Source organism: Streptomyces sp. NPDC002698 (assembly GCF_042888945.1).
Lineage (GTDB): Bacteria > Actinomycetota > Actinomycetes > Streptomycetales > Streptomycetaceae > Streptomyces.
In genome coordinates, this window is record NZ_JBIAQM010000011.1 from 1 (window position 1) to 57,671 (window position 57,671).

Below are 57,671 nucleotides of genomic sequence, written 5' to 3' on the forward strand. Positions count from 1 at the left end.
CAGGGGGGACCCTGTGGGAGAGTAGGACGCCGCCGAACAAATTTTGAAGAAAACCCCCGGACCGGGGACACCGGTCCGGGGGTTTTCTGCGTTCAAGAACAGTTTTTCCGCTCCCCGTTCACGGTCGGCTGACGGTCGGCCTGCCGACTTCCCTGTTCTATCAAGGGTGTTTTACAGGCGGCCCGCCGACTTCAGGGCCAGATAGGCGTCCGCCAGGGCCGGCGCGAGGTCGTCCGGAGTCGCGTCGACGACGGTGACTCCGCGCCGCCGCAGCGTCTCCGCCGTGCGCTGACGTCCCGCCTCGGCCTGGGCCGCCGCCGCTGCCTCGTAGACCGCGTCGACGTCTCCCCGGGCCTTCGCCATGCGCGCGACGTACGGGTCCGCGACCGATGCCAGCAGAACCGTGTGGCGCTGGGTGAGGCTGGAAAGCACAGGGAGCAGGCCCTCTTCGACGGGGGCCGCGTCGAGGGTCGTCAGGAGCACGATCAAAGAGCGTCGCGGGGCCGTGCGCACGGCTGTCGCGGTCAGGCCGCGGGCGTCCGTCTCGACGAGCTCCGGTTCGAGCCCGGCCATCGCGTTGACCAGGGACGGAAGGACGTCGCCCGCCGCACGGCCCTGGACCAGGGCGCGTACCCGGCGGTCGTAGGCGAGGAGGTCCACGCGGTCGCCGGCGCGGGAGGCCAGGGCACCGAGGAGCAGGGCCGCGTCCATGGAGGCGTCGAGGCGGGGTGCGTCACCGACGCGGCCCGCCGAGGTGCGGCCGGTGTCGAGGACCAGAAGGATGTGGCGGTCGCGCTCGGGACGCCAGGTGCGTACGGCGACCGTCGTCCGGCGAGCCGTGGCACGCCAGTCGATGGACCGGGTGTCGTCACCGGGAACGTACTCGCGCAGACTGTCGAACTCCGTGCCCTCACCGCGCGTCAGCACACTGGTGCGGCCGTCGAGTTCACGGAGCCGGGCCAGTTTGGAAGGGAGGTGCTTCCGGCTGGTGAAAGGGGGCAGGACCCGTACGGCCCAGGGGACTTGGTGGCTGCCCTGACGGGAGAACAGACCGAGCGGGCCGAACGAGCGGATCGTGACACGGTCGGCCCGGCGGTCACCGCGGCGCGTGGGGCGCAGACGGGTCGTCAGACGGCGGCGTTCGCCGGCGGGGACCGTCAGACGGTGACGGGAGGCCTCGACCTCCGTGCCGGGTTCCCAACTGCTGGGCGGCCAGGCATCCCTGACGTGGGCGCGCAGGGGGCGGCCGGAGGGATTGGTGACCGTGAGGGTGACGTCGGCGGCTTCACCGAGGCGCACCGAGGTGTCCCCGGAGCGGGTCAGGCCCAGGCGTCGTACGGGAGCCGCGAGGGCGGCGTCGCAGGCGCAGGCCAGGGCCAGGGGGACGTTCACGGCGAGGATGCCTGTCCAGCCGGGCCCCCAGATGCCGACGGGGATCGCGCCCAGGGCCGCCAGGAGGGCGGCGCGTCCGGTGAGTGCCATCAGCGGGGGACGGGGACGTGGGCGAGGATCGCGTTGATGACGGAGTCGGCCGTCACGCCCTCCATCTCGGCTTCGGGGCGGAGTCGAACGCGGTGGCGCAGGGTCGGCAGGGCCAGGGCTTTGACGTCGTCGGGGATGACGTAGTCGCGGCCGGTCAGCCAGGCCCAGGCGCGGGCCGTGGCGAGCAGGGCCGTCGCGCCGCGCGGGGAGACGCCGAGGGTGAGCGACGGCGATTCGCGGGTCGCGCGGCACAGGTCGACGACGTAGCCGGTGATCTCGGGGGAGACCGCTGTCTTGGCGACCGCCGCGCGGGCGGCTTCGAGGTCGGCGGGGCCGGCCACCGGACGCAGGCCCGCGGCGCGCAGGTCGCGGGGGTTGAAGCCCTCGGAGTGCCGGGTGAGGACGTCGATCTCGTCCTGGCGGGAGGGCAGCGGGATCGTCAGTTTGAGCAGGAAGCGGTCCAGTTGGGCTTCCGGGAGGGGATAGGTGCCCTCGTACTCGACCGGGTTCTGGGTCGCGGCGACCAGGAAGGGCTCGGGGAGCGGGCGAGGAGTGCCGTCGACGGTGACCTGGCGTTCCTCCATCGCCTCCAGCAGCGACGCCTGGGTCTTGGGAGGCGTGCGGTTGATCTCGTCGGCGAGCAGGAGATTGGTGAAGACCGGGCCGGGCTGGAAGGAGAACTCGGCGGTGCGGGCGTCGTAGACGAGTGAGCCGGTGATGTCGCTCGGCATGAGGTCGGGGGTGAACTGGACGCGCTTGGTGTCGATTTCCAGCGCGGACGCGAGGGCGCGGACGAGCAACGTCTTGGCCACTCCGGGGACTCCTTCGAGGAGAACGTGTCCGCGGCAGAGGAGGGCGACGACGAGGCCGGTCACAGCGGGGTCCTGGCCGACCACGGCTTTGGCGATCTCGGCGCGCAGGGCTTCCAGGGAGGAACGGGCGGTGTCCGCGTCCCCGGAATACCCGGCGTACCCGGCGTTGTCAGTGGTCGGGTTCATCATGAAATGCGTACCTCTCTTTCGAGGGCGTCGAGTTGGTCGGCGAGAGAGACGAGGGCCGCGTCGTCGCGGGGCGGCGGCCCGAAGAGGAGCGGGAGCAGGGCCTGTGAGCCGCCGTCGACGTGGGCGGCCAGGGCGGGGAGCAGGGTCTCGGGCGCGTGGGCCTGGACCGGGGGTACGCCGATGAGGGGGGCGAGGCGGGTGCGGGTGGCGGAGCGCAGAGCGGCGGCCGCGCGGTCGCGGGCGGACGCCTTGCGGTAGAGGCGGGCGCGGCCTTCTGCGGTTTCGGAGGCGCGGATCGCGACGGGAAGCCGTTCGGGTACGAGGGGGCCCATGCGGCGTGCCCGCCACAGTGCTGCCGCGGCGGCCGCGATGAAGAGCTGGAGTGTGCCCCAGAGCCAGCCGGAGGGGAGCAGGTCGAAGAAGCTCTGGTCGCCCGCGTCGGTGGCCGAGTCGTCGGAGAGCGAGGGGAGGTACCAGACCAGATGGGTGCGGGAGCCGAGGAGTTGGAGCGCGAGCGAGGCGTTGCCCTGCTCGTCGAGACGGTCGTTGAAGAAGATGTCGGGGGCGCCGAGGACGACGGTGTCGCCGCTTCCGGAGCTTGCCGGAACGCGCAGCAGCGTGGGCAGTCCGTCGCTCGGGTAGCAGGTGTCGGCGTTCGGGTCGGTGGTGCTGTAGCGGATGCCGCCCGTGTCGGCGCTTCCCGCTCGGCGGGCGGCGGGCAGACCGCAGCGGGGGGAGAGCGTGGAGTCGAAGCCGACCGCGGGATCGGCGGTGACTTCGGGGACGAGGGTGCCGAGGGAGGGCGGTCCGGGTGCGATCAGGACCGTACGGCCGCCGGAGCGCTCCGTCGCCGTGCGCAGAAGGCTCTGTTGACGCTTGGTCAGCAGATCGGGGGAGGCGATCAGCAGGGTGGTGTCGGGGCCGGCCGCGGAGGCGGCCTCGCCGAGAGTGGTGACCGGACGTGTGGAGACCCCCCGGTCGGCGAGGAGCCGGGCGACGGCCCGGCTGCCGGAGGGGTCCGCGGAGCGCGGGTCGAGGCGGCCGTGCCGGGCGTCCGAGCGGACCGCGGCTATCGCCACGGCGGCCGCGAGCAGGAGGACGAGCGCGAGGACGACTCCGCGCGTGCGGGTCCACAGCTGTCGGGTGGTGGGCGAGGACGAGGTGGGGGCGAGGGCGGCCTCGGTCATGAGGTGGCCCCCTGGTGGCTGTCGCGGGCCGTGTTCCGGTGCGTGCCGGGAGCGTTGTCCGTGAGTACGGGCCTGGTGCGCTCCAGGTCGCGGTCGAGCTCGGTGAGGCGCTGGTACGCGCGTGGGTCGCCGGATCGGCCGCCGTACGTGATGTCGTCGAAGTCGCGTGCCGAGGCGCGCAGCCGGTCGGTGTGGGAGGGCAGGGAGCGGCCTGCCTCCGCGGCGGCCTCGTCGGCCGTGCGGCCGGGGCGCGGATCGAGCAGGGCGCGTTCCTCCAGGGATCGCACGACGGCGCGCATGCGTTCCTGGACCGCCTGGTTCCAGTGGCCCTGGGCGGCGTGTGCCTCGGCGGCGGCGCGGTGTTCGGCGGCGCTCCTGGGGCGGTTGTCGAAGAGGGTGGCGGACGAGGTCCGGGTGCGGTGCGGAGTGCCCAGGCGCCACCACAGGGCGGCCACGACCGCCGCGGCCGCGAGGACGATGACGACGAGTCCGAGCGTTCCGCCGGGTGTCGCGGCCGAAGCGGTGCCGAACAGTCTGTCGACCCAGTCCCAGAAGGCGTTCAGGGCGCGCTGGACGAGGCCGGGGTCGTTCTCGTGGTACATCCGCTTGGACAGTTCACGTCTGGCCGCCTCCCGTGCGGCCTCGCGCGGCGTGGTCACCGGTGGTGTGTCGCTCCGGGACAGCGCGAGGACCGTAGTCGTACCGGTGTGCGGTCCCGCGAGTACCGCCGTGAGAACTCCCCCCGCCCCGTTCACCGCATCAACTCCCTGGTGTGGTGCCGGTGGTTCCGGAGGCCACGCTGCCGTGGTCCTGGAGGCCGGCGGCTCGGGCCAGGTCGAGGTCGAGGGCCTCGCGGCGGATGCGCCGGTCGATGTACAGGAGCACCGTGACGCCGGCGGTGATCGGGAAGGTGATCATGGATCCGATCACCGAGCCGATGCCGCTGACGATGAGGAAGGTCCAGCCGAGGTCGCCGGCGGAGCTGTCGAGGAAGCCGGTGAAGCCGTCGCCGCTCAGTGCGGCGGCGAGGACGGCGAAGGGGATCACGATGATCGACGCCAAGATGTTGGCGATGATCGTGGCGAGGAGCTGGATGCCGAACACCCGCCACCAGGAGCCGCGGACGAGTTTCGCGGAGCGGCGCATCGACTTCAGGATGCCCTGCTTCTCCAGCATCAGGGCGGGAGAGGCGAGCGAGAAGCGGACCATCAGCCACAGGGCGACGAAACCCGCGGCGAAGGCGCCGAGGACGGCGAGCGCGGCACCGGCGTCGCGCGAGCCGCCCGCGACGACGAGCAGACCCGGCAGTGCGCCGGCGCCCACGATCGCGACGGCGATGAGCGGGAGCAGCAGGGTCAGCCCGAACAGCTTGGCCAGCTGGGGGCGCGCGTCCCGCCACGCCTCGCTCGTGGTCACCGTCTTGCCGATCACGGCGCGGCTGGTCACCGAGGTGAGCAGGGCCGTCGCGACGATGGTGCCGAGCAGGGTGACGAGCAGGACGAGACCAGAGCTGAGCAGGGTGTCGCTCATGGCCCGGCTCAGCTCGCCGAGGGTGGCGCTCGGGTCGTTGAGCGTTTCCGTGGCGGCGCTGTCGTCCAGGACGAAGCCCTGGAGCAGGATGATGGCGATCTGCGTGACGACGGCGACGGTCAGCGAGATGCCGAGGACCGTGCGCCAGTAGCCGCGCATGGTCGAGACGGCGCCGTCCAGGATCTCGCCGACGCCGAGCGGGCGCAGCGGGATCACGCCGGGCTTGGCGGCGGGCGGCGGTGCGCCCCAGGTGCCGCCCCAGCCCGGCCCGCCGGGGCCGCCCTGTCCGGGGCCTCCCCAGCCGCCGTGTCCACCGCCCTGGCCGCCGGGAGGCCGTCCGCCCCAGCCGGGACCCGGCGCGGCGGGCGGCGGGGCCCCCGCGGGCCCCTGTGCGCCGGGCGCGGACCACTGGGCCGGCGGGGGCTGCTCCTTGGACCACTTCGAGGGCTGCTCGGGCGGATTCGCTCCGTCCTGGTCCGCGGGCCGCGGGGTGCCGGACGAGTCCGGCGCCTTGTCGCCGGAGGGGGCGGATCCGGGCGACGCCCAGCCCGGAGTGTCGTTCATCGTCGCTCCTTCACGGTGCCCGTCCCGCGGTCGCGGCGGCAGGTCGACAGCCATCGTGTCACGGCGTGCCCGGCAACGGTCGGGCCCCGTATGGGCTGCACACCTTCAATTGTCCGCCGGGTACGGGGCAGACTGGGCGAATGGCCGATCAGTACGCGCAACCCCGCGAGGACAGCGGGCCGACGGAGATACCCGCGATCCGCTGGCACGAACCGCCCGAAGGCCCCGTGGTGGTCCTTCTCGACCAGACGAGGCTTCCCGCGGAGGAGGTCGAGCTGGTGTGCACGGACGCGCCCGCGCTGGTGGAGGCGATCCGTACGCTCGCCGTGCGGGGGGCTCCGTTGCTCGGGATCGCCGGGGCGTACGGCGTCGCGCTCGCCGCCGTACGCGGGTTCGACGTGGAGGAGGCCGCCCACGCGCTGGCCGGTGCCAGGCCGACCGCCGTGAATCTCGCGGTCGGTGTGCGCCGGGCGCAGGCGGCCCACCGGGCGGCGCTGTCCGCGGGCGGGGACGAGGCGGCGGCCGCGTCGGCGGCGCTCGGTGCGGCGCGGGCGCTGCACCGCGAGGACGCCGAGGCGAGCTCGCGCATGGCCGCGCACGGGCTGGCGCTGCTCGACGAGCTGCTGCCGGGCGGCGGCCACCGGGTGCTCACGCACTGCAACACCGGCGCGCTGGTGTCCGGCGGTGAGGGAACCGCCTTCGCGGTGGCGCTCGCCGCGCACCGGGCGGGGCAGCTGCGGCGGCTCTGGGTGGACGAGACGCGGCCCTTGCTCCAGGGCGCCCGCCTGACGGCCTACGAGGCCGCTCGCAGCGGAATGGCGTACACCCTGCTCACGGACAGCGCGGCGGGCTCGCTGTTCGCGGCCGGGGAGGTGGACGCGGTGCTGATCGGGGCCGACCGCATCGCCGCCGACGGTTCGGTGGCGAACAAGGTGGGGAGCTATCCGCTCGCGGTGCTGGCCAGGTACCACCATGTGCCGTTCATCGTGGTGGCGCCGGTGACGACGATCGATCAGGACACGCCCGACGGCGAATCCATCGAGGTCGAGCAGCGCGCGGGTCATGAAGTGACGGAGATCGCGGCTCCGCAGGTGCCGGTGGTGGGTGTGGAGCCGGGAAGAGGTATACCTGTGGCACCCCTGGGGACCCAGGCGTACAACCCGGCGTTCGACGTGACGCCGCCGGAGTTGATCACGGCGATCGTCACCGAAGAGGGCGTTGTTTCGCCCGTGACGGCTGAGGCTCTCGCCGAGCTGTGTGACTTGTCACGCCAGGTAACGATTTAGTTAATGGGATGATGTCGTTTATGAAGGGACGAGTCCTTGTCGTCGATGACGACACCGCACTGGCCGAGATGCTCGGCATCGTGTTGCGTGGTGAAGGTTTTGAGCCGTCTTTCGTAGCCGACGGCGACAAGGCGCTGGCCGCTTTCCGCGACGCCAAGCCCGACCTGGTGCTCCTGGACCTCATGCTGCCCGGCAGGGACGGCATCGAGGTGTGCCGCCTGATCAGGGCGGAGTCCGGGGTGCCGATCGTGATGCTCACGGCGAAGAGCGACACCGTCGATGTCGTGGTCGGCCTCGAATCGGGCGCCGACGACTACATCGTGAAGCCGTTCAAGCCAAAGGAGCTGGTGGCGCGGATCAGGGCGCGGCTGCGCCGTTCGGAGGAACCGGCACCCGAGCAGCTGTCGATCGGCGATCTCGTCATCGACGTGGCCGGTCACTCTGTGAAGCGGGAAGGCATGTCGATCGCGCTGACGCCGCTGGAGTTCGACCTGCTGGTCGCTCTGGCGCGCAAGCCGTGGCAGGTGTTCACGCGTGAGGTCCTCCTGGAGCAGGTGTGGGGCTACCGGCACGCGGCGGACACCCGTCTGGTCAACGTGCACGTCCAGCGACTGCGCTCCAAGGTCGAGAAGGACCCGGAGCGCCCGGAGATCGTGGTGACCGTTCGAGGCGTCGGATACAAGGCAGGACCGAGCTGACATGTCATGGGACAGTGCCGCTTCGGCGTCCGCTGAGCAGGGGGATCGTTCGGGGCGGCCTGTCGGCCGGAAAATGAAGGGTTCCCGCTGGGAGCGGTTCTTCGAAGGAGGGCTGCTCCAGGGCGGGGTCCAGGGCAGTCCGGTTCTCCGGCTGCTCATACGCTGGGTGCGCCGTCCGCTGCTGCCCGTGATGCGGCTGTGGCGGCGCAACATCCAGCTCAAGATCGTCGCGACGACGCTGCTGATGTCGATGGGCGTCGTCCTGCTTCTCGGCTTCGTCGTGATCGGGCAGGTGCGCAACGGCCTGCTCGACGCCAAGGTGAGGGCCTCGCAGAGCCAGGCCACCGGCGGTTTCGCCGTGGCCAAGCAGCAGGCGGACGCGGCGGCGACGGCGAACGGCGACGACGGCACGGACGCGGACGGCCGCCCGTCCAAGAACGTCAGCCAGTGGATGACCGACCTCGTCGTGTCCCTGTCCAGTGGCGGGCAGGGCGCGTTCGACGTGGTGACGCTCAACTCCACCGCCTCGGGCGACGGCAGCGGCGGCCTCGCGCCGCGGTCCTCGGGCCAGGTCGACTCGACGGTGAGCGTCCCCGAGAACCTGCGCGCCCGGCTCGACGAGGGCACCTCGGCGGCGCAGAGCTACACCCGTGTCGTCTACAAGGACGGCAAGCAGTCCCAGCCGGCACTGGTCATCGGCAAGCAGGTCAGCGACCCCAACGGGGACGCGTACCAGCTCTACTACCTCTTCCCGCTGACGCAGGAGGAGAAGTCGCTGAGCCTGGTCAAGGGCACCCTCGCGACGGCCGGGCTGTTCGTCGTGGTGCTCCTCGGGGCCATCGCCTGGCTCGTGGTGCGCCAGGTCGTCACACCGGTGCGGATGGCGGCCGGGATCGCCGAGCGGCTCTCCGCCGGACGCCTCCAGGAACGTATGAAGGTCACCGGCGAGGACGACATCGCGCGCCTCGGCGAAGCCTTCAACAAGATGGCGCAGAACCTCCAGCTCAAGATCCAGCAGCTCGAGGACCTCTCCCGGATGCAGCGGCGGTTCGTCTCCGACGTGTCGCACGAGCTGCGCACACCGCTGACCACCGTGCGGATGGCCGCCGACGTCATCCACGACGCGCGCGTGGACTTCGACCCGGTGACCGCGCGGTCGGCCGAACTCCTCGCCGACCAGCTCGACCGCTTCGAGACGCTCCTCGCCGACCTGCTGGAGATCAGCCGGTTCGACGCGGGCGCGGCGGCGCTGGAGGCCGACGCCATCGACCTCAGGGAAGTCGTACGACGGGTGGTCGGCGGAGCCGAGCCGCTCGCCGAGCGCAAGGGAACGCGCGTACGCGTCGTCGGCGACCAGCAGCCGCTGATAGCCGAGGCGGACGCCCGGCGGGTCGAGCGGGTGCTGCGCAACCTCGTCGTCAACGCCGTGGAACACGGCGAGGGCAAGGACGTCGTCGTCAAGCTCGCCGCCGCGGGCGGAGCGGTCGCGATAGCCGTCCGCGACTACGGCGTCGGGCTCAAGCCCGGCGAGGCGACCCGGGTGTTCAGCCGCTTCTGGCGGGCCGACCCGGCACGCGCCCGTACCACCGGCGGCACGGGTCTGGGGCTGTCCATCGCCCTGGAGGACGCGCGGCTGCACGGCGGCTGGCTGCAGGCCTGGGGCGAGCCGGGCGGCGGTTCGCAGTTCCGGCTGACCCTGCCGCGGACGGCGGACGAGCCGCTCAGGGGATCACCGATACCCCTGGAACCCAAGGATTCCCGGCGCAACCGCGGACTCGACGACGCCGGTCTGCCGCACGGCGGAGCCACGAAGCGCGCCACGGTCCCGGTGCAGCAGGCCGGGTCCGCGGCGGACCGGATACCGCCGCCCGGGGCCATGGCCCCGCGGCTGGCCGGGGTCTCGCCCACGGCCGATCCGACGGCGCTGCCGGGCAACGGCGCTCGTGTGGTGCCCCGGCCCGCCGGGCCGCCACGCCGCCAGGAGGAGACATCCGGCACCGGCCGGGAACGGACCGCGCAGGAGCGGGGGCGGGACGGCGTGACGCCGGAGGAGCTCGGACATGGGGAGGCATTTCGTGGGCGCTGACCGCGGGGGGAACGGCGTCCGTGGACGCCGTTCGGTGAGCGTCATGGTGTACGCGGGTTGTGGAGCGCTGCTGCTGGCGGGGTGCGCCTCGATGCCGGACAGCGGGGATCTGCGCGGGGTGGAGTCCACCCCGCGCCAGGACTCGCAGGTCCGCGTCTACGCCGTGCCGCCGCATCCCGGTGCCTCGGCGGCGGAGATCGTCCAGGGTTTCCTGGAGGCGCTGACCAGCGACGACGCCAAGTACGAGACGGCCGGCAAGTACCTCACCGACAGCGCGCGCAAGACGTGGGACCCCTACCGTTCGACGACGGTCCTCGCGGACGCGCCGGAACCCGTGGGAGCGCCCTCGGGGACCAAGGAGGGCAGTCGTGAGGTCCTGTTCCGGCTGAACGGCAGCAAGGTCGCCACCGTGGACGCCCGGCACGCCTACGGGCCGGACTCCGGCCAGTACAGCGGATCGGTGCATCTGACCAAGCTGAAGAGCAACAAGCAGTGGCGTATCGACGGGCTGCCGCAGGGCGTCGTGATGGGCACGTCGGACTTCCAGCGCAACTACGTGTCCGTAAATAAGTACTACTACGCGTCGAACGGGACCTCCGGGGCAGGCAGTCCCCTGGGGACCGTCGCCGACCCGGTCTTCGTGCGCGCGCAGGTGGATCCGATGACGCAGATCGTGCGCGCCCTCCTGAAGGGGCCCACGAGCTGGCTGAACCCGGTGGTCAGGTCGAGTTTCCCCTCGGGCACGGAACTGAAGAACGGCGATGTGTCGCTGTCGCCCGACGACCGCAACAGCGTCACCGTGCCGCTGAACGCGAGGGCCGACCGGGTCGGAAGCCCCCAGTGCAAGAAGATGGCGGCCCAGATCCTGCTCACCCTCCGGAACCTGACGCCCACCGGCGTCGACGAGGTGGAGCTCCAGAGGTCGAACGGCTCGCAGCTGTGCGTGCTGGACAAGGCCAAGGCCGAGAGCGTCGCCTCGCACGGCACGGGCGAGCACCCGGAGTACCAGTACTTCATCGATCACGACCAGCGGCTCGTACGGATGCCCGGTGGCAACCGCGACAAGAAGCCCGAGCCGGTGCCCGGTGCGCTGGGCGAGGGCGGCAAGAAGCTGCGGGCCGCCGCGGTGTCGCGGGACGAGGACACCGCGGCCGGGGTGTCGGCCGACGGCCGGAACCTGTACGTCGGGTCGCTGGTGCCGGGCGGTTCGCTCGCCGAGCCGGTGGTGCGCAGCCAGGGCAAGACGGCCGACGACCGGCTGACGACGCCCAGCTGGGACGCGCACGGCGATCTGTGGGTCGCCGACCGCGACCCGAAGAACCCCAGGCTGATCCTGCTGCGGAAGGGCGCGGGCGAGCCCGTCGTCGTGCAGGCACCTGAGGTCGACGGGCGCGTCGAGGCGGTGCGGGTGGCCGCCGACGGGGTGCGCGTCGCGCTGATCGTCGAGAAGGACGGCAAGAGCTCGCTCCAGATCGGGCGCATCGAGCGGTCCGCGTCCGGCGAGCCCGACGGCGCGTACATCGTCGAACCGCGTTCCGTCGCGCCCCAGCTGGAGGAGGTCACGGCCATGTCCTGGGCCGGGGACAGCCGCCTCGTGGTGGTCGGCAGCGAGAAGGGCGGTGTGCAGCAGATGCGGTACGTCCAGGTCGACGGTTCCACCCCGCTGGGCACCTCGCCCTCCGCGCTGGCCAACGTCAAGGAGATCGCCGCGTCGGAGGACGAGCAGCTGCCGCTCGTGGCGCACTCGGAGGCGGACGGGATCGTGCGGCTGTCGGCGGGCGAGCAGTGGCAGAAGGTGGTCCAGGACGGGACGGCGCCGGTCTACCCCGGGTAGAGCCGTGTGCGTCCGCGGTGGGCCCGTCCGGTTTCCGGGCGGGCCCACCGCCGTTTCGGGAGCTGTCCACAGGCGGTTCCCCAGGGTTGTCCACAGGGGTGGCCGAGCGGTCCGGCCGTTGGCACAGTGGTGGCCATGCGGGGGTGGTGGCGGGACCTCACGGATCTGGTGCTGCCGGCCGAGTGCGGAGGCTGCGGGAGGCCTCGCACGGTGCTCTGTCCCGAGTGCCGTGCCGCCCTGACAGGGGCCGCTCCGGGCCGGGTGCGACCGGTGCCCGAGCCGGCGGGGCTGTCCGTGGTGCACGCGGCGGCTCCCTACGGGGACGAGGTGCGGGCCATGCTCCTCGCCCACAAGGAACGGGGTGCGCTGGCGCTGGCGGCACCCCTGGGCGTGGCCCTCGCGGGGGCTGTGCGGGCAGGTCTGGAGCCCGCTGTACGTCCTGGTCAGGCAGGTCTGCCCACGGCTTCGCAGGGGCCGCGGGGCTTCGGGAAGGGGGACGTGCGGGGAGAGCGGGAGAGGGCGGACACCGTTGGAACGGCGGTCCGGGCGGCCGGGGCGGGGCACGGGCCCGTGCTGCTCGTGCCCGTGCCGTCGGCGCGGCGGGTGGTCCGGGCGCGGGGGCACGATCCGACGCGGCGGATCGCGCTCGCGGCGGCGGGGGAGCTGAGGCGTACCGGAACGCCGGCCCGGGTGCTCGGCGCGCTGCGGCAGAAGCGTGCCGTGGCCGACCAGTCGGGGCTGAACTCCCGCCAGCGGGCGGTGAATCTGGCGGGCGCCCTGGAGGTCGTCGCCGGTGGCGGGCGGATGCTGGCCGAAGGAGGGCGGGTCGTGCTGGTGGACGACCTGATGACCACCGGGGCGTCGTTGGCGGAGGCGGCGCGGGCGGTGCGGGCGGCGCAGTCGGGTGTGCGGGCGCTGCGGTGGACGGGTGAGAGGACGGGACGGGCGGTGGTGTACAGGCGAATCCCGGGTAGGGAGCAGGCCGGAGGAAGGAGTGGTGCGACGGTCTGTTCGGCCGTGATCGCGGCACCGCCGGACGCCTTCGAAATAAACCGGAACTGACCGAGAACTTGCATCGTTGCAGGTAATAAGAGGGTCAATTCACCTGAACGGAGGTACGTATCAGTAGAGGGTGACGACATCCGTCCGGGCGAGATATGTTCGGTTGTGAGGCAATGGCGCAGGCCGTACCTCGCGCGTCCGAGTGCCGAGGCATCACTTTCCGGCAATCACCCGCATCGGTGGGGTGGAGATCTTGTCCTTGGGGGAGGAGGAGGTGAAAGTCACCGAGTCCGAGGTTCCGGGGCTCACCGGAGCCTGGTGCAAAAGGGAGATGCTCCGCCAGTGGAGCGGGGCTATCCGGGAACGGAGTTCTGCGTGGACATCGTCGTCAAGGGCCGCAAGACCGAGGTGCCCGAGCGGTTCCGCAAGCACGTGGCCGAGAAGCTGAAGCTGGAGAAGATCCAGAAGCTCGATGGCAAGGTGATCAGCCTCGATGTCGAGGTGTCCAAGGAGCCCAACCCCCGACAGGCCGACCGCAGTGACCGGGTGGAGATCACGCTCCACTCCCGCGGGCCGGTGATCCGGGCGGAGGCAGCGGCAAGCGACGCGTATGCAGCACTCGACCTGGCCGCGGACAAGCTCGAGGCCAGGCTGCGCAAGCAGCACGACAAGCGCTACACCCGCCGTGGCAACGGCAGGATCTCGGCGGCCGAGGTCGCCGACGTCGTCCCGGGGGCCGCGACCCTGAACGGCAGCGGTGACGTCGTCCACGACGAGGAGCCGGACGCCGTACCCACCAAGAAGATCGGCTCTCTGGAGATCATGGGCGAAGGCCCCTGTGTCGTCCGGGAGAAGACCCACGTGGCCGCACCGATGACGCTCGACCAGGCGCTCTACGAAATGGAGCTGGTCGGGCACGACTTCTACCTCTTCGTCGACTCCGAGACGAAGGAGCCCAGCGTGGTCTACCGGCGCCACGCGTACGACTACGGGGTCATCCACCTCAACACGGACCCGATGGTCACCCAGGCCGGAGCGGACGCGCCGGGCGGCGCGCTCGGCGGCTGACCGTCCCCGGTGACGGATGAGCCGGTGCCCCTGGAGCGCGAGTGCGCCCCCAGGGGCACCGGTGTGCGACCACTTCACGCCCCGCTCCGTCACCCCGCCGCCGTCCGGACATGGAATCATGGCCGGACCGGCCCAACCGGTGGGTCGTTGCCTTGGGTTGGCGACCCGCGGAAACACAGGCCACGGCCTTCAGGGGGAGGAACGATGGCGGACAGCTTCGGACCGATGCGTGCCGGTGACACCAGCGGCGGAGTCGCCGCATCCGGCCCGGACGGGGGCTCTTCACGCAAGGAGCCCATCAGGGTCCTTGTCGTGGACGACCACGCTCTCTTCCGCCGCGGTCTGGAGATCGTCCTCGCGGCCGAGGAGGACATCCAGGTCGTCGGTGAGGCGGGGGACGGCGCGGAGGCGGTCGACAAGGCCGCCGACCTGCTGCCCGACATCGTGCTGATGGACGTACGGATGCCCAAGCGCGGCGGTATCGAGGCGTGCACCTCCATCAAGGAGGTGGCCCCCAGCGCGAAGATCATCATGCTGACGATCAGCGACGAGGAGGCCGACCTCTACGACGCGATCAAGGCGGGGGCGACCGGGTACCTCCTCAAGGAGATCTCCACGGACGAGGTGGCCACCGCCATCCGCGCGGTCGCCGACGGGCAGTCGCAGATCAGTCCGTCGATGGCGTCGAAGCTCCTCACCGAGTTCAAGTCGATGATCCAGCGCACGGACGAGCGCCGGCTGGTGCCCGCGCCGCGGCTCACCGACCGCGAACTGGAGGTCCTCAAGCTGGTGGCCACGGGGATGAACAACCGTGACATCGCCAAGGAACTGTTCATCTCCGAGAACACCGTGAAGAACCACGTACGCAACATCCTGGAGAAGCTGCAACTGCACTCCAGGATGGAGGCCGTGGTCTACGCGATGCGGGAGAAGATCCTCGAGATCCGCTAGTCGCCCTCCCTCGATGTCACCCCAGGATGCGCACGAGCTCCGCGGCCAGCGGTTCGCGCAGGTCCGGGGTGTCCACCCGCTCGACCCGGACATCCGTGCAGTCCACCCAGTCCGCGGCCTCCGCCAGGGCCTGGGCCACCGCCGGGACCGCCTTCGCGCCGTCCAGGGTGACCTGTCTGGCGACCAGCGTGCGGCCCTCGCGCGCCGGGTCGACCCGGCCGACGAGCCGGCCACCGGCGAGGACCGGCATCGCGAAATAGCCGTGGACCCGCTTCGGCTTGGGCGTGTACGCCTCCAGGCGATGCGTGAAATCGAAGATCCGCTCCGTGCGCGCCCGCTCCCAGACGAGTGAGTCGAAGGGCGACAGCAGTGTCGTGCGGTGACGGCCGCGCGGGACCGTCTCCAGCGCCGCCGGGTCCGCCCACGCGTCTCCGGCCGGTCTTGATCCCGGGCCCCCCGCGCCGCCCTTCCCGGCCGCGGCCCTGCCCCAGCCCTCCACCGTCACGGGCACCAGACCCGAGTCCCCGATCACCGCGTCGACCTGATCCAGCTTGAGGCGGTGGTAGTCGGCGATGTCCGCGCGCGTGCCGACGCCGAGGGACTGTCCGGCCAGGCGGACGAGACGGCGCAGGCACTCCCTGTCGTCCAGCCCGTCGTGCAGCAGTGCCTTCGGGACGGCGCGCTCCGCGAGGTCGTAGACCCGCTTCCAGCCGCGCCGCTCCACGCACACCACCTCGCCGTACATCAGCGCGCGCTCGACGGCCACCTTCGTGCCCGACCAGTCCCACCACTCGCTGGTCCTCTTCGCCCCGCCCAAGTCCGTCGCCGTCAGGGGGCCTTCGGCGCGCAGCTGCTTGAGGACCTGGTCGTAGGCGCCGTCGGGCAGGTCGTGGTTCCAGTGCGGGCGGGCGCGGTAGGCGCGACGGCGGAACGCGAAGTGGGGCCACTCCTCCACGGGCAGGATGCAGGCCGCGTGGGACCAGTACTCGAACGCGTGCGGTGCCGGGGGCGTGTCGGCGGGCAACGCCGACGTCCAGTACGCCTGTTCCACGGTCCTGCGGCCGACGGCGCCGAGCCGGGCGTACGGAATCAGCTCGTGGGAGCGGGCGAGGACGGAGATCGTGTCGAGCTGGACCGCGCCGAGGTGCCGCAGGACCCCGCGGACGCCCGCCCTGCGGTCCGGGGCGCCCAGGAAACCCTGCGCCCGCAGAGCGATGCGGCGGGCTTCGTCCGCGGAGAGTTCGGTGGTGGGACGCGGAAGACTCGTCATGCCCACACGTTAGGCGGTCCCACTGACAACCGGGGCGCCCACGGAGGGACCGCGGCGGCGCGAGCGCGGGACCCGGGTCCGGGTCCCGGAGCGGGATCCGCTCCGGGACCCGCCACGGCGCTCACCTGGCCGGCAGGTACGGCGCCGTCGACGGGAGGCCCAGGTCCGAGGGGAGCAGCGAACCCACCCAGCAGTCCCTGCGTACGCCCTTGTTGTTGACGGCGGAGCGGAGGGTCCCCTCGATGGTGAAGCCGGCACGTTCGGCGACCGCGCGGGACCCGGTGTTGCCGACCTCGGCGCGCCATTCGACGCGGTCGACGGACAGGTCGGTGAAGGCCCAGCGGGAGGCGGCGACGGTGGCTTCGACGATGTAGCCGTTGCCGCGGTGCTCCTTCGTCGCCCAGTAACCCACCTCGCCGACGCCGAGGGAGCGCATGGTGATCGAGAGCATGCCCGCCAGCTCCCCGGAGGGGAGGAACACACCGAAGGCGAAGGCCGAGCCGTCCACCCAGCCCTCGGGCACGATCTGGTCCGTGAAACCCGACGCGTGCTCGCGCAGATAGGGCGACGGGATCGTGGTCCAGCGCTGGATGTCGGGATCCTGGGCGGCCTCGAAGACGGCGTCGGTGTCGTCCACGCCCACGGCGCGCAGGACGAGACGATCGGTGGTCAGCGTGACGGGGTCCATCGGCCGATTCTGCTCGGGCAACCGAAAGGACGCCAATCCTTTGCCCTGGGTGACCGGTTCGCTACTTTTCGCTGTGCGAACGCGGCACCTTCGGCAGCCCCTGTCCGTTGTCCTGGTGGCTGTCACCGGCAGACCTCCCGGCGCGGTGTGGTCCTCGCTTACGATGGCCGTTGCTCAAGCTGTGATTTGAAACTGTCATTGAAACCGACCGTCCCAGGCCCGACCGGCAAGGAGACAAACCCCCGTGTCCGTCCTCTCGAAGATCATGCGTGCAGGCGAAGGCAAGATCCTGCGCAAACTGCACCGCATCGCGGACCAGGTCAACTCCATCGAAGAGGACTTCGTCGACCTCTCCGACGCCGAGCTGAGGGCCCTCACCGATGAGTACAAGCAGCGGTACGCCGACGGCGAGACCCTCGACGACCTGATGCCCGAGGCCTTCGCCACCGTCCGCGAAGGGGCCAAGCGCGCTCTTGGCCAGCGTCACTACGACGTGCAGATCATGGGTGGCGCCGCGCTCCACCTCGGCTATGTCGCGGAGATGAAGACCGGTGAGGGCAAGACCCTCGTCGGCACCCTGCCCGCTTATCTGAACGCTCTCTCCGGAGACGGCGTCCACCTCATCACGGTCAACGACTACCTGGCCGAGCGCGACTCGGAGATGATGGGCCGCGTCCACAAGTTCCTCGGCCTCGAGGTCGGCTGCATCCTCGCCAACATGACTCCGGCCCAGCGCCGCGAGCAGTACGCGTGCGACATCACGTACGGCACGAACAACGAGTTCGGCTTCGACTACCTGCGCGACAACATGGCGTGGTCCCAGGACGAGCTCGTCCAGCGCGGCCACAACTTCGCGATCGTCGACGAGGTCGACTCGATCCTCGTCGACGAGGCCCGTACGCCGCTGATCATCTCCGGCCCGGCCGACCAGGCCACCAAGTGGTACGGCGACTTCGCCAAGCTGGTCACCCGCCTGAAGAAGGGCGAGCCCGGCAACCCGCTGAAGGGCATCGAGGAGACCGGCGACTACGAGGTCGACGAGAAGAAGCGCACCGTCGCCATCCACGAGCCCGGCGTCGCCAAGGTCGAGGACTGGCTGGGCATCGACAACCTCTACGAGTCGGTGAACACCCCGCTCGTCGGTTACCTGAACAACGCCATCAAGGCCAAGGAACTGTTCAAGAAGGACAAGGACTACGTCGTCATCGACGGCGAAGTCATGATCGTCGACGAGCACACCGGCCGTATCCTCGCCGGCCGCCGCTACAACGAGGGCATGCACCAGGCGATCGAGGCGAAGGAAGGGGTGGACATCAAGGACGAGAACCAGACGCTCGCCACGATCACCCTCCAGAACTTCTTCCGCCTCTACAAGCGCCACGACCACGACGGCAAGGAACTGCCCGGTCTGTCCGGCATGACCGGTACGGCGATGACCGAGGCCGCCGAGTTCCACCAGATCTACAAGCTCGGCGTGGTCCCGATCCCGACCAACCGGCCGATGGTCCGCAAGGACCAGTCCGACCTGATCTACCGCACCGAGGTCGCGAAGTTCGAGGCGGTCGTCGACGACATCGTCGAGAAGCATGAGAAGGGCCAGCCGATCCTCGTCGGTACGACGTCGGTCGAGAAGTCCGAGTACCTCTCGCAGCAGCTCTCCAAGCGCGGTGTCCAGCACGAGGTGCTGAACGCCAAGCAGCACGACCGGGAGGCGACGATCGTCGCCCAGGCCGGGCGCAAGGGCGCCGTGACCGTGGCCACGAACATGGCCGGTCGCGGTACGGACATCAAGCTCGGTGGCAACCCCGAGGACCTCGCCGAAGCGGAGCTGCGCCAGCGCGGCCTCGACCCCGAGGAGCACATCGAGGAGTGGGCGCACGCCCTGCCCGCGGCCCTGGAGCGGGCCGAGGCGGCGGTGAAGACCGAGAAGGACGAGGTCCACGACCTCGGCGGGCTCTACGTGCTGGGCACCGAGCGCCATGAGTCGCGGCGCATCGACAACCAGCTGCGCGGTCGTTCCGGCCGTCAGGGCGACCCGGGCGAGTCCCGCTTCTACCTCTCCCTGGGCGACGACCTGATGCGTCTGTTCAAGGCGCAGATGGTCGAGCGCGTGATGTCGATGGCGAACGTGCCGGACGACGTGCCGATCGAGAACAAGATGGTCACGCGTGCCATCGCGTCCGCCCAGTCGCAGGTCGAGCAGCAGAACTTCGAGACCCGCAAGAACGTCCTGAAGTACGACGAGGTGCTCAACCGGCAGCGCGAGGTCATCTACGGCGAGCGCCGCCGCGTCCTGGAGGGCGAGGACCTCCAGGAGCAGATCCGGCACTTCATGGACGACACCATCGACGCCTACATCGCGGCCGAGACCGCCGAGGGCTTCGCCGAGGAGTGGGACCTCGACCGGCTGTGGGGCGCCTTCAAGCAGCTCTACCCGGTGAAGGTCACCGTCGACGAGATGGAGGAGGAGGCCGGCGACCGCGCCGGTCTGACCGCCGAGTTCATCTCCGAGTCCATCAAGGACGACATCCACGACCAGTACTCGGCCCGCGAGGATCAGCTGGGCTCCGAGATCATGCGTGAGCTGGAGCGCCGGGTCGTGCTGTCGGTCCTGGACCGCAAGTGGCGTGAGCACCTCTACGAGATGGACTATCTCCAGGAGGGCATCGGCCTGCGTGCGATGGCCCAGAAGGACCCGCTGGTCGAGTACCAGCGCGAGGGCTTCGACATGTTCAGCGCCATGATGGACGGCATCAAGGAGGAGTCCGTCGGCTACCTGTTCAACCTGGAGGTCCAGGTCGAGCAGCAGGTCGAGGAGGTCCTGGTCGAGGACTCCGCGCCGTCCCTGGCCAAGCAGGAAGCCGTTCCCGCGGGCGCGGGGCGCCCCGAGATCCGCGCCAAGGGTCTCGACGCCCCGCAGCGGCCGGACCGGCTGCACTTCTCCGCGCCGACGGTGGACGGCGAGGGCGGCATCGTCGAGGGCGACTTCGCCAGCGACGAGCCGGTGCGGTCCGAGGCGGACGGCCTCACGCGCGCGGAGCGCCGCAAGGCGCAGAAGGGTGGCGTGCGCCGCCGCAAGAAGTGAGTGAGCGTCGCGGGCGGCGGGCGACCGCCGCCGCGCGCGACCGATGACACGGCAGGGGCCGGACACCTGGTGTCCGGCCCCTGCCGTGTCCCCGGGCCGTGTCCCCGGGCCGTGTCCCCGGGCCGTGTCACCCTGCCGTGTCTCCGGGCCCGGGACACGGGCCCGGAGGCCGGGGACACGGTGGCGTTCAGTCGGTGGGGCGGGGTGTGCGGGGGCCGCCGAGTTCGATCGCGGTGCAGCGCCAGCGGAGGTCGGGGCCCTGCTCCAGCCGGAAGGCCATGGCGCGGAGCTGGTCACCGGCGCCGATGCGGGCGAAGGCCTCGACGGCGCCGGGACGCGCGACGTAGTAGCCGATGTCCCGGACGACGGGGCGCGTGCCGCGGGTGCGCAGGGGGCCGCGTTCGGCGAGCCGCACCAGCTCGTCGTAGGCCCGGCCGGCGGTGTGGCGCAGCATGCAGTGGACGGGGCGGGCACCGCTCAGCACGGCCAGCAGCCGCTCGGCGAAGACGTCGGTGGGGCGGGGCCCCGGAGCGGGGCGCCCGGGCACCCCGGGGGACGCCGTGGCGAGTGTCCGGGCCCCGCCGGGCGGCAGGGCGCCGGGCCGGGCCGCGCCGCGCGGCGGAGTGCTCGTCCCGGCCTCGCCCTGCGGCGGGGTGCCGGCGGAGGGCGCGGAGGACGGGCTCGTGTCCTGCGGCGGGTCCCCGCCCGGCCGCCGGGCGGGGGTGCCCGTGCCCGGGGTGCGCGGTGGGGCGCCGCCGGGGCGGCGGGAGTCCTGACGGCCGGGCGGGCGGGTGCCCGGGTGGCGCCTGGTCCTGGTCATCACCTTGTTCATGCGTCGTCCCCGCTCGTCGTCCGGACCGGTGATACCGGTCGGTAACTTTCGTGTCGGGGATCTTGTACGAGCCGGGAAGGTGCCCGCGCAAGGACGGCGGGCGCGCGCCGCGCCCTCGGGAGAGTTCACCTATCAGGGTTGCGGGGAGGGGTGGAACCCTTGGCGGCCAAGGGGAGTACCGGGTGAATCGCGGGCGTGGGGTGGACGTCGCGGAGGGCGCGGCCGGGACCTCGAAAGGGGACGCCCGCACGTATCCTGAAGGCCCTCTCCAAAGGCGCGGGACCGCCCTCCCCGGAGTGCTCGCACCGCGTGATCCCGGAGCCCCGACCACGAAAGCGGCCAGCCATGCGCGTCTACGTCCCCCTGACCCTCTCCGGTCTCGCCGAGGCGTACAAGACGGGAGAGCTGGAGACGGGACCGTTCGTCGCGTACGCCGTCACGCCCGCCCTGCGCGAGTGGTATCTCTCCGACGACATCGAGGAACTGGAGTACGCGGCGCTGAGCCGTGCCGCGCTGGCCTCGCTGCGGCTCCTGGCGGCCGATCCCCAGGCCGTGCGGCGCCGGGTCGTGGTCGCGGTCGACGTTCCGGACCGGGCCGCGGCCGCCGACCCCGACCGGGGACTCGATCCCGCCGCGCTCGGCGAGGTGCGGGTCTCCCAGGACGTGACCCTGGCCAAGGCGGCCGCCGTGCACGTCGACGCGGACGACGCCGAGACGGACGTGACCGCGGCCGCGGCGGCGCTGGGCGCGGCCGAGGCCGGGGACGACGACGCCCAGTTCGTCGTCGACGGGGCCGACGACCACGAGCTGCTGTGGTTCGCCACGCAGGAGATCCCCGGCCTGGTCGGACTCGGGGAGTAGCCGCCCGCTCTCCGCCCGCGACGAGGTGTTGTCGGTGGCGGCGGGTACGTTTCTCGGTATGGGGAAGCAAGGAAACGCGCACATTGTCTGGGACTGGAACGGCACGCTGTTCCACGACAATGACGCGATCATCGGGGCGACGAACGCGGCCTTCGCCGAGCTGGGTCTTGAGCCGATCACCCTGGAGCGGTACCGGGCGATGTACTGCGTGCCCGTGCCGAGGTTCTACGAGCGGCTGATGGGCCGGCTGCCCACGGACACCGAGTGGCAGATCATGGACGACACCTTCCACCGGTACTACGCCGAGCACCGCAGGGGGTGCGGGCTCACCGCCGGAGTGCCCGCGCTGCTCGCCGGGTGGGAGGCGGCGGGCCGCAGCCAGTCCCTCCTGAGCATGTACGGGCACGAGGAGCTGGTCCCGCTGGTGCGGGGCTTCGGGATCGAGCCGCACTTCGTCCGGGTCGACGGACGGACCGGGCCCTCGGGCGGCAGCAAGGCCGAGCACATGGTGCGCCACCTCGGGGCGATCGCGGGTGCCGAGCCGTCCCGCGTGGTGGTGATCGGCGACGCCGCGGACGACGCGGTCGCCGCACGGCACGTCGGGGCCGGGGCGGTCCTCTACACCGGCGGTTCCCACAGCCGTGCCAGCCTGGAAGTGGTCGGCGTTCCCGTGGTGGACAGCCTGGAGGAGGCGGTCGAGGAGGCCGGCAGGCTGGCGGCCTGAGGCCCCTGCCCGCCTCCCGGACGGCTCGCCGGCCCTCCCGGACGGGCGCGCGCCGGGGACGACCTCCCCGGAAGCTCGCCGGAGGGCCGTGCCGGACAGCTCGCCGGAGGGCGGCCGTGCCCGTCGGCGCGTCAGTTCACCGGGGCCTTCGAGCGCAGCACCTTGAGGAACTCGCGCATCCAGGCGGAGTGGTCCGGCCAGGCGCGGGCGGAGACCAGGGTGCCGTCGACGACGGCCTCCGCGTCCTGGAAGGTCGCGCCCGCCGCCTGCATGTCGAGTTCCAGCGCGGGATAGGCCGTGACGCGGCGCCCGCTCAGGCTGTCCACGGACGCGGTCAGCAGGGGGCCGTGACAGATCTGGGCCACCGGCTTGTCCGCGTCGAAGAACGACTTCAGGATCTTGCGGAGTTCGAGGTCGTTGCGGAGGTACTCCGGGGCGCGCCCGCCGGGGATGACCAGGGCGACGTACGCGCCGGGGTCGACCTCCGCGAAGGCCAGGTCCGCGGGCCAGGTGTAGCCGGGCTTCTCGGTGTACGTGTCGAAGCCGGGCTCGAAATCGTGGACCACGAACTGCAGCTTCTTGCGGGTGGGGGCCGCGATATGCACCTCGTACCCCTCCTCGCGCAGACGCTGGTAGGGGTAGAGGACTTCCAGCGACTCCGCCGCGTCGCCGGTGACAATGAGGATCTTCGCTGCCATGGTGCTGCGCTCCCGTCGGCCGTCCTGCGCGTCGCGTCCGCCGTCCCTGCCGACCTGTCCCCGGGGAAGGTGCTTGCCGAGGGGCAGAACACGGTCCGTAGGACGACGGTAGCCCGCAGTCGGCCCGCACTGCATGCCGTCGCCCTCTCCGCCCCTGTGCATAGTGTCAAAGTTGCCCCCCTGCTTTTGTACACATACGGCTCATGACGACCCCCCGGTCGGGGGCGATAGCCTGGTGGCGTGATCAGCGCGATATCTCGCGGGGGCATCGTCGCCCCTGCCCCGCGCCCGGAACGCACGGACGACATCCGTGACCGGGCGTCAATCGCCGATCTTCACGGGCGGGACGGGATCACGGCGACGGCCGTGGGCGCGAACGGAAACGCGGCGAGCGCCGGCGGCAACGCACTCCGTACGTCGACGGCACCCGGGGAACGGACGTCGCCGAGAGCGGCGTCACACCCTCCGGGGCGGTCCAGAATGACCGATAGCCCTCCGCCCTTCTCCCCTTGCGGCATAGCGTCGAACCAGACCGGACACCCCGCGTCGCGGCGTTGCGTCGGAAGCGACGAGACCGTATTTCCTTCAACGTCACGCAACGGCGCGCGACAGGAGCCAGAGGACAATGCAGACCAAGCTGGACGAAGCCAAGGCCGAGCTGCTCGAACGGGCCGCCCGGGTAGCTGAGAACAGCCCGGTCGGGGGGCACCTACCGACTGGGACGACGGGCGAGGGCACCCCCGACCGGGACACCGTGCTCGCGTTCCTCCAGCGCTACTACCTGCACACGGCCCCGGAGGACCTCACCGACCGCGACCCGGTCGACGTCTTCGGAGCGGCCTTCTCCCACTACAGACTGGCCGAGACACGGCCCCAGGGCACGGCCAACGTCCGCGTGCACACGCCCACCGTCGAGGAGAACGGCTGGACCTGCAGCCACTCCGTCGTCGAGGTCGTCACGGACGACATGCCCTTCCTCGTCGACTCGGTGACCAACGAACTGTCCCGGCAGGGACGCGGCATCCACGTCGTCATCCATCCGCAGTTCGTCGTACGGCGCGACCTCACCGGCAAGCTCATCGAGGTGCTGCCCACGCGGCCCTCCACCGAGGACCTCCCGCACGACGCGCACGTCGAGTCGTGGATCCACGTCGAGATCGACCGGGAGACCGACCGCGCCGACCTGAAGCAGATCACCACCGATCTGCTGCGCGTCCTGTCCGACGTCCGTGAGGCCGTCGAGGACTGGGAGAAGATGCGCGACGCGGCGCTGCGGATCGCGGAGGAGCTCCCCAAGGAGCCCACCGCCGACGATCTGCGCGACCAGGAGGTCGAGGAGGCCCGCGAGCTGCTGCGCTGGCTCTCCGGCGACCACTTCACCTTCCTCGGGTACCGCGAGTACCAGCTGCGCGACGACGACTCGCTGGCCGCCGTCCCCGGCACCGGGCTCGGCATCCTGCGCTCCGACCCGCAGCACGGCGAGGACAGCCACCCGGTCAGCCCGTCCTTCGAGCGGCTGCCCGCCGACGCCCGCGCCAAGGCCCGCGAGCACAAGCTGCTGGTCCTGACCAAGGCGAACAGCCGCGCCACCGTGCACCGCCCGTCGTACCTGGACTACGTCGGGGTCAAGAAGTTCGACGAGAACGGCGAGGTCATCGGGGAGCGCCGCTTCCTGGGCCTGTTCTCCTCCGCCGCGTACACCGAGTCCGTGCGCCGGGTGCCCGTCGTCCGCCGCAAGGTCGACGAGGTCCTGCGCGGTGCCGGGTTCTCGCCCAACAGCCACGACGGACGCGACCTGCTCCAGATCCTGGAGACCTACCCGCGCGACGAGCTGTTCCAGACCCCCGCCGACGAGCTCCGGGCGATCGTCACGTCCGTCCTGTACCTCCAGGAGCGCCGCCGGCTGCGGCTCTACCTGCGCCAGGACGAGTACGGGCGCTACTACTCGGCCCTCGTCTACCTCCCGCGCGACCGTTACACCACCGGTGTGCGCCTGCGGATCATCGACATCCTCAAGGAAGAGCTCAACGGCACCAGTGTCGACTTCACGGCCTGGAACACCGAGTCGATCCTGTCCCGGCTGCACTTCGTGGTCCGGGTCGAGCCCGGCACCGAGCTGCCGCAGCTGTCCGACTCCGACAAGGAGCGCATCGAGGCGCGCCTCGTGGAGGCCGCCCGCTCCTGGGCCGACGGCTTCGCGGAGGCGCTGACCGCCGAATGCGGCGAGGAGCGTGCCGCCGAGCTGCTGCGCCGGTACGGCAACGCCTTCCCCGAGGGCTACAAGGCCGACCACTCCCCGCGCTCGGCCGTCGCCGACCTGGTCCACCTCCAGGCACTCGGGCAGGAAACGAGCAAGGACTTCGCGCTCAGCCTGTACGAGCCGGTGGGCGCGGTGCCCGGCGAGCGCCGCTTCAAGATCTACCGCACCGGCGAGCAGGTCTCGCTGTCCGCGGTCCTGCCGGCCCTGAACCGCATGGGCGTCGAGGTCACCGACGAGCGGCCGTACGAACTGCGCTGCTCGGACCGTACGACGGCGTGGATCTACGACTTCGGGCTGCGCCTGCCCAAGTCCCTCAACGGCAACGGCGACCACCTCGGCGACGACGGCCGTGAGCGGTTCCAGGAGGCCTTCGCCGCCACCTGGACCGGACAGGCCGAGAACGACGGCTTCAACGCCCTCGTGCTGAGCGCCGGGCTGAACTGGCGGCAGTCGATGGTGCTGCGCGCCTACGCGAAGTACCTGCGCCAGGCAGGTTCCACCTTCAGCCAGGACTACATGGAGGACACCCTCCGCAACAACGTCCACACCACCCGGCTGCTGGTCTCGCTGTTCGAGGCGCGGATGTCGCCGGAGCGCCAGCGCGCCGGTGTCGAGCTGACCGACGCGCTCCTCGAGGAGCTGGAAGCGGCCCTCGACCAGGTCGCCTCGCTGGACGAGGACCGGATCCTGCGGTCCTTCCTCCACCTGATCAAGGCCACCCTGCGCACGAACTTCTTCCAGCGGACCGCCGACGGCACGCCGCACGAGTACGTCTCGATGAAGTTCGACCCGACGGCCATCCCCGACCTTCCGGCGCCGCGCCCGGCGTTCGAGATCTGGGTGTACTCGCCCCGCGTCGAGGGCGTGCACCTGCGCTTCGGCAAGGTCGCGCGCGGTGGTCTGCGCTGGTCCGACCGGCGCGAGGACTTCCGTACGGAGATCCTCGGCCTGGTCAAGGCGCAGATGGTGAAGAACACCGTCATCGTGCCGGTCGGCGCCAAGGGCGGCTTCGTCGCCAAGCAGCTTCCCGACCCGTCCGTGGACCGCGACGCGTGGATGGCCGAGGGCATCCGCAGCTACCGGACCTTCATCTCCGCGCTGCTCGACATCACCGACAACATGGTGGCCGGCGAGATCGTCCCGCCCGCCGACGTCGTCCGGCACGACGAGGACGACACCTACCTCGTGGTCGCGGCCGACAAGGGCACGGCGACGTTCTCGGACATCGCCAACGAGGTCGCCCAGTCGTACGACTTCTGGCTCGGTGACGCGTTCGCCTCCGGCGGCTCCGCCGGATACGACCACAAGAAGATGGGCATCACCGCCCGCGGTGCCTGGGAGTCCGTGAAGCGGCACTTCCGGGAGCTCGGCGTCAACACCCAGACGCAGGACTTCACCGTGGTCGGCGTCGGCGACATGTCGGGCGACGTGTTCGGCAACGGCATGCTGCTCTCCGAGCACATCCGTCTGGTCGCCGCGTTCGACCACCGGCACATCTTCATCGACCCGACCCCGGACGCGGAGACCTCCTACGCCGAGCGCCGCCGCCTGTTCGAGCTGCCGCGCTCCTCGTGGGCCGACTACGACACCGAGCTGATCTCGTCCGGTGGCGGCGTCTTCCCGCGCAGCGCCAAGGCCATCCCGGTCAACGCGCACATCCGCGAGGTCCTCGGCATCGAGTCGAACGTCGCGAAGATGACGCCGGCCGACCTGATGCGGGCGATCCTCCAGGCGCCCGTCGACCTGCTGTGGAACGGCGGCATCGGCACGTACGTGAAGTCGTCCGCCGAGTCGCACGCCGAGGTCGGCGACAAGGCCAACGACGCGATCCGCGTCGACGGCGCCGACCTGCGCGTCAAGGTCGTCGGCGAGGGCGGCAACCTGGGTCTGACCCAGCTCGGCCGGATCGAGTTCGCCCAGCACGGCGGCAGGATCAACACCGACGCCATCGACAACAGCGCGGGCGTGGACACCTCCGACCACGAGGTGAACATCAAGATCCTGCTCAACGCGGTGGTGGCCAACGGCGATCTGACCGTCAAGCAGCGCAACAAGCTGCTCGCCGAGATGACCGACGAGGTCGGCGCCCTGGTGCTGCGCAACAACTACGCGCAGAACGTGGCGATCTCCAACGCGCTGGCCCAGTCCCCGAGCATGCTCCACGCCCAGCAGCGCTTCCTGCGCCACCTGGTCCGCGAGGGGTATCTCGACCGGGCCCTGGAGTTCCTGCCCACCGAACGCCAGATCCGCGAGCGGCTCAACGCCGGCCAGGGCCTGACCGGTCCCGAGACGGCGGTCCTGCTCGCGTACACGAAGATCACGGTCTCCGTCGAGCTGCTCGCCACCTCGCTGCCCGACGACCCGTACCTGCAGAGCCTGCTGCTCGCCTACTTCCCGACGGCGCTGCGCGACCAGTTCCGCGAGCAGATCGAGGGGCACGCGCTGAGCCGTGAGATCGTGACGACCGTCCTGGTCAACGACACGGTCAACACGGGCGGTACGAGCTTCCTGCACCGCCTGCGCGAGGAGACGGGTGCCTCGCTGGAGGAGATCGTCCGGGCGCAGACCGCGGCCCGCGCGATCTTCAACTCCAGCGCGGTGTGGGACGCGGTGGAGGCGCTCGACAATGTCGTCGCCGCCGACGTGCAGACCCGGATCCGGCTGCACTCGCGCCGTCTCGTCGAGCGCGGCACCCGCTGGCTGCTCAACAACCGGCCGCAGCCGCTCCAGCTCGCCGAGACGATCAGCTTCTTCACCGACGGCGTCGAGCAGGTGTGGTCGGAGCTGCCCAAGCTGGTCCGCGGCGCGGACCTGGAGTGGTACCAGCAGATCTACGACGAGCTGTCGGACGCCGGCGTGCCGGACGAACTCGCCACGCGCGTGGCCGGGTTCTCCTCCGCCTTCCCGGCGCTGGACATCGTCTCGGTGGCCGACCGCACGGGCCAGGACCCGATGGCCGTCGCCGAGGTCTACTACGACCTCGCCGACCGTCTCGGCATCACCCAGCTCATGGACCGCATCATCGAGCTGCCGCGTGCCGACCGCTGGCAGTCCATGGCCCGCGCGTCGATCCGCGAGGACCTGTACGCGGCCCACGCGGCGCTGACCGCCGACGTCCTGGCGGTGGGCAACGGGGCCTCCACTCCCGAACAGCGCTTCGAGGCCTGGCAGGAGAAGAACACGGCGATCCTCGGGCGGGCCCGCACCACCCTGGACGAGATCCAGGGCTCGGACTCGTTCGACCTCGCCAACCTGTCGGTGGCGATGCGGACGATGCGGACACTGCTGCGCTCGCATTCCTGAGCGGTACGCGAACGGGGGCGCCCCGGGCCGGTGACGGCCCGGGGCGCCCCCGTTTCGTGTGCGGGAGGCGCGTCCCCGGCCTTCTCGCCCGTCCCAGGTGCTTCTCCGACGAAATTCCGGCTCGCGATTTACCTATACCTGGTAAATAGGACATTTAGCTTAAGGTGGGCTCGACCGACGGACAGACCTGTGGAGGTTCCGGACCTGTGACAGTGCATCTCTCCGAGCGCCCCGCGCCCGTCGCGACCCTGCCCGTCGTCCGCCCCCGCCCCGCCCCGAGCGCCCCGAGGGTCCGCCGGCTCGTCCTCGAGGTGGCCCGGTTCTCCGTCGTCGGCGGCAGTGGGGTCGCCGTCAACATCCTCTTCTTCAACCTGGCGCTGCACGGTCTGACATGGGCCCCGATGGCTGCCACGGTGGTCGCCAGCTGTGTCGCCATGGGGACGAACTACCTCGGCTTCCGCTACTTCGCCTACCGGGACCGGGCCTCGCGCACGCGTCGCCAGATCGCCCTCTTCTTCGCGTTCAGCGGGCTCGGCGTCGCCATGGAGAGCGTGCTGTTCTATGCCGGCTATCACGGCCTGGGGATGAGCGGACCGCTCGGCTCGAACATCGCCAAGGCCCTGTCGATCGTCCTGGCCTCGGCGTTCCGCTTCGTGGTGTACCGGACGTGGGTGTTCCAACACGCGAGGAACGGCCGATAACGCCCCAAAGGGGGCCGCAGTGTCTACGATTAATAGGATGAATGTGGATCAACCTCACTCGTCCGCCAAGCAGGGGGCAGAATCCGCCGAGCAGGGGACGGAACCTGCCGAGCAGGGGACGGAACCCGCCGAGCGCGGGACGAAGTCCGCGGGCTCCCCGGCCGGGGGCACGGGGTCCGGGTCCGGGAAGCCCGCCGTCTCCGTGGTCGTCATCGTCTACAACGACGCCGCCCGGCTGCCCACGGCCGTGCGCTCCGTCCTGGACCAGACGCTGCACGACGTCGAGGTGATCGTCGTCGACGACCGGAGCACCGACGGCTCGTACGAGGTGGCACGGGGACTGGCCGCGGCGCACCCCGGCCGGGTCCGCGCCTGCCGGCTGCCCGAGAACAGCGGCGGCTGCGGCGCCCCCCGCAACCGCGGCATCACCGAGGCCCGCGGCACCTACGTGCTCTTCCTCGACAGCGACGACGTCCTGGAGCGCAACGCCTGCCGCAACATGCTGGAGGCCGCCGAGGCCACCGGCGCCGACCTGGTCTCCGGCCTGTGCGTGCGGGTGCACGTCGACGCGCGCATCCGCAAGGAGGTCAAGTGGTACCCCTGGCTGTACGGGCGCACCCGGACCCTGGAGTCGATCTCCGAACTGCCCGACCTGCTGGTCTTCGACACCCTGTCGACCAACAAGTGCTACCGCAGACGGTTCCTGCTCGACGAGGGGCTGCGCTTCCCGGTCGGCATCCACTACGAGGACCTGCTCTTCTCCGCCCAGGCCTACGCCACCGCCCGCCGCATCACCCTCATCCCCAACCGGGTGTACGACTGGCGGGTCTCCGACAAGGCGGCGGCGAAGTCCATCAGCAACCGGCGCGACGAGATCGCCAACTTCACGCACCGCATGGAGATCCACCGCAGGGTCGACCAACTCCTCGCCGAAAAGGGACTCCTGGAACTGAAGTTCGCCAAGGACGTCAAGTTCCTCAAGCACGACCTCGTACTGCACCTGCGCGAACTGCCCTTCCGCGACGCCGCCTTCCGTGAGGAGTTCGCGGCGATCGCCCGGCGTTACCTGGAGTCGATCGACCGCGCCGCCTTCGACGAGACCGAGCCCATCCAGGCCGTCTGCGCCTACCTCCTCCAGGTGAGCGACTGGGACAACCTGCTGCCCGCCGTGGACACCCTCACCAACCGCGACAAGATCTCCTCGCCGCTCGTCGAGCGCGACGGGCGCGTGTACTGGTGCGCCGAGCATCTCGACGACCCCTTCGGCCGGCACATCCTGGACGTCACCGACCTCGGCCACCACGTCAAGCCGGTCGACCGGATGTTCCTGCGCAACGTGCTGACCTCGTACGAGAGCACCGGCGCGACCGTCCGGCTGGCCGGGCGCGTCACCAACCCGCTCGGGGTGATCCCGCCCGGCGCCCGGCTCGCCGGCGAGCTGGAGTTCTACGCCCGCCGCCCCGGAGTGCGCTTCCAGACCTTCCGCTTCCCCGTGAAGCACGTGTGGCACGCGGGCGGGACCGTCGCCTGGGAAGGTACGGCGAACCTGATGGCCGTACGGCCGCTGGGCATCGTGGACGCCGTGTGGGACGTACGGCTCCACCTCGACGTCGACGGCGTGCGCACCGGCACGAGGCTCACCGCGGCCGAACCCGGTCTGGTCACCGGGCAGGTACCCGTCCGGCCCCGGCTCACCCGGCTCGTCGCCGACCGCATGGAACCGGTCGTCTCCTCGCGCGGACATCTGTCCTTCCGGCTGGTTCCCGGCAAGAAGGCCGACACCGTCGTGCGGCGCGGTGTGCACGGCCGGGCCGGCACGCTCGCCAAGACCGGCTACCGCAAGGCCCGTTCGCTGCGCAAGGAACTCACCTCGGGCGAGACCAAGATCCGTCTCTACCACGAGGTGTTCAGCCGGCTGCCCGTCCGCACGGGGCTCGTCGTCTTCGAGAGCCATCTGGGCCGCCAGTACAGCGACAGCCCCCGGGCGGTCTACGAGGAGATGCGCCGCCAGGGGCTGGAGTTCGAGCCGGTCTGGGCGTACAGCGGCAGCCCGGACGGCTTCCCGGACGACGCCACCCTCGTACGCCGCTGGTCGCTGCCGTATCTCAGGGCCCTGGCGCAGGCCGAGTTCTGGGTCGACAACCAGAGCTACCCGCTGAAGCTGACCAAGCGGCCGGGCACGACGTACATCCAGACGTGGCACGGCTCCGCGCTCAAACGGATGGGCTTCGACGAGGCCGAATGGAAGCTCAAGTCCCGTGAGGCGCAGGCCGAACAGCAGAAGACACTGGACCGCTTCGACCGGTTCCTCATCCGCTCCGAGCACGACGTGCGCACCCTCGCGCGGGCGTTCCGGCTCCAGGAACGGACCCTGCTGCGGGTCGGGTACCCGCGCAACGACGCGCTCGTGCGGGCCAGACAGCGGGAGACGGCCGGTGACGGGCGCGAACGCGGACCGCTGGCGGCGGAGCTGGGCATCCCCGACGACCGGCAGATCCTCCTGTACGCCCCGACCTTCCGCAGTCGCGGCAACGGAAAGAAGCGGTTCGAGCTGCCCTTCGACGTCGAGCGCTTCGCCGACACCTTCGGCGACCGCTACGTCCTGCTGGTCCGCTCCCACTACCTGAACCACGTCGTGCTCCCGCCGTCCGTGCGCGGCCGGGTCGTCGACGTCACCGCCCACCACGACATGACCCCGCTGCTCGCCCTCGCCGACGCTCTGATCACCGACTACTCGTCCGTGATGTTCGACTACGCCCTCCTCGACCGCCCGATGTTCTTCTTCGCGTACGACTACGACGCGTACGTGCACGAGGACCGCGGAACCTACTTCGACCTGCTGGAGCGGGCACCGGGACCCGTGGTGCGGACCGAGGACGAACTGCACACGGTGCTCGGCTCGCTGGAGGAACAGAGCGTCAAGTACGCGCCCCGGCGCGAGCAGTTCCTCGCCGACTTCGGCGAGTACGACAAGGGAACGGCGGCCCGGAGCGTCGTCGACCAGTTCTTCGGGCACTGGAGGCGTGGATGACCGGCCCTGCGCAGCGGGACATCTTCTTCGTCTCCAACAGCGTCGACGAACTGGGCGGGGTGACGACCTGGTCGCACCAGATGGCCCGGCTCTTCACCGAGCGCGGTCACCGCGTGCGCGTGGTGGGCGTGACCCGGCCCGCCGTTCCCCAGGAACTGGGCGAACTCCCTTACCCCACCACGACGTTGTACGACATCCACCCTCCCCGGGTGGGACCGGCGGGCGGCTTCGGGGGGCGGCTCGACGTCGCCGGGCGCAGAGCGCGTGCCGAGCGGGCGGCGGGCATGCGGGAGAAGGCCGCCGAACTGACCGCGCTGTTCCGGGCCGCGCGCCCCGGTGCGGTCGTGATCGTCACCCAGGTGTGGGCCATGGAGTGGGTGGAGCTCGCCGACACCGGCGGGCCGACCGTCATCGGGATGAGCCACGAGTCCTACGAGTACTGCCGGACGACCTCGCGCTTCAGGCGGGTCCTGAAGCACTACAGGGACGTCGACCGGATGCTCGCGCTCACCCGTGAGGACGCCGACCTGTGGATCGGGCAGGGCATGAACAACGCCTCCTTCATGCCGAACCCCCTGCCGTTCATGCCCGAGGTGCCCTCGCCGCGTACCGGGAACGCCGTCGTCAGCATGGGCCGGCTGCACGACCAGAAGGGCATCGACATGCTCCTCGACGCCTGGGCCGAGGTCGCCCCGCTCCACCCCGACTGGCGGCTGCGCGTCTACGGCTCGGGCGAGGACGAGGACGAGGAGATCCTGAGGAAGCAGTGCACCGCGCTCGGGCTCGACGACTCGGTCGACTGGATGGGGCGGACGAGCGACGTCCCCGGCGCGCTGCGCGGCGGCTCGGTCTTCGTGCTCTCCTCGCGCGGCGAGGGCTTCCCGCTCGCCCTCATGGAGGCGATGGCCGCCGGTCTGCCGTGCGCCGCCTTCGACTGCGCGCCGGGCGTCCGCGAGATCGTCCGGGACGGCGAGGACGGTCTGCTGGCCACCCTCGGCAACACCGGTGAACTGGCCCGCCGGCTCGACACGCTGATGTCCGACAAGGCGCTGCGGGACTCCATGGGCGAGGCGGCGCGCGCGAACATCCGGCGCTTCACCACGGACGAGGTCGTCCGCAGGTGGGAGGAACTGTTCGCGTTCCTGGAGCGCTGAGCGTTCCTGGAGCGCTGAGCGTTCCTGGAGCGCTGAGCGGTCCGGGGCGCCGAGCTCGCGGGGGTGGCACGAGGACCGGGGCGGGGCCGTCGACGGCCCCGCCCCGGTCACCGCTCACGCGGTACGTGCGTACGCGCCCTTGTGCCGGCGCCTACTTGCCCGTGAACTTCTCGTACTCCTTGAGGACGTCCGCGGTCGGGCCGTCCATGCGCAGCTCGCCGCGCTCCAGCCACAGCACGCGGTCGCAGGTGTCGCGGATCGACTTGTTGTTGTGGCTGACCAGGAACACCGTGCCCGCGCTCTTGCGCAGCTCACGGATGCGCGCCTCGGAGCGCTTCTGGAAGGAGCGGTCCCCGGTCGCGAGGGCCTCGTCGATCATCAGCACGTCGTGGTCCTTGGCCGCCGCGATCGAGAAGCGCAGCCGGGCCGCCATGCCGGAGGAGTACGTCCGCATGGGCAGGGTGATGAAGTCGCCCTTCTCGTTGATGCCCGAGAAGTCGACGATCTCCTGGTAACGCTCCCTGACCTGATCACGGGACATGCCCATGGCGAGACCGCCGAGGTAGACGTTCCGCTCGCCGGTGAGGTCGTTCATCAGGGCCGCGTTCACGCCGAGCAGCGAGGGCTGGCCGTCGGTGTAGATCTTGCCGTTCTCCACCGGGAGCAGGCCCGCGACCGCCTTGAGCAGCGTGGACTTGCCGGAGCCGTTGGTGCCGATCAGGCCGATGGCCTCGCCGCGGTAGGCGGTGAAGGACACGCACTTGACCGCGTGGACCTTGCGGACGCCCGACGCCTTCTCGGACTGCTTGCGGCGCAGGATGCGGTTGAGCGCGGCGGTGGCGCTGCCCCGTCCGGCACCGGTGCCGTTGACGCGGTACACGATGTCGACGCGGTCCGCGACGACGGTCGGGATGCGCGCGGCGTCGGCCGCGGGGGCGGCCGCGCTCACGGCGTCCTGCGGCTGGGTGTCCTGCGTGATGATGTCAGCCACGGCCGTACGTCTCCTCAGCCTTCCAGAAGTAGATGAAGCCGCCGACTCCGGCGACCAGCGCCCAGCCCACCGCGAGCGCCCAGACATGGTGCGGCAGCTGGTGCGCGTGGAAGCTGTCGATCAGCGCGAAGCGCATCAGGTCGATGTAGACGGCCGCCGGGTTGCTCTCCAGCAGGACCATCGCCCAGTGCGGCAGCTTGTTGTTGCTGAGTACCTTGTCGATGCTCCACATGACACCCGAGACGTACATCCAGGTGCGCAGCAGGAAGGGCATGAGCTGCGCGATGTCCGGCGTCTTGGCGCCCATCCGGGCCACGATCATCGCGACACCCGCGTTGAACATGAACTGGAGCACCAGCACGGGCACCGCGAGCAGCCACGAGACGCTGACCGGGACGCCGAAGCACAGCAGGATGACGACCAGCGCGGCCATCGAGAACAGCAGTTGCTGGAGCTGCTGGAGGGCGAACGACACCGGCAGCGCGGCGCGCGGGAAGTGCAGGGCGCGGACCAGGCCGAGGTTGCCGGAGATCGCCCGGGTGCCCGCCATGATCGAGCTCTGGGTGAAGGTCCAGACGAAGACGCCGGTGACCAGGAACGGGACGTAGTCCGGCACGCCGTGCTTGGTGCCGAGCAGGATGCCGAAGATGAAGTAGTAGACCGCCGCGTTCAGCAGCGGGGTCATCACCTGCCACACCTGGCCCAGCTTGGCCTGGCTGTACTGCGAGGTGAGCTTGGCGGTGGCGAAGGCGGTGATGAAGTGGCGCCGTGCCCACAACTGGCGGACGTACGCGGGCAGGCTCGGGCGAGCTCCGCTGACGGTGAGGCCGTACCGGGCGGCGAGGGCCGCGGCGTCGTCGGTGGGGGCGACCGGTGACGCTGTCGGGGGCGGTGTGTTGAGGACCTGGCTCACATCCGTTGCTTTCGCTCGGGGGGTGGGGGTGCGGTCGGCCCCGAAACCTTTCCGACGGGTTTTCCTGCCGTTTTCTTACGTCGGAACGGGACCGTATCGTCGTAACGCGAGAGTAGGCCCAGTCGACGTCGGAACGCAACCGTTTCGTCGTAACGCCCTATGCTGGTCCGTATGACGACGAACGCCGACACAGCCGCGAGTGCCGCCACGCCCGCGCCTGCCGACGGGAAGCCCAGGCGGCGCCGGGCTCCCGCCGGTGCGGCCGTCCTGCGCGAGGACGTCACGGAGGCGATCCGCGCCGCCGTCTTCGAGGAACTCGCGTCCGTCGGCTACGCCAGGATGTCCATCGAGGGCATCGCCCGCCGTGCGGGCGTCGGCAAGACCGCGGTGTACCGGCGCTGGCGCTCCAAGCTCCATCTCGTGCTCGACCTGGTCTCGGCGATCGCGGTCCAGGGGCTTCCCGCACCGGACACGGGTTCCCTCGAGGGCGATCTGCGGCTGCTGTACGAGGTCACCTCGCGTGCCCTGCGGCACCCGGTGGCCGGCCAGATCATCCCCGACCTCCAGGCCGAGGCGGCCCGCAACCCCGAGATCGCGGACGCCATGCAGGCGGCGCTGCGGGAGGGCCAGCAGTCGGTGGCGAGCGGGATCGTCGCGTCGGCCGTCGCGCGGGGCGAGATCCGGGAGGGCGTCGACGTCGAGCTCGCGCTGGACCTGATGTCGGGCCCGCTGTACTGGCGCGCGGTGGTCGTCCGCGGCCCCAAGGTCCCCAAGGGCTACCTGGCCAGCCTGGCCCGGGCCACGGCGGCGGCACTCAAGGCGCTCTGACCCGCCCGCGCCCGGTCGGACCCGCCCGCGCCCGGTCTGGGCCCGTCGGGGCCGTTCCCCGGGCAACGGGAGCACGAGCTCCGTGAGCCCGGCCGCCGGCGGCACGGGTCCGGACAGGGCGACGCGATCGGTTCGCGGGGGGTCGCCGTGCCCTCCCGGAGGCACGGTCGAAGGCGGCTGTCCCGGGGCGGTCGCCGAGGAGGCTGCCGGGAGGCGGAGTCCGGAGGGGGCCGGCGGCTGGTGGGGGAGTCCGGAGAGTCCGGACAGGGAGAAGAGCTAGTGCCGCGGCACTAGCTCCGGTTCGCGTTCGGGTGGTGGCGGAGCCAGCCGGACCAGGCCGAGGTGATCATGTCCTCGACGTCGTAGCGGGCCTTCCAGCCCAGTTCGTCGGCGATGCGGTCGGCGGAGGCGACGACGCGGGCCGGGTCGCCGGGGCGGCGCGGGGCGGTGACCGGGGGCAGGGCGTGGCCGGTGAGCACGTTGATGCGGTCGATCATCTCGCGGACCGAGACACCCTCGCCGCGGCCGATGTTGAGGGTCAGGCCGGTGCCGGGGGAGGACCGGAGGGCGCGGGCCGCGGCCACATGCGCCTCGGCCAGGTCGACCACGTGGATGTAGTCGCGCACGCAGGTGCCGTCCGGCGTCGGGTAGTCGTCGCCGAAGACGCGCGGAGGGGCGCCGTCCGTCAGCTTCTCGAAGACCATGGGGACGAGGTTGAAGACCCCCACGTCGGCCAGTTCGGGGGCCGCCGCGCCGGCCACGTTGAAGTAGCGCAGACAGGCCGTGGACAGACCCGTCGCGCGGCCGGTCGCGCGCACCAGCCACTCGCCCGCCAGCTTCGTCTCGCCGTACGGGCTCAGCGGCGCGCACGGCGTCTCCTCCGTCACCAGGTCCACGTCCGGCATCCCGTACACCGCGGCCGAGGACGAGAAGACGAACGCGGTCACCGAGGCCGCGGTCACCGCCTCCAGCAGGACGCGCAGGCCCTCGACGTTCTCCCGGTAGTAGTGCAGGGGCAGCTCCACGGACTCGCCGACCTGCTTCTTCGCCGCCAGGTGGACCACACCGGTGACGGAGTGCTCCGTGAGCGTCCGGGCCAGCAGGTCGCCGTCCAGGGTCGTGCCGACCACCAGCGGAACGTCCGACGGCACCCGCTCGGCGATCCCCGTGGACAGGTCGTCGTACACCACGGCCTGTTCGCCCGCCTCGCGCAGCGCGCGGACGACGTGCGCTCCGATGTAGCCGGCGCCGCCGGTGATCAGCCAGGTCATGTGAGGCCGTTCCCCTCGTCAGTGGGTCCGTGGTGCCGGACCGTGTGCCTGCGGCCGGGGAGAGGCGGTCCCGCGTGACGGTGTCGGCGTCCGCGCCTCGCGTCTCCGCGTCCGCGTATCAGTGAAGCAGGCGACGGAGCCTTCGGGACACCACCCCGGTCGTTCCTCGCCAGCCGGACGCCGTCCGCAGGCCCAGTGCCCCCGCGTGCGTCCGGTACGGCCGCACGAGGAGAACACCGTGGTGGGCGTCCGCGACCGCGCGGCGGCGCAGCAGACCGGGGCCGCCGAGCGCGTGCGCCGACACCACCCGGCTCGTACCGTCGTGAAAGCGCACGGCCAGGCGCAGATCCCAGGTGCCCGCGCCCAGGGCCGACAGCTCCACGGGCGTCTCCGCGCACCAGGAGTCGCCGTGCCGGTCGGCCACCAGGGCCGCCGTGCCGCTCAGGCCCACCCGCCCCTCCTCCCGGTGGACGAACTCCAGGTCCACCGAGGCGGGACCGGCCGCGGCCATCCGCCCGTACAGCTCGTGCAGGCGCAGCCGCAGGCGGGTGCCCCGCGCGCGGGGGCGCAGTTCCGCGTCGACGGCGGCGGGCAGCAGGTGGGCGGGCCGGTCCAGGAAGTGCTCCAGGGTCACCTCGGGCAGGTCGGCGGACCACACGGGGGTGCCGTCGCCGTCGCGGGCGTAGGGCGGGAGCAGCCGGGCCGGGCGGGCCGCGAGCTCCCTCAGTCGGGGCAGGTCGCGCGGGGCGGGGCAGGCGAGGATCACGCGGGCGACGAGGCGTCCGGGGGCGGCCGGGTTGACGGTGAAGTCGGCCGCGTCGAACGTCGACAGGTACGCCCGGGTGAGGTCCCACCAGGCGCTGCGGTAGCCGGGAGCGCGCAGTTCCAGTTCGCGCGTGTACATCCGCAGCTCGTGGTCGAGGAACTTGGCGTGCACGGCCCGCGCGAGCTGCTTCTCCCCGGCGCTCGAGAGGATCTCGTACGCCGCCCGGTTCGCCTCGGTCCGTGCCCGCCAGTTGCCGATGCCGGCGCGGTCGAGCGAGATGGACAGGTGTTCCGCGGCGCGCCGCACGTGCCAGATGTACACCGTGTCGGGGATCAGCGCGATGCGCGGCGCGGCGGCCAGCACCCGCGCGGTGAACACGAAGTCCTCGTAGGGGTAGCGGCCTTCGGGGAAGCGGATGCCGTGCTCGCGCAGGAAGCCGGTGCGGTACAGCTTGTTGACGCAGAGGGTGTCGTGGGCGAGACGGAGGCGGCGCGAGGGGCGGGATATCAGGGCGGGGCGCGCGTAGAGCGCGCGTTCCCAGGGGACCTCGCGGCCCGAGGGCAGTTCGCGGCGCACGCACAGTCCGGCCGCGACCTGGACGTGGTGTTCCTCGGCGGCGGCGAGCAGCGCGTCCACCGCGCCGGGAGGCAGGACGTCGTCGCTGTCCAGGAACATCAGGTACGGGGCCGTGGCCGCGTCGATGCCGTCGTTGCGCGGGCTGCCGCAGCCGCCGCTGTTGGCCGGCCGGTGGATCACCCGCAGGCGCGGTTCCCCCTCGGCGAGCGCGTCGAGGAGGGCGGGGCTGCCGTCCGTCGAGCGGTCGTCCACGGCGATCACCTCGCGCACGGCCGGACCCTGGGCGAGCGCCGAGCGCACGGCGTCCGCCACATGGGCGGCGTCGTCGTACCCGATGACGACGACGCTGACCTTCGCCTGGTGAGGGTTCATGTGATCCACGGGCCGGAATCGTAGGGATTGCGGGTAATTCTCCGTCAGGAGGCGGTCACTGTCGCGTCCGGAGCCCGGTGGGAACCCGGTGAGTGCCGCGCTCCCGCCCGGCCGGCACACGACGGCGCGGGTCGGCCGTGGACAGGCCCGACCGCCACAGCCGTACGAACGACATCCCCGCCGCCGTGGCCAGCAGGCCGTTGCGTACGAGCATCAGCAGGCAGCCCGTCCAGGTGCTGTCCACCACGTCGCCGTACAGCCCCGGGTACACCACCGAACTGACCGCCGTCGCCGCCACGATCAGCGCGGCGACCGGGCGCTGTGTGGTGTGCCGCGAGGTCAGGCAGACGGCGGCGAGGCCCAGCAGCCACACCATGTACTGGGGGCTGATCACCCGGCTCGTCACGGTGAACAGCAGGACGGCCGTGAGCGCCGCGTCGTACGGGGTGGCCGCCGTCCAGCGCCGCGCGCGGACCCGCCACAGCAGCAGGAGCCCGAACGCGGCGACGGTCAGGGCGAGCGAGCAGGCCGCGACCGCGCCGGTGTACGGACCGACGAACTCCATCGCGCCGTACTGGTAGCGGGCCGTGCCCGGCCAGCCGGCGTGGCGCGCGAAGCCCAGCACCGTGCCGCCGAGGGACTCGATCTGGACACCCCGGCCGCTCTGCTGGCGCAGGAAGTCGAAGGGGCCGCTGAAGACGGCCGCGAGGACGGCGAGCAGTGCGGCCGCGGTGACCGCCGCCGACGTCCACACCTCGCGGGTGGTGCGGCCCCGGGGGGTTCCGATCAGCGCCAGCGCGGGCCAGACCTTGACCAGCGCCCCCATCGCGGCGAACGCGCCGCACACACGCGGACGGTGCGAGAGCGCCAGCAGGGAGACGACGGCGAAGGCGGTGACCTGCACGTCGTACCGGGCGAGCGGGATGTGCAGCAGGAGGGGCAGGCCCAGCACCCACAGCCAGGCGCCGCGCGAACTGCGGCCGGAGCGCAGCCCCGCGCGGGTGAGGACGACGGCGATCACCGCGTCGGCGGCGAGCGCGCAGGCCACGAACGCGGTGAAGTACGTCAGCCACGGCAGCAGTCCGGGCGCCAGCAGCACCGGGCCGGCGCCCGGCGGGTACTGCCACAGCCGGTCGCCCGCCGGGAACGCGCCCTGGGACAGCACGCCGTACCAGTGGAAGTACAGATGGTTCACCTCGCGGGACACCCCGCCCCTGCCGAGCGGGGCGAGCCGGTCGTGGGCGAGGAGCCACAGCATCAGGGCGCGGGTGGCGAGCCAGGCGGCGGCGAGGGCGGGCGGGCGGCGGTTCCGGATGACGCTCATCAAGTCCGGATCGTAAGCCGCATGGATGGGTCGTACCGTGCGATACGCCGTCAATACCGATCAAAGGTTGTTTAATAGCAAAAAATCGCCCCCATGGTGTACGCGTGGATGAGGCCGACGACGACTCCGCGCCCGGTGGCCCGGCATCCGGTGGCCGGGCGGCGGGAGGCCCGGCGGCGGGAGGCCGGGCGGTGGAGGGCCCGGCGGTGGGAGGCCCGGCGTCGGGAGGCGGCGGCCGTGGTCCTGTCCGTCCTCGCGCCCGTCCTGGTCATGTCCGGGATCGGCCTGTGGGGACTCGACCGCGGCGGCATGTGGCGTGACGAGGCCGTGACGTTCCAGGTCGCGCAGCGCTCGGTGCCCCAGATCTGGCACCTGCTGCACACCGTGGACGCCGTGCACGGCCTGTACTACCTCCTCATGCACCCCGTCCTCGCCCCGCATCCCGGCGAGATCGCCCTGCGGCTGCCCTCCGTCTGCGGCGCCGCCGCGACCGCCGGGCTCGTGGCCGCACTCGGGGCCCGTCTGAGCCGTCCGCGCGTCGGCCTGTGGGCGGGCCTGCTGTACGCCGTCACCCCCATGACCGGCCACTTCGCCCAGGAGGGCCGCTCCTACGCGCTCGTCGCGGCCGGGGCGGCCGGAGCCACCCTGCTGCTGGTCCGGGCCGCCCGGTCCACCCGGCCCGGCCCCTGGTTCGCCTACGGGGCGACGGTCACCGTGACCTGCCTGCTGCACGAAATGGCCCTGCTGCTGCTCCTCGCCCACGCCACGACACTGGCGCTCGCCCGCGTACCGGCGCGGGTGTGGCGGGCCTGGGCCCTCGCCGCCGCGGCCACGGCCCTGGTGCTGGCGCCCCTCCTCCTGGTCTCCCACGGCCAGTCCGCGCAGGTCGCCTGGCTGCCGCGCACCGGCCTCGCCAGCGCGAGACGGCTGCTCGGGCTGTTCACCGGACCGGCCCGGCTCGTGATCGTGCCGTACCTGGTCCTCGCCGCCCTCGCGTTCCGGCCCGAGCGGCCCCCGCGCGGCACCCTCTCGCTCCCGGCCGTCGCCCTGCCCCTGGTGGCCGTGCCCCCGGGCGTGCTGCTGGCGGTGTCCCACTGGCGGCCGTTCTACGACGAGCGTTACGTCCTGTACGCCCTCGCCGGGGCCCCGCTGCTCGCGGCCGCCGGAGCCGACCACCTCGCGACGAGGCTGCCGCGGCTGCTGCCCCACGCGGTCCCCACCGGCGTCCTCGCCGTGGCCCTCGTGCTCGCCGTCCAGCTCCCGCTGCTGCGCGCGGACCGCAGTCCCGACCGCCGCCCCGACAACCTGGCCGCCGTCTCCGCCCTCGCCGGCCGCGAACTGCGCCCCGGCGACCCGGTGCTGTTCCTGCCGTCCCTCGCGCGGCGCGCGGCACTGGCGTACCCGAAGGGCTTCCGCGGGATCGACGACATCGCGCTGGCCGTCCCCGCGCCCGCCTCCGGAACCCTGTACGGGCGCGAGGCCGGCCCCGGTGAACTGCGCCGGAGGCTGGACCGGCTCGACCGGGTGTGGCTGGTCGCCGCGCCCTTCGCGACGCGCTGGTCCTGGTCCCCGGCCGAGGCGGCCGAGCGCCTCAAGCTCGCCGTGGTCCGCGAGCAGTTCGTGCCCCTGGAGCGGGTCGTCCGCAGAGGCGTGACGCTGCGCCTCTACGTGCGCCGGACTACGTACACCCCGGGGCCTGGGACAGGGCTGCCTCGTCCAGTGCCGCCGTCAGCCGGTCGAGCCGGGCCCGGAGCTCTCGGATCTCCTCCAGGTCCGCCCCGGTAGCGGCCGCGATCCGGCGCGGCACGTCCAGCGCGCGCTCCCGCAGCGCGGACCCCTCCTCGGTGAGCCGCACCCGCACGGACCGCTCGTCGCGCGCGCTGCGTTCCCGCCGTACGAGCCCGGCCGCCTCCAGCCGCTTCAGCAGCGGCGACAGGGTCCCCGAGTCGAGCCGCAGATGCTCGCCGACCTTCTTCACGGGCAGCTCGCCGTGCTCCCACAGCACCAGCATCACCAGGTACTGCGGGTAGGTGATCCCGAGGTCCCTCAGGAGGACGCGGTAGACGCCGCCGAAGGCGCGCGAGGCGGCGTTCAGCGAGAAGCAGATCTGCTCGTCGAGGCGGAGGAAGTCCGCCGTGGCGGGGGCCTCGGGGCTCGGGGCGGGTGTTGCGGTCATGCCCTCAGGATAGCTCTAGCGAGCAATTAAGTTGTGCACAACTGAATTGCGTGCTCTAATTCAGGTCGTGAGGCCACCGGACCGGCGGCCCCCGCCAGGATTCCGACTTGAGAGGGATGGTCCCCATGGACGCGATCTACACCGCTGTCGCCACCGCCACCCACGGCCGCGAGGGCCGTGCCGTCAGCTCCGACGGCACGCTCGACCTCCAGCTGGGCATTCCGGTGGAGATGGGCGGCAGCGGCCAGGGGACCAACCCCGAGCAGCTGTTCGCCGCCGGGTACGCGGCCTGTTTCGCGAGCGCCCTCGGCCTGGTCGGCCGCGCCGCGAAGGTCGACGTCACGCAGGCCGCGGTGACCGGCGAGGTGGGCATCGGCAAGCAGGGCGAGGGCTTCGGCCTGGCCGTCACGCTCCGCGTCGAGCTGCCCGACACCGTGGACGAGGCGACCGGCCGCAAGCTGGTCGAGCAGGCCCACCAGGTCTGCCCCTACTCCAACGCCACCCGCGGCAACATCCCCGTCGAGCTCGTCATCGAGTAACCGGCGTCGAGACGGCCGGTGCCGGACGGTTCGTCATCGAGCGGCACGGACCGCCGCACCGGCCTTCACCCCGGTACCCGCACCGCCCTTCGCGCCGGCTCCTGCACCGGCCGCCGCACCGGTGCGGGTGCCGGGCCCCGGGCCGATCCGGGCCAGCACCTCCCCCGTCTCCCGGCTCCACGCCACGACCGTCGCCTCCTCGGGCACCTGCCGCCAGCGCGTCAGCAGCAGCCAGCGGACGTGGTACCGGCGGGCGACGGCGGCGCGTTCGGCCCGGGTCGAGGACGGGTCGAGACAGGCGCGGACCGCCGCGAGCCTGCGCAGCCGCTCGCTCTCGGCGAGAGCGGGGTCGGGCCAGGCGGGGGCCGCGAGATCCGGGCCGTAGCCCGCGAGCAGGTGGACCGAGTAGTACCCGTCCGTGACGACCGCCTCGCCGGGCCGGATGTGCCGCGCCGCCCAGTCGTACGTCGGCCAGCGCGGCGGCTGGTCGAAACCGACCGGGTCGAGCGAGCGCGGCACCACCGCCCCCGCGTGCACGGTCAGGAACCCGGTCAGGGCGCCCGCGGCCGCGGCCCCGCCCAGCAGCCGCCGCCACGGCCCCCACGGTCGCGGCTCCGCCAGCTCCACCCCGAGCGCGAACTGGAGCGGCACCAGCGTGAGCCCGAGGATCCTGCCGTACGTGTAGTGCCCGCTCACCCAGCCGTACCCCACCGCCGCGCACTCCAGCGCGAACATCAGCACCAGCGGATCGCGCCACCCGTGGCCCCCGCCCCGCCGGACGCGCCGGGCCCGCAGCCACAGCGCGGGCACCCCGATCAGGGCCAGCCAGAAGTGCCCGGGCATCCCCTCGTACAGCCGCTCGTGCATGGCGTCCACGCTGCGGTCCCCGGTCAGCGCGAAGACGTCGAAGTAGGGCCATCCGTACGCGACGAGGAGCGCCGCCGCGCCCGCGAGCAGCCACCGGCCCGCCACCGCCGGACGCCACCCTCGCTGCCCGCCCGCCACGAACGCCACCCCGCCGAGCACCGCCGCGACCGACGTGATCGGATGCACGAGCAGGATCAGTCCGTACAGGGCGCCGAGGGCCGCGTACCCCCACCGGCTCCCGAGGCCGCCCGGGCCCACGAACCGGACCGGGCCGGCGGTGCCCGCGGCGCGCCGGCCCGTGAACGCCCAGGCCCAGAAGGCCAGTCCGATGGCGAACGTCGAGGGATAGCCCAGGTTGCCGGTCATCGACATCAGCCCGAGGTAGCCGCTCCACCAGGCCCGCTCCGTGCCCCACAGCAGTACCATCGCGAACAGGCAGAGGACCGGCGCCGCGCGACGGGGCGTCAGCACGCGGGTGAAGCGGCCGATGCCGGTCAGCAGCACCAGCAGGTTGACGGGCCCCGACAGCCGCACCACCGCCCAGCCGCCGAGTCCGGTCAGCCGGGCGAAGGCGCCCTGGGCCACCGCGTACGGCGAGTAGTACGGGCTGCCCGCGCCCGGCAGGTCCGCCATGGGATGCCGCGGACGCAGCAGGTCCGCCCGCAGACGTTCGACGACCGCCGCGTGCTGGCCCGCGTCGCAGCACAACGGGATCCGCCAGTAGGCGAGCGTCATCACCAGCCAGAACAGGCCGCCGCACACCTGGTACGGCGTCGGACGCCAGGAGCCCCGGCCGCGCAGCGCGGTCGCGCCGCGGACGGCCTCCCGCCGCGTGACGACATCGGCGCTCATCGGGCGGTGGGGGAGCGGGGATCGGCGGTTTCCGGCATCTGCCCTATATGCCCGCCCCGAACGGCGGCCTAGCCGGGGATCACCTCATCGGGTGACCTCGGACTCCCTGCGCGACGGCCCCGGAACCAGGCTTCCCGGCATCCGCGCGCCCGGCCGGACGACCGCGTCGAGAAGCAGCGGAAGGCCCACCGCCGGCAGCAGCCACAGCAGCACGATCAGCCGGTCGCCCCAGACGTTGATGTCGGGGTGCGCGGCCTGGTTGAGCACCCCGGTGCCCGCCGCCGCCAGCAGGAAGACGCCGAAGGCCCGGTGCCCGCGCAGCACCCCCCACCCGGCCGCCACCACGGCCGCGAGGAACAGCGGCTCCCACAATTGGCGCCGCGCCCACTCGATCCAGAAGGCGGCCTCCAGATGGAGGAACTCCGGCCACGGACGGACGCGGTCCGGACGTGCGTAATGCCCGGTGAGCAGATCCTGCACGCTCTCCGACTGGGACGGGTAGTGCAGCGCCTTCGCGAGCAGCACGGTGGCCAGCACGCCGCAGCCCGCCACCACGCCCAGGGTCCGCAGCGGTCCGTCCCACCGGCGCCGGCGCGCGAGCAGCACCACGCACGAGGCGCCCAGGCACAGCCCGAGGAACAGCGCCTGCGAGTGCTTCACCGTGAACAGGACCGCCAGGGAGCCGCCGACCAGCCAGGTCCCGGCCCGCGCGCGGCCCTCCAGGACCAGCGCGCAGCCCCACAGGGCCGCGAGGGTCACGGCCATCATCAGGCCCTCGGTCATCGGGCGCATCGCCGTCGTACCGCACGGCAGGACGTAGTAGAGGGCCTGCCCGGTCAGGGCCGCGCCGGTGGAGGCGCGCAGGGTGCGCAGGAGAAGGAAGACGAGGACGCCCCCGGCCACCGTCACGGTCACGGCCGAGGCCCACAGGCCCCAGGTCACCCCCAGCAGCGTGACGAACGGCACCAGCAGCACCGGATACCCCGGCCGCGCCTCGAAGATCCGCATGAAGCGGGGCGGCATGAAGGGCACGGCGTGTCCCGTCGTCCGCCCGGCCGCCAGCCGTGCGGACACGCCCCGCCACTGCTCGCGCCGGCACTCGGCGAGGACCCGGCGCGTCGGGCTCGCGCGGTGGAAGCGCACCACGTCGACGGCCTGGTTGCGCCGGGCGACGGACGCCTTGCCCGCGCACACGTAGTCGATCGTCAGTGCGGCGGCCTCCTGCTTGCTGTGGCCGCTCAGGTCCAGCGCGTACGAGAGGTAGTTCTTGGTGTCGGGGGTGTCCCGGTTGGTGACGTTGGCGAGCTGGAGGACGGCGAAGACGACGGCGATCAGGATCACCCGGGCACGGGCCGAACGCAGCGCGCGCGGGATCCGGGCCCGGAACCCCGGCGGGAGAGCGCGGTTCCGGGCGGAGCCGCCGGAGCCGCCCGGGGCGCCGGCCGCCGTGCCGGCCGAGAGGCCCCGCGCGGGGCTGTCCGCGGGTCCGTTCACGGGTCCCCGAGCCGGGCTGTCGGCCGGTGCCGGCGCCGGGCTCTTCGCGGGTGCGTTCGCGGGTCCCGGCACGGGGCCCTCCGAAGGGCCGGTCGTGGGACCGGTCATGAGGTCGCGAGGACGTCGTGGCCCGCCTGGGCGGGCAGGGGGGCGATCGTCGACGGCGGCCCGAGCGGTTCACCGAGCATCAGCGTCCGCACCACCCGCTCGGCGGCCCGGCCGTCGTCGAACTCGCAGAACCGCTCACGGAATCCGGCCCGCAGCCGCTCCGACTCCCCGTCCCGCCAGGCCCCCGACGCGAACAGCCGCCCCAACTCCCGCTGGGTGCGGGCCACATGGCCCGGCGCGTCGGCCGTGATGTCGAAATAGGCGCCCCGGCTCGCCGCGTACGCGCCCCAGTCGTCGGCGAGGAGCACGATGGGCCGGTCGAGGTTGGCGTAGTCGAACATGAGGGCCGAGTAGTCGGTCACCAGGGCGTCGGCGGCGAGCATCACGTCCTCGACGCGCGGCACGTCCGTCGCGTCGAGCACGACACCGCGCCGGTGCAGTTCGGCCAGCCCCATCCCGCGCGCCGGGCCCTCCGCGAGCGAGGGGTGCAGCCGTACGACCAGGGTGTGGTCCGCGCCGAGGTCCTCCGCGAACGCGGCCAGGTCCAGCCGCTCGGCATGCCCGCCGCGGACGTACTCGCGGCGCGTCGGCGCGTACAGCACCACCCGGTTCCCGGCCGGGATCCCGAGGCGCGCGCGGGCCGCCGCCCCGTCCCCGGGCCGGGCCCGCACCAGGACGTCGTTGCGGGGGCTGCCGCTGCGCAGCGAGGTGAAGTGGCAGGGGTAGGCGCGCTCCCAGACCAGCTCCGAGTGCCGGTTGGCGACCAGGCTGTAGTCCCAGCGGTCGGCGCGGCGCAGCATCTGCGGCACGTCGACGCCGTGCCGCGCGCCCGGCTTGTGCAGCAGGTCCGCGGCCATGTACTTCAGCGGGGTGCCCTGATGGGTGTGGATGTGGACGCTTCCGGGGCGCTTGACCAGCGAACCGGGCCAGTTGACGTTGTTCACGAAGTACGTGGCCCGCGCGGTGATCCGGCGGTAGCGCGGCGAGTCGAGCAGGACGTGCTCGGTGTCCGGCGGGAGCAGCGCCGCCTGCTCCTCGTCGCGCACCACCCACACCCCCCGCACGTGCGGGGCGAGTTCGCGTGCCGCGGTGTACACCGCCGCGGGATCGCCGAGGACCCCCCGGTGCGAGAACGCCGAGTACACCGCCAGGTGCGGGTCCAGCGGCCGGTTTTTGTGCACCGCGGACCAGCCGCGCTCGACCCGCGCGGCGACGACCCGGCGGGCCTGCTGTCCGCGCCGGCCCAGTTCCCGGCCCGCGCGGTCCGTCCGGCGCCGCACCCGGTAGCGGGTGAAACCGCCCTCCAGAAGACGCAGTTCGGCCGGTACGGGGCCGGCCTTGTGCTTGCGGAAGAGCGCGGCCGTCAGCCGGAAGAACTCGGCCTTGTCCTCCTGCGGCAGCCGGTCCTCCTTGGAGAGGATGTCGAGGCAGTGCTCGCCCATCTTGCGGTGCAGGAACGGGCGCCAGTGGGAGAGTTCGGGCCTGGAGCCGACGAACGCGAAGACCCGCTCGTACTGGTCGTGGATGTCGAAGTGCTTGCGGCTGGTGGTGGACAGGATGTTGCCCTGCCGCCGCTGGCGGTAGGCCAGACAGATCCGGTCCAGCGCCGCGATCCGCTCCGCGCTGAGCATCACCGGGAACGTCCAGGGCGTGTCCTCGTAGTACCCGGGCGGGAAGGCGAAACCCTCCCGTTCGACGAACGCGCGGCGGTAGACCTTGTTCCACACCACCATCAGCAGATCGAGGATCTCCGGGTGTTCGGCCGCGGTGAAGGTGCCGGGGCCGGCCTCCGCGAGGACCCGCGCGAGCACGTTCCTGCGGGTGCCGCCCCACCAATAGGTGCGCGCGTAGTCGAAGACCAGCACATCGGGGTCGGCGGTCTCGTCCAGACGGTCGGCGACGGCGCGCAGCGCGCCCGGCGTGAGGGTGTCGTCGCTGTCGAGGAAGAAGAGATAGTCCCCGCCGGCGAGCGGCATCCCGGCGTTGCGGGCGCGGCCGAGCCCCACGTTCTCCGGCAGGTGCAGCACCCGTACCCGGGGATCGCGCTCGGCGTACTCGTCGAGGATCGCGCCGCAGCCGTCCGGGGAACAGTCGTCGACGGCGATGACCTCCAGGTCCGTGTACGACTGCTCCAGGACCGAGTCGAGACACTCGCGCAGGAAGCCCTGCACCTTGAAGACGGGGACGATGACGCTGAAGCGGGGCACGTCAGCTCCTTACGAGGATGGACGCGGCGGGAGCCGGGACGCGTTCGGCGAGCGGCAGGACGGGCGGGATCGTCTCGGGGGACTCGCCCAGCAGCACGCGGCGCACGACCCGCTCGGCGGCCCTGCCGTCGTCGAACTGGCAGAAGCGCTCACGGAAGCGGGCCCGCAGCGCGGCGGCCGCCGGATCCGCCCAGGAGCCGTCGGCGAACAGCGCGGCCAGCTCGTCCGGGGTGCGCGCCACCCGGCCCGGCGGCTCCTCCAGCACGTCGAAATAGACGCCCCGGGTCTCCCGGTAGACCTCCCAGTCGTCCGCGTACACGACGACCGGGCGGTCGAGGTTGGCGTAGTCGAACATGATCGACGAGTAGTCCGTGATCAGCGCGTCGGCGGCCAGGCAGACGTCCTCGGAGGACCGGTGCCCGGTCACGTCGATGATCCGTCCGCTGCCGCGCCCGCGGCCCTCGTCGTAGAAGTAGTGGGCGCGCAGCAGGACGACGAACCGCTCGCCGATCGCCTCGCAGAAGGCCTCCAGGTCGAGCCGGGACTCGAAACCGGTGCTGTGGTCGCGGTGGGTGGGCGCGTACAGCAGCGCCGTCCTGCCCTCGGGCACCCCGAGCCGTTCGCGGACCCGGGCCACGTCCTCGGCACTCGCCGTGCAGTAGACGTCGTTGCGCGGATAGCCGTACTCCAGGGCCTCGTAGCCGCCCGGGAAGGCCCGTTCCCACATCTGGGTGGAGTGCCGGTTGGAGGAGAGGTTGTAGTCCCAGCGGTCCACCCGGGCCAGCAGTCTGGTGAAGCTGCCGGTCGCGGCGGCCACCACCGGGAAGGTCGACTGGTCGACGCCCATCCTCTTCAGCGGTGTGCCGTGCTGGGTCTGGAGGTGCACGCTGCCGGGGCGTTTGACCACACCGTCCGCGAAGTTGGCGTTGTTGACGAGGTACTTGGCGCGGGCCAGCACCTCCCAGGCGCGTCGGCTGCCGATCACCGCGTGCTCGACGTCCTTCGGCAGCGCGTCCACGGCCTCCGGCTCGACCAGGAACACCGAGCGGATGTGCGGGGCGAGTTCGCGGGCCTTGGCGTGGATCGCCGCCGGATTGCAGGCGTAACCCCGGCCCCAGTAGGCGCAGTACACCGCGAGGTTCTCGTCGAGGGGACGACGGAGCTGGAGGGCGTAGCGCGCGCGGGTACGCAGGGTCCTCCCGCGGGGCACCCGCCGGAGGATCCCGGAGACGGCCCGGTTCGTGCCGCGCAGCGCCCGGAACGCGCTGTACGCGCCCGCCGCGAGCAGCCGGTGCTGCACACCGAGACTGCCCGCCGGAGCCCGGAACCCGGCCGGACGGTGCCGCCGGTAGAGCCTGCCCGCCCGGCGGAAGAAGGCCCGGCGGCGCCCCGCGGGCACCCGGTCCGGGTGCGCGGCCGTCTTCAGGACCAGCGAGAAGAGCTGGCCGAACAGCGCCTTCGGCCGGGCCGCGGGCAGGGTCCGCCGCGAGGCCAGGTCGAGGACCCGCTCGACCTGGTCGAGGAGGTCGAAGTGGTGCTCGCCCGGCGCGTTGAGCCGGCTTCCCTGGCGGCGCATACGGTGCCGTACGCAGACCGTGCGCAGCACCGCCGTCCGCTCGGCCGTCACCGTCACCAGGCCGCCCCAGCCCGCGTCCGTGAAGTGCCCTTCCGGAAAGGCCAGTTCGTGCTCGGCGACGAAGTCGCGGCGGTACGCGGCGCTCCACGCCGGAACGTGCACGCCCAGCACCTCCGGGGCCTTGTCGAGCGGGGGTGTGCTCGGCTCGCCCTCCCACCAGTGCACCCGCTGATGCCCGAAGTACAGGACGTCCACGTCGGCCGAGAGCTTCGTGTCCAGGGCGTCCAGCGCGCCCGGCGCCAGCTCGTCGTCCCCGTCGAGGAAGAGCAGGTAGGTGCCCCTCGCCGCCGCGATCCCGGCGTTGCGTGCCGCGCTCAGTCCGTCCGACGGCGGCGAATGGACCGGGACCACCCGGGAGTCCCGGGCCGCGTACGCGGCGGCGACCGCCGCGGCCGGGGAGTCCGGCCCGTCGCAGACCGGGATCAGCTCGAAGCCGCCGAAGGACTGGGCCAGGACCGAGTCCAGCGCGCGGGCCAGGTGCCCGGCGACTTCGAAGGTGGGCACGATGACGCTGAAGCGGGGCATTCTGCTCTTTCTCTCAAGGGGCGCCGAACGGGGGATTCATCGCCCGGGGCGCCCGGCCGGCCGCCAGGTGGAGGGCCGGGTGGGCGTGGGCCGCGAGGGACTGGACGGCACGCGGACTCCGGTTCAGAGGGTCTCGGTCAACGGAACGGCGCCCCCGGGAGCGGGGACGCCCCCGAGCGGCTGATCGGGGTCCGGGACGCTCGCGGGCGACGGGCTGGGGTCCGGGACACCCGCGAGTGGCCTGCCGGTGCCCGGGACGCGCGCCGGGGCCGTCCCGGCCGGAGGGACCGGGCGGCGTTCGGTGAGGGGGACGAACGGGGGCAGCCCGGCGCTCTCGCCGAGCACCACGTGCCGTACGACCCGTTCGGCGGCCCGCCCGTCGTCGTACGGGCAGAACCGCTCGCGGAACGCGGCCCGCAGCCGTGCCGAACCGGCGTCGCGCCACTGCCCGGTCGCGAACACGTCGATCAGCTCGTCCTCGCCGTGCGCGAGGGCGCCCGGAGGGAAGGCCCGCAGGTCGAAATAGGTGCCGCGGGACGCCTCGTAGGCCTCCCAGTCGTCCGCGAGGACGACGATCGGCCGGTCGAGCACCGCGTAGTCGAACATCAGGGACGAGTAGTCGGTGACCAGCACGTCCGAGGCGAGGCACAGCGACTCGACGCTCGGATGTCCGGACACGTCGATGACCCGGCCGCCCGCCGTCCCGGCGATCGGCGCCCCGTGGAGGTGATGGGCGCGGGTCAGCACGACGAAGCGCGGGCCCAGCCGGCGCAGCACACGCTCCAGGTCCAGGGTGCGCGGCTGGGTGCGCCGGTAGTCCCGGTAGGTCGGCGCGTACAGCACGGCGACCGTGCCCGCGGGGATGCCGAGCGACGCGCGCAGCCGGTCCACGTCCGCCGGTGTCGCGTGCTGGAACACGTCGTTGCGGGGCAGCCCGTACTCCAGCGTCGTGTACGAGGAGGGGAAGACGCGTTCCCAGACCAGCGTGGAGTGGCGGTTGGCGGACAGGCAGTAGTCCCATTTGTCGGCATCGCGCAGCAGCTCGGCGAAGTCGGTGTCGCGCGCGGCGGCCGGGCGGTCCTGGAGGTCGAGCCCCATCCGCTTCAGCGGTGTCCCGTGCTGCGTCTGGATCATGATCTGGCCGGGCCGCTTGACCAGCCGCCGGTCGAAGCCGACGTTGTTCACCAGGTACTTGGAGCGGGCGAGCGCCGTCCAGTACCCCGCGGTGCCGGGACGCAGCCGGTCCGTCGGGTCCGGGATCGTGTGGTGGTGTTCGTCGTGCGCGATCCACGCGGTGCGGATGTGCGGGGCGAAGCTGCGGAACGCGGACTCCAGGGCCCCCGGGTTGCAGCCGTGGCCCCGGCCCCGGTGGCTGGAGAAGACGGCACGGTCGGCGCGCAGCGGGAGACGGAGCTGCACGCGGTAGTGGAACCGGAGCGCGGCGCCGCGCACCGCGCGCCGCAGCCCGGCGGCCGGCCGCACGGCTCTCCTGCGGATCCGCGACAGGAAGGAGAGCAGCCGGTACGTGCGATGCGTGCCGAGGCCGACCAGCACGTGGCGCAGCCGGGTGCGCGGGTCGGCCGGCGCGCCCGGGACGCGGTAACGGCGGTAGTGCGCACGGGCCCTGCGCAGGAACTCGGCCCGCGCGGCGCGCGGCAGCCGGCCCCGCTTCACGAACACCGTGGCGAAGTGGTCGATCATGCGCCGGAACAGCACCGGACGCCACCGGTTCAGCTCCGGGTGCGCGGCGACGTGCGCGAAGACCCGGTCGTACTGCTCGAAGACGTCGAAGTGCTTGCGGCTGATGGTGCCGAGGATGCTGCCGTGGCGCCGCTGGCGGTAGTGCACACAGACCCGGTCGAGGGTCGCGATCGTCTCGGCGGACATCAGCGCCGGATACGTCCAGGGCGTGTCCTCGTAGTAGCCGGGCGGGAACCGGAGGCCCGCCCGCTCGACGAACTCCCGGCGGTACGCCTTGTTCCACACGACCATCAGCAGCCGCAGCAGTCCGGGCCGCTCCTCCAGCCGGAAGGGCGCCGGGCCCTCCTCGGTGAGCTGCGCCGAGACCTGGTTGCGCACCACCTCGCCCGACCAATACGTACGCGCGTAGTCGTAGACCAGGACGTCCGGGTCGCCGGTCTCCCCCAGCCGGTCGGCGACGGCCCGCAGCGCGTCCGGGGTGAGTGTGTCGTCGCTGTCCAGGAAGATCAGGTAGTCACCGGTGGCGCGTTCGAGACCGGCGTTGCGGGCGAGCCCGAGCCCCACGTTCTCGGGGAGGTGCACGGCGAGCACCCGGGCGTCGCGGGCCGCGAACTCGTCGATGATCGCCCCGCAGGCGTCGGGTGAACAGTCGTCGACCGCGATGAGTTCGAGGTCCGGGCAGGACTGTCCGAGCACGGATTCGAGGCACTCGTGCAGGTACGCCTGAACCTTGTACACGGGGACGATGACACTGAACCTGGGCACGGGACATCCATGGGTCGGCGTGGGCATACCTGCCCGGAAACGGCCGAAGGGGTGACTTGGTTACGCCAGATGTGGCATCCGGGGGACGCGGAGTGAACGGCGAGGGGCGGGCCGGTGTCCGGCCCGCCCCTCAAACACCTCCACGACCTGCCTACTTGACCGCGCCCGCCATCACTCCGGAGACGAACTGCCGCTGGAACGCGAAGAAAACGGCCAGCGGGATCACCATCGAGATGAACGCGCCCGGCGCCAGCACGTCGATGTTGTTGCCGAACTGGCGTACCTGCGTCTGGAGCGCGACCGTGATGGGCTGGCTCCCCGAGTCGGAGAACACCAGCGCGACCAGCATGTCGTTCCACACCCACAGGAACTGGAAGATCCCCAGCGAGGCGATCGCGGGGGCGCCGAGGGGCATCACGACCCGTGCGAACAGGCGCAGTTCGCCCGCGCCGTCCAGCCGGGCCGCCTCCAGGAGCTCCCTCGGGATCTCCGCGAAGAAGTTCCGCAGCAGGAACACCGCGAAAGGCAGGCCGTATCCGACGTGGAAGAGGACCACGCCGGTCACCGACCCGAAGACGCCTATCTTCCCGAAGAGTTCGGCGATCGGGATCAGGGCCACCTGCACCGGAACGACCAGCAGGCCGACCACGCCGAGGAACCACCAGTCGCGGCCGGGGAACTCCATCCACGCGAAGGCGTAGCCCGCGAGCGAGCCGATCACGACGACCAGCACGGTCGCCGGAACCGTGATCAGCACCGTGTTGAGCAGCGAGTCGGTGATGTCGCCGTTCTCCAGCAGCTTCTGGTAGTTGTCCACGGTGAGCTGCGAGGGCGCGGTGAACACCTTCCACCAGCCGCTGCCGCTCATGTTCTCGGGGCTGCGCAGCGAGGACAGCAGCAGCCCGATCGTCGGCACCAGCCAGAACAGGCCGACGAGCAGCAGGAACACGCGGACCGCGCCACCGCTCACCCCGCTCGCGATCCGTGAACCGAGCGACCGGCGTGCCGTGTTCACCGCGGGTGCGGACGCCGTCTTCGTGAGACTTCCGGCATGCGTGCTCATCGCCGCACCTCCCGCCTGAGACGGCGCACGTTGAAGGCCATCACCGGGATCACCAGCAGGAGCAGGAACACCGCGATGGCGCTCGCGACGCCCGGCCTGCCCTCCGAGAAGCCCTTGCGGTACAGCTCCAGGGCCAGCACGTTCGCGTCGTCCTGGGAGGAGCCCGGCGCGATGATGAACACCAGGTCGAAGACCTTCAGCACGTTGATCATCAAGGTCACGGCGACGACCGCGAGCACCGGTGCGAGGAGCGGCACGGTGACCCGGCGGAACACCTGCCACTCGTTCGCCCCGTCGACCCGCGCGGCCTCCAGGAGTTCACGCGGCACGCCCGCCAGACCCGCGGCGATCAGCACCATCGCGAAGCCCGCCCACATCCAGACGTACGAGCCGATGATGGCCGGGGTGACCAGGGACGGGCCCAGCCAGTCGACCCCGTTGTACGGCTCCGCGAAGTTGCCCGCCGGAAGCCGCAGCCGGGCTCCGTCCGCCTTGCCCGAGAGCGAGAACGTGCCGTCGGCGCCCACCTTCGCCGAGTCGACGACCTCGCCGTCCTTGACCGCCTCGATCCTCATCCCGGAGTAGCCCAGCTCGCTCGGATCGACCTGGCCGAGCCTGCCGACGCCCTTCCCGCGGGTGAAGTCCTGCCAGGCCGTGCCGGTGACCCTGCCCGGGTCCGCGGCCGCCCGCACCGCCTTCTTCGCGCCGTCCGGCATCCGGTCCGGGGCGACGCCCACCAGCGGCAGGGCGACGGACTGTCCGGCGTGCACGGCGTCCCGGGTGACGAACCCGCCCTTCTCGGCCGTGAGCGGCGACTCCCGGCCGGGGTGGGCCTTCGGGAACGCCGACGCCGGGGCGAAGGTGTCGTGCACCCCCACCCACACCGCGTTCGCGACGCCCTTGTCCGGGTCCTGGTCGTACACCAGCCGGAAGATGATGCCGGCGGCGAGCATCGAGATCGCCATCGGCATGAAGACGACCAGCTTGAACGCCGTTCCCCAGCGCACCCGTTCGGTGAGCACCGCGAAGACCAGCCCCAGCGCGGTCGCGACCGTCGGGGCGAACACCACCCAGACGACGTTGTTCTTGAGCGCGGTGCGGATGCCGTCGTCGGTGAACAGCGCCTTGTAGTTGTCGAACCCGGCGAAGGAGTCGCCCTGTTGGTCGTAGAAGCTGCGCACGACCGAGTACCCGATCGGGTAGACCACGAGCGCGCCGAGCAGCACCAGGGCGGGCAGCAGGAAGAGCACCGCCACCGTCCTGCGGGTCCCGGTCACGCTCTTGCGTGTACGGGCCGGGGGCACCGGTGCGGTGCCCCCGGCCGTCGCCGACGTCATGACCGGATCAGCCCTTGTAGGCCGCTGCGGCGTCCGATTCGAGCTTCGCCTGCGCCCCCGCCACGTCCTTCGGGTTCTTCAGGAAGTCCTGCAGGTCCTTCCACTCGCCCTTGCCGGGCGTGCCGCCGAAGGCCTGCGGGGCCTGGTCGGACATGTCGAAGCGGAAGTCGTCGCCCGCCGCGATCAGCGCCTTGGCCATGGCCTGCTGGACCGCGTTCGGATAGGCCGACCCGGCCACGTTCTTGTTGGGGGAGAGGTAGCCGCCCAGCTCGGCCTGGATGGTCGCCGCGTCCGGCGAGGCGAGGAACGTCAGCAGCGCCTGGGCCGCCTTGGAGTCCTTCAGGACGACGGCCGCGTCACCGCCGCTGACCACCGGCGCCTTGTCGCCGACCGCCGGGAACGGGAACACCTTCGCGTCCGTCCCGATCTTCGCCTTGGTCTCCGCGATGTTGACGCCCACGAAGTCGCCCTCGAAGACCATGCCCGCCTTGGGCTGGTCGCCACCGGTGAACGTCTGGGTGACCGAGGCCGGGAACTCCGTCTGGAGCGCGCCGTCCGGGCCGCCCGCGATGAGGTTCTTGTCGCCCCACAACTGGGCCAGCGTGGTCAGCGCGTCCTTCACGGACGGATCCGTCCACTTGATCTCGTGCCGGGCGAGCTGGTCGTACTTCTCGGGCCCCGCCTGGGAGAGGTAGACGTTCTCGAACCAGTCGGTGAGCGTCCAGCCGTCGGCGCCGCCGACCGAGACCGGGGTGACGCCGGAGTCGTAGATCGTGTGCGCGGTGGCCAGGAACTCCTTCCAGGTCGTGGGCTCCTTGGCCCCCGCGTTCTCGAAGACCTTGGTGTTGTACCAGACCAGGGACTTGTTGGCGGCCTTGTAGTACACGGCGTACTGCTTGCCGCCGACCTTGCCGAGGTCCTGCCAGCCCTGCGCGTAGTTCTTCGTCAACTGCGCCTGCGCGTCCGGGCCGACGGGTTTCGCCCACCCCTTGTCGACCGCCTGCTTCACCGCGCCGACCTGGGGGAGCAGCGCCACGTCCGGGGGCGCGCCGCCCGCGATCTTCGAACCGAGGAAGTTGATGATCGGGTCCTGCGCCGGTACGAAGGTGACCTTCGCGCCGGTGCGCTTCTCGAACTCCGCCAGCACCTTCTTGAAGTTGGCCTGTTCCGCCCCGGTCCAGACGGCGGCGACCTCCAGGGTGGCGCCGTCGAGCTCGGGCAGGGAGACGGAGCCCGCGCCGCCGCTCTCCGTGGCCTTGCCGCCGTCGCTCCCCTTGTCGTCATCGCCGCCGCCACCGCACGCCGTCAGCGTGAGCGCACCCGCGACGACGGCGGCCGCGGCGGCCCGCGCGGCTCCGCGCGAGCGGCGGGTGGAGCGATCGGGCGACCTGCGTATCTGAGGAATGCTGCGCATCACTGCCCCGTTCTTCGTTCTTCGTCGAACGTCAAAGCGGCTGCTGCCCCGATCACTCCGGTCTACGCCTGCCCACTCGGGGGCGGCAAGACCGCCGGTGGTGTCAAGTGGGCGATCGTGACGGGGTCGTGATGTCACGTCATGGACCGCCGGGCACGCCGGCGCCGCCCGGCCGCACGCGGGCGGGAGCGGCGCCGCCCCCGTGACGTGCGCGGCCGGGGGTGCCGCGGGCGCGGGCCGGAGCGGCGGGAGCACCTCGGGCGCGGGCTACAGAAGCGACGGCACCTCGGTGGCGGAGACGGAACGCGCGGCTCGCTCCAGGGCGCTGGCGAGCAGGGCCAGGTCCGTGGGTCCGTTGCCCAGCTCGCGGACCGGGCGCCGGGCCGGCGGGTCGCCCATGCGGTGCCACTCCAGGGGAACGACCGTGGGGCGCAGCGTCGCCGTCCGGGGAATACGGCCCGTGACCCGCCCGCCCTGGAACGAGGTCTCCCGGCCGTCCGGGAGCAGCAGCCGGCCGCGCCCGGGGGCGGGTTCCTCCGGTCCGGGAGACGGCGCGTCGAGGATGACGCGCAGCGCGGCGGAACGCGCCAGTTCCGAAGCCGCCGTACGGCCGTCGTCGCCGGACGCCGCCACGAGGTGCACCCCGAGCC

At 71.9% G+C, this 57,671-nt stretch carries 41 protein-coding genes (1 of these 41 running past the window's edge); 17 read left to right on the plus strand and 24 right to left on the minus strand.

The features are described 5' to 3' along the window. Positions 1-171: 171 nt before the first annotated feature. From ACFYW9_RS17510 to ACFYW9_RS17530, 5 genes are read right to left on the minus strand one after another with little or no spacing between them, the layout of a single operon-like run. A complete protein-coding gene (locus tag ACFYW9_RS17510) occupies positions 172-1,482 on the minus strand; it encodes a DUF58 domain-containing protein (protein WP_389150653.1) in 1,311 nt (436 codons plus the stop codon). After that, positions 1,482-2,480, minus strand: coding sequence for an AAA family ATPase (locus ACFYW9_RS17515; RefSeq protein ID WP_389150656.1), 999 nt, complete (start codon positions 2,478-2,480; stop codon positions 1,482-1,484). The genes ACFYW9_RS17510 and ACFYW9_RS17515 overlap by 1 nt, the downstream gene beginning before the upstream one ends. Further along, the gene (locus ACFYW9_RS17520) at positions 2,480-3,670 is read right to left on the minus strand and encodes a DUF4350 domain-containing protein (protein ID WP_389150659.1); all 1,191 of its coding nucleotides are present in this window, start codon (positions 3,668-3,670) and stop codon (positions 2,480-2,482) included. The genes ACFYW9_RS17515 and ACFYW9_RS17520 overlap by 1 nt, the downstream gene beginning before the upstream one ends. Next, complete coding sequence (locus ACFYW9_RS17525) at positions 3,667-4,425, minus strand: DUF4129 domain-containing protein (RefSeq protein ID WP_389150662.1); 759 nt, start codon at positions 4,423-4,425, stop codon at positions 3,667-3,669. Before ACFYW9_RS17525 ends, ACFYW9_RS17520 begins: the two co-directional genes overlap by 4 nt. A 4-nt stretch (positions 4,426-4,429) precedes the next feature. Further along, positions 4,430-5,764: a hypothetical protein gene (locus ACFYW9_RS17530; protein ID WP_389150665.1), complete on the minus strand. Its 1,335-nt coding sequence runs from the start codon at positions 5,762-5,764 to the stop codon at positions 4,430-4,432. Between the two features lie 140 nt (positions 5,765-5,904). Here ACFYW9_RS17530 and mtnA point away from each other — a divergent pair, with 140 nt between their 5' ends. From mtnA to ACFYW9_RS17565, 7 genes are all read left to right on the plus strand, one after another. Next, positions 5,905-7,050, plus strand: a complete 1,146-nt coding sequence (mtnA, locus tag ACFYW9_RS17535) for an S-methyl-5-thioribose-1-phosphate isomerase (RefSeq protein ID WP_389150668.1) — start codon at positions 5,905-5,907, stop codon at positions 7,048-7,050. A gap of 8 nt (positions 7,051-7,058) precedes the next feature. Further along, positions 7,059-7,748, plus strand: a complete 690-nt coding sequence (gene mtrA, locus ACFYW9_RS17540) for a two-component system response regulator MtrA (protein WP_192582811.1) — start codon at positions 7,059-7,061, stop codon at positions 7,746-7,748. Position 7,749: 1 nt separating this feature from the next. Next, entirely contained in the window at positions 7,750-9,834 is a 2,085-nt protein-coding gene (gene mtrB, locus ACFYW9_RS17545; protein ID WP_351862033.1) for an MtrAB system histidine kinase MtrB, read from the plus strand. Then, positions 9,824-11,668, plus strand: a complete 1,845-nt coding sequence (locus ACFYW9_RS17550; RefSeq protein WP_389150673.1) for an LpqB family beta-propeller domain-containing protein — start codon at positions 9,824-9,826, stop codon at positions 11,666-11,668. The genes mtrB and ACFYW9_RS17550 overlap by 11 nt, the downstream gene beginning before the upstream one ends. 135 nt (positions 11,669-11,803) lie before the next feature. Next, the gene (locus ACFYW9_RS17555; protein ID WP_389150676.1) at positions 11,804-12,730 is read left to right on the plus strand and encodes a ComF family protein; all 927 of its coding nucleotides are present in this window, start codon (positions 11,804-11,806) and stop codon (positions 12,728-12,730) included. A 315-nt stretch (positions 12,731-13,045) separates the two neighbouring features. After that, on the plus strand, positions 13,046-13,738 hold the full coding sequence (gene hpf / locus ACFYW9_RS17560; RefSeq protein WP_387308373.1) for a ribosome hibernation-promoting factor, HPF/YfiA family: 693 nt from the start codon (positions 13,046-13,048) through the stop codon (positions 13,736-13,738). A gap of 204 nt (positions 13,739-13,942) precedes the next feature. After that, positions 13,943-14,689: a response regulator gene (locus tag ACFYW9_RS17565; protein WP_389150679.1), complete on the plus strand. Its 747-nt coding sequence runs from the start codon at positions 13,943-13,945 to the stop codon at positions 14,687-14,689. A gap of 16 nt (positions 14,690-14,705) precedes the next feature. Here the strand turns inward: ACFYW9_RS17565 and ACFYW9_RS17570 are convergent, their stop codons facing one another. Continuing rightward, the gene (locus ACFYW9_RS17570; protein WP_389150682.1) at positions 14,706-15,959 is read right to left on the minus strand and encodes a winged helix-turn-helix domain-containing protein; all 1,254 of its coding nucleotides are present in this window, start codon (positions 15,957-15,959) and stop codon (positions 14,706-14,708) included. 121 nt (positions 15,960-16,080) lie between these two features. Then, the gene (locus tag ACFYW9_RS17575) at positions 16,081-16,647 is read right to left on the minus strand and encodes a GNAT family N-acetyltransferase (protein ID WP_326787408.1); all 567 of its coding nucleotides are present in this window, start codon (positions 16,645-16,647) and stop codon (positions 16,081-16,083) included. 244 nt (positions 16,648-16,891) lie between these two features. Between ACFYW9_RS17575 and secA the strand changes: the two genes are divergently transcribed. Continuing rightward, on the plus strand, positions 16,892-19,732 hold the full coding sequence (secA, locus tag ACFYW9_RS17580; RefSeq protein ID WP_389150687.1) for a preprotein translocase subunit SecA: 2,841 nt from the start codon (positions 16,892-16,894) through the stop codon (positions 19,730-19,732). Positions 19,733-19,919: 187 nt separating this feature from the next. Here secA and ACFYW9_RS17585 read toward each other — a convergent pair whose 3' ends face one another. After that, entirely contained in the window at positions 19,920-20,564 is a 645-nt protein-coding gene (locus ACFYW9_RS17585; RefSeq protein WP_389150690.1) for an Rv3235 family protein, read from the minus strand. 345 nt (positions 20,565-20,909) lie between these two features. Between ACFYW9_RS17585 and ACFYW9_RS17590 the strand changes: the two genes are divergently transcribed. Next, the gene (locus tag ACFYW9_RS17590) at positions 20,910-21,425 is read left to right on the plus strand and encodes a DUF6912 family protein (protein ID WP_351862019.1); all 516 of its coding nucleotides are present in this window, start codon (positions 20,910-20,912) and stop codon (positions 21,423-21,425) included. Positions 21,426-21,483: 58 nt separating this feature from the next. Next, the gene (locus ACFYW9_RS17595; RefSeq protein ID WP_389150693.1) at positions 21,484-22,149 is read left to right on the plus strand and encodes an HAD family hydrolase; all 666 of its coding nucleotides are present in this window, start codon (positions 21,484-21,486) and stop codon (positions 22,147-22,149) included. A gap of 131 nt (positions 22,150-22,280) precedes the next feature. Here ACFYW9_RS17595 and ACFYW9_RS17600 read toward each other — a convergent pair whose 3' ends face one another. Beyond that, positions 22,281-22,847: a DJ-1/PfpI family protein gene (locus ACFYW9_RS17600; RefSeq protein ID WP_328451823.1), complete on the minus strand. Its 567-nt coding sequence runs from the start codon at positions 22,845-22,847 to the stop codon at positions 22,281-22,283. Positions 22,848-23,472: 625 nt separating this feature from the next. Between ACFYW9_RS17600 and ACFYW9_RS17605 the strand changes: the two genes are divergently transcribed. From ACFYW9_RS17605 to ACFYW9_RS17620, 4 genes are all read left to right on the plus strand, one after another. After that, the gene (locus tag ACFYW9_RS17605; protein WP_389150697.1) at positions 23,473-28,410 is read left to right on the plus strand and encodes an NAD-glutamate dehydrogenase; all 4,938 of its coding nucleotides are present in this window, start codon (positions 23,473-23,475) and stop codon (positions 28,408-28,410) included. 206 nt (positions 28,411-28,616) lie between these two features. Next, positions 28,617-29,111, plus strand: a complete 495-nt coding sequence (locus ACFYW9_RS17610) for a GtrA family protein (RefSeq protein ID WP_389150700.1) — start codon at positions 28,617-28,619, stop codon at positions 29,109-29,111. Positions 29,112-29,148: 37 nt separating this feature from the next. Continuing rightward, positions 29,149-32,142: a CDP-glycerol glycerophosphotransferase family protein gene (locus tag ACFYW9_RS17615; RefSeq protein WP_389150703.1), complete on the plus strand. Its 2,994-nt coding sequence runs from the start codon at positions 29,149-29,151 to the stop codon at positions 32,140-32,142. Beyond that, complete coding sequence (locus ACFYW9_RS17620; protein WP_389150706.1) at positions 32,139-33,296, plus strand: glycosyltransferase; 1,158 nt, start codon at positions 32,139-32,141, stop codon at positions 33,294-33,296. The genes ACFYW9_RS17615 and ACFYW9_RS17620 overlap by 4 nt, the downstream gene beginning before the upstream one ends. Positions 33,297-33,447: 151 nt before the next feature. On the opposite strand, the gene ACFYW9_RS17625 is transcribed toward ACFYW9_RS17620, so the two are convergent. Both ACFYW9_RS17625 and ACFYW9_RS17630 read right to left on the minus strand, forming a co-directional pair. Beyond that, positions 33,448-34,245, minus strand: coding sequence for an ABC transporter ATP-binding protein (locus ACFYW9_RS17625; RefSeq protein ID WP_389151110.1), 798 nt, complete (start codon positions 34,243-34,245; stop codon positions 33,448-33,450). 34 nt (positions 34,246-34,279) lie between these two features. Next, complete coding sequence (locus ACFYW9_RS17630; RefSeq protein ID WP_351862003.1) at positions 34,280-35,200, minus strand: ABC transporter permease; 921 nt, start codon at positions 35,198-35,200, stop codon at positions 34,280-34,282. Positions 35,201-35,359: 159 nt separating this feature from the next. On the opposite strand from ACFYW9_RS17630, the gene ACFYW9_RS17635 reads away from it, so the two are divergent. Next, positions 35,360-36,028 carry a TetR/AcrR family transcriptional regulator gene (locus ACFYW9_RS17635; RefSeq protein WP_326787420.1) on the plus strand — a complete coding sequence of 223 codons (669 nt, stop codon included), beginning with the start codon at positions 35,360-35,362 and terminating at the stop codon, positions 36,026-36,028. 290 nt (positions 36,029-36,318) lie between these two features. On the opposite strand, the gene galE is transcribed toward ACFYW9_RS17635, so the two are convergent. The 3 genes from galE to ACFYW9_RS17650 all read right to left on the minus strand — a co-directional run bounded on the left by galE (position 36,319) and on the right by ACFYW9_RS17650 (position 40,337). Next, positions 36,319-37,299 (minus strand): UDP-glucose 4-epimerase GalE, encoded by a 981-nt coding sequence (galE, locus tag ACFYW9_RS17640; RefSeq protein WP_389150711.1) that lies wholly within the window; start codon positions 37,297-37,299, stop codon positions 36,319-36,321. A gap of 118 nt (positions 37,300-37,417) precedes the next feature. Continuing rightward, positions 37,418-39,013, minus strand: a complete 1,596-nt coding sequence (locus ACFYW9_RS17645) for a glycosyltransferase family 2 protein (RefSeq protein WP_389151113.1) — start codon at positions 39,011-39,013, stop codon at positions 37,418-37,420. 55 nt (positions 39,014-39,068) lie between these two features. Beyond that, positions 39,069-40,337: a glycosyltransferase 87 family protein gene (locus ACFYW9_RS17650; RefSeq protein ID WP_389150714.1), complete on the minus strand. Its 1,269-nt coding sequence runs from the start codon at positions 40,335-40,337 to the stop codon at positions 39,069-39,071. Between the two features lie 93 nt (positions 40,338-40,430). On the opposite strand from ACFYW9_RS17650, the gene ACFYW9_RS17655 reads away from it, so the two are divergent. After that, complete coding sequence (locus tag ACFYW9_RS17655) at positions 40,431-42,122, plus strand: hypothetical protein (protein WP_389150717.1); 1,692 nt, start codon at positions 40,431-40,433, stop codon at positions 42,120-42,122. Here the strand turns inward: ACFYW9_RS17655 and ACFYW9_RS17660 are convergent. Continuing rightward, positions 42,016-42,513, minus strand: coding sequence for a MarR family transcriptional regulator (locus ACFYW9_RS17660; RefSeq protein ID WP_328451843.1), 498 nt, complete (start codon positions 42,511-42,513; stop codon positions 42,016-42,018). The genes ACFYW9_RS17655 and ACFYW9_RS17660 overlap by 107 nt on opposite strands. A gap of 125 nt (positions 42,514-42,638) precedes the next feature. On the opposite strand from ACFYW9_RS17660, the gene ACFYW9_RS17665 reads away from it, so the two are divergent. Next, positions 42,639-43,052 (plus strand): organic hydroperoxide resistance protein, encoded by a 414-nt coding sequence (locus ACFYW9_RS17665; RefSeq protein ID WP_328451845.1) that lies wholly within the window; start codon positions 42,639-42,641, stop codon positions 43,050-43,052. Between the two features lie 33 nt (positions 43,053-43,085). Here ACFYW9_RS17665 and ACFYW9_RS17670 read toward each other — a convergent pair whose 3' ends face one another. From ACFYW9_RS17670 to ACFYW9_RS17710, 9 genes are all read right to left on the minus strand, one after another. Then, entirely contained in the window at positions 43,086-44,771 is a 1,686-nt protein-coding gene (locus ACFYW9_RS17670; RefSeq protein WP_389150721.1) for a hypothetical protein, read from the minus strand. An 84-nt stretch (positions 44,772-44,855) separates the two neighbouring features. Then, positions 44,856-46,112: a hypothetical protein gene (locus tag ACFYW9_RS17675; protein ID WP_389151116.1), complete on the minus strand. Its 1,257-nt coding sequence runs from the start codon at positions 46,110-46,112 to the stop codon at positions 44,856-44,858. Between the two features lie 257 nt (positions 46,113-46,369). Further along, positions 46,370-48,580 carry a CDP-glycerol glycerophosphotransferase family protein gene (locus ACFYW9_RS17680; RefSeq protein ID WP_389150724.1) on the minus strand — a complete coding sequence of 737 codons (2,211 nt, stop codon included), beginning with the start codon at positions 48,578-48,580 and terminating at the stop codon, positions 46,370-46,372. A 1-nt stretch (position 48,581) separates the two neighbouring features. Continuing rightward, positions 48,582-50,741 (minus strand): CDP-glycerol glycerophosphotransferase family protein, encoded by a 2,160-nt coding sequence (locus tag ACFYW9_RS17685; RefSeq protein ID WP_389150727.1) that lies wholly within the window; start codon positions 50,739-50,741, stop codon positions 48,582-48,584. A gap of 123 nt (positions 50,742-50,864) precedes the next feature. Continuing rightward, positions 50,865-53,207, minus strand: coding sequence for a CDP-glycerol glycerophosphotransferase family protein (locus ACFYW9_RS17690; RefSeq protein ID WP_389150730.1), 2,343 nt, complete (start codon positions 53,205-53,207; stop codon positions 50,865-50,867). Between the two features lie 151 nt (positions 53,208-53,358). Continuing rightward, the gene (locus tag ACFYW9_RS17695; RefSeq protein ID WP_351861985.1) at positions 53,359-54,270 is read right to left on the minus strand and encodes a carbohydrate ABC transporter permease; all 912 of its coding nucleotides are present in this window, start codon (positions 54,268-54,270) and stop codon (positions 53,359-53,361) included. Beyond that, complete coding sequence (locus tag ACFYW9_RS17700; protein WP_389150734.1) at positions 54,267-55,607, minus strand: carbohydrate ABC transporter permease; 1,341 nt, start codon at positions 55,605-55,607, stop codon at positions 54,267-54,269. Before ACFYW9_RS17700 ends, ACFYW9_RS17695 begins: the two co-directional genes overlap by 4 nt. A 7-nt stretch (positions 55,608-55,614) precedes the next feature. Next, a complete protein-coding gene (locus ACFYW9_RS17705; protein WP_389150738.1) occupies positions 55,615-57,021 on the minus strand; it encodes an ABC transporter substrate-binding protein in 1,407 nt (468 codons plus the stop codon). 267 nt (positions 57,022-57,288) lie between these two features. Continuing rightward, positions 57,289-57,671, minus strand: partial view of an FHA domain-containing protein gene (locus ACFYW9_RS17710; protein WP_389150741.1) — the 3' portion only. The gene runs 3,589 nt beyond the window's last position; 383 of the gene's 3,972 nt are visible here — the last part of the coding sequence; its start codon lies off the right edge, out of view; it ends in the stop codon at positions 57,289-57,291.

Bases quoted from the DNA above. Each gene is read 5' to 3' on its own strand.
- ACFYW9_RS17510 (WP_389150653.1), bottom strand. From the start codon at position 1,482: ATGGCACTCACCGGACGCGCCGCCCTCCTGGCGGCCCTGGGCGCGATC.
- ACFYW9_RS17515 (WP_389150656.1), bottom strand. From the start codon at position 2,480: ATGAACCCGACCACTGACAACGCCGGGTACGCCGGGTATTCCGGGGAC.
- ACFYW9_RS17520 (WP_389150659.1), bottom strand. From the start codon at position 3,670: ATGACCGAGGCCGCCCTCGCCCCCACCTCGTCCTCGCCCACCACCCGA.
- ACFYW9_RS17530 (WP_389150665.1), bottom strand. From the start codon at position 5,764: ATGAACGACACTCCGGGCTGGGCGTCGCCCGGATCCGCCCCCTCCGGC.
- mtnA (WP_389150668.1), top strand. From the start codon at position 5,905: ATGGCCGATCAGTACGCGCAACCCCGCGAGGACAGCGGGCCGACGGAG.
- mtrA (WP_192582811.1), top strand. From the start codon at position 7,059: ATGATGTCGTTTATGAAGGGACGAGTCCTTGTCGTCGATGACGACACC.
- mtrB (WP_351862033.1), top strand. From the start codon at position 7,750: ATGTCATGGGACAGTGCCGCTTCGGCGTCCGCTGAGCAGGGGGATCGT.
- ACFYW9_RS17555 (WP_389150676.1), top strand. From the start codon at position 11,804: ATGCGGGGGTGGTGGCGGGACCTCACGGATCTGGTGCTGCCGGCCGAG.
- ACFYW9_RS17565 (WP_389150679.1), top strand. From the start codon at position 13,943: ATGGCGGACAGCTTCGGACCGATGCGTGCCGGTGACACCAGCGGCGGA.
- ACFYW9_RS17570 (WP_389150682.1), bottom strand. From the start codon at position 15,959: ATGACGAGTCTTCCGCGTCCCACCACCGAACTCTCCGCGGACGAAGCC.
- ACFYW9_RS17575 (WP_326787408.1), bottom strand. From the start codon at position 16,647: ATGGACCCCGTCACGCTGACCACCGATCGTCTCGTCCTGCGCGCCGTG.
- ACFYW9_RS17585 (WP_389150690.1), bottom strand. From the start codon at position 20,564: ATGAACAAGGTGATGACCAGGACCAGGCGCCACCCGGGCACCCGCCCG.
- ACFYW9_RS17590 (WP_351862019.1), top strand. From the start codon at position 20,910: ATGCGCGTCTACGTCCCCCTGACCCTCTCCGGTCTCGCCGAGGCGTAC.
- ACFYW9_RS17595 (WP_389150693.1), top strand. From the start codon at position 21,484: ATGGGGAAGCAAGGAAACGCGCACATTGTCTGGGACTGGAACGGCACG.
- ACFYW9_RS17600 (WP_328451823.1), bottom strand. From the start codon at position 22,847: ATGGCAGCGAAGATCCTCATTGTCACCGGCGACGCGGCGGAGTCGCTG.
- ACFYW9_RS17605 (WP_389150697.1), top strand. From the start codon at position 23,473: ATGCAGACCAAGCTGGACGAAGCCAAGGCCGAGCTGCTCGAACGGGCC.
- ACFYW9_RS17615 (WP_389150703.1), top strand. From the start codon at position 29,149: ATGAATGTGGATCAACCTCACTCGTCCGCCAAGCAGGGGGCAGAATCC.
- ACFYW9_RS17620 (WP_389150706.1), top strand. From the start codon at position 32,139: ATGACCGGCCCTGCGCAGCGGGACATCTTCTTCGTCTCCAACAGCGTC.
- ACFYW9_RS17635 (WP_326787420.1), top strand. From the start codon at position 35,360: ATGCTGGTCCGTATGACGACGAACGCCGACACAGCCGCGAGTGCCGCC.
- galE (WP_389150711.1), bottom strand. From the start codon at position 37,299: ATGACCTGGCTGATCACCGGCGGCGCCGGCTACATCGGAGCGCACGTC.
- ACFYW9_RS17645 (WP_389151113.1), bottom strand. From the start codon at position 39,013: ATGAACCCTCACCAGGCGAAGGTCAGCGTCGTCGTCATCGGGTACGAC.
- ACFYW9_RS17650 (WP_389150714.1), bottom strand. From the start codon at position 40,337: ATGAGCGTCATCCGGAACCGCCGCCCGCCCGCCCTCGCCGCCGCCTGG.
- ACFYW9_RS17655 (WP_389150717.1), top strand. From the start codon at position 40,431: ATGGTGTACGCGTGGATGAGGCCGACGACGACTCCGCGCCCGGTGGCC.
- ACFYW9_RS17660 (WP_328451843.1), bottom strand. From the start codon at position 42,513: ATGACCGCAACACCCGCCCCGAGCCCCGAGGCCCCCGCCACGGCGGAC.
- ACFYW9_RS17665 (WP_328451845.1), top strand. From the start codon at position 42,639: ATGGACGCGATCTACACCGCTGTCGCCACCGCCACCCACGGCCGCGAG.
- ACFYW9_RS17670 (WP_389150721.1), bottom strand. From the start codon at position 44,771: ATGAGCGCCGATGTCGTCACGCGGCGGGAGGCCGTCCGCGGCGCGACC.
- ACFYW9_RS17685 (WP_389150727.1), bottom strand. From the start codon at position 50,741: ATGCCCCGCTTCAGCGTCATCGTGCCCACCTTCGAAGTCGCCGGGCAC.
- ACFYW9_RS17695 (WP_351861985.1), bottom strand. From the start codon at position 54,270: ATGAGCACGCATGCCGGAAGTCTCACGAAGACGGCGTCCGCACCCGCG.
- ACFYW9_RS17700 (WP_389150734.1), bottom strand. From the start codon at position 55,607: ATGACGTCGGCGACGGCCGGGGGCACCGCACCGGTGCCCCCGGCCCGT.
- ACFYW9_RS17705 (WP_389150738.1), bottom strand. From the start codon at position 57,021: ATGCGCAGCATTCCTCAGATACGCAGGTCGCCCGATCGCTCCACCCGC.